Annotated in this window: 40 protein-coding genes; 20 read left to right on the top strand and 20 right to left on the bottom strand. The window is 54.0% G+C overall.

What is annotated here, in order from left to right; translation table 11 throughout:
* Positions 1-133: 133 nt before the first annotated feature.
* Together mobB and mobA are read right to left on the bottom strand one after the other, a co-directional pair.
* Entirely contained in the window at positions 134-637 is a 504-nt protein-coding gene (mobB, locus tag ACOTX3_RS22000) for a molybdopterin-guanine dinucleotide biosynthesis protein MobB (protein ID WP_127869265.1), read from the bottom strand.
* Positions 634-1,218, bottom strand: a complete 585-nt coding sequence (gene mobA / locus ACOTX3_RS21995) for a molybdenum cofactor guanylyltransferase MobA (RefSeq protein WP_058679013.1) — start codon at positions 1,216-1,218, stop codon at positions 634-636. The genes mobB and mobA overlap by 4 nt, the downstream gene beginning before the upstream one ends.
* A gap of 68 nt (positions 1,219-1,286) precedes the next feature.
* Here mobA and ACOTX3_RS21990 point away from each other — a divergent pair, with 68 nt between their 5' ends.
* The 3 genes from ACOTX3_RS21990 (at position 1,287) to dsbA (ending at position 3,269) form a co-directional block, all read left to right on the top strand.
* Positions 1,287-1,556, top strand: coding sequence for a YihD family protein (locus ACOTX3_RS21990; protein WP_013099387.1), 270 nt, complete (start codon positions 1,287-1,289; stop codon positions 1,554-1,556).
* 75 nt (positions 1,557-1,631) lie between these two features.
* Entirely contained in the window at positions 1,632-2,618 is a 987-nt protein-coding gene (locus ACOTX3_RS21985; protein WP_013099386.1) for a serine/threonine protein kinase, read from the top strand.
* A 27-nt stretch (positions 2,619-2,645) separates the two neighbouring features.
* Positions 2,646-3,269, top strand: coding sequence for a thiol:disulfide interchange protein DsbA (dsbA, locus tag ACOTX3_RS21980; protein ID WP_013099385.1), 624 nt, complete (start codon positions 2,646-2,648; stop codon positions 3,267-3,269).
* Positions 3,270-3,292: 23 nt separating this feature from the next.
* On the opposite strand, the gene ACOTX3_RS21975 is transcribed toward dsbA, so the two are convergent.
* A complete protein-coding gene (locus ACOTX3_RS21975) occupies positions 3,293-4,201 on the bottom strand; it encodes an acyltransferase (protein ID WP_013099384.1) in 909 nt (302 codons plus the stop codon).
* Between the two features lie 439 nt (positions 4,202-4,640).
* On the opposite strand from ACOTX3_RS21975, the gene polA reads away from it, so the two are divergent.
* On the top strand, positions 4,641-7,433 hold the full coding sequence (gene polA, locus ACOTX3_RS21970) for a DNA polymerase I (RefSeq protein WP_020686869.1): 2,793 nt from the start codon (positions 4,641-4,643) through the stop codon (positions 7,431-7,433).
* 312 nt (positions 7,434-7,745) lie between these two features.
* On the opposite strand, the gene yihA is transcribed toward polA, so the two are convergent.
* Complete coding sequence (yihA, locus tag ACOTX3_RS21965; protein WP_013099382.1) at positions 7,746-8,375, bottom strand: ribosome biogenesis GTP-binding protein YihA/YsxC; 630 nt, start codon at positions 8,373-8,375, stop codon at positions 7,746-7,748.
* A gap of 579 nt (positions 8,376-8,954) precedes the next feature.
* Between yihA and yihI the strand changes: the two genes are divergently transcribed.
* Together yihI and hemN are read left to right on the top strand one after the other, a co-directional pair.
* Complete coding sequence (yihI, locus tag ACOTX3_RS21960; protein WP_013099380.1) at positions 8,955-9,470, top strand: Der GTPase-activating protein YihI; 516 nt, start codon at positions 8,955-8,957, stop codon at positions 9,468-9,470.
* A gap of 188 nt (positions 9,471-9,658) precedes the next feature.
* Entirely contained in the window at positions 9,659-11,032 is a 1,374-nt protein-coding gene (hemN, locus tag ACOTX3_RS21955; RefSeq protein ID WP_013099379.1) for an oxygen-independent coproporphyrinogen III oxidase, read from the top strand.
* A 67-nt stretch (positions 11,033-11,099) separates the two neighbouring features.
* On the opposite strand, the gene ACOTX3_RS21950 is transcribed toward hemN, so the two are convergent.
* From ACOTX3_RS21950 to glnA, 4 genes are all read right to left on the bottom strand, one after another.
* Positions 11,100-11,210: a YshB family small membrane protein gene (locus tag ACOTX3_RS21950; RefSeq protein ID WP_032618432.1), complete on the bottom strand. Its 111-nt coding sequence runs from the start codon at positions 11,208-11,210 to the stop codon at positions 11,100-11,102.
* A 110-nt stretch (positions 11,211-11,320) separates the two neighbouring features.
* Positions 11,321-12,733 carry a nitrogen regulation protein NR(I) gene (gene glnG, locus ACOTX3_RS21945; RefSeq protein ID WP_013099377.1) on the bottom strand — a complete coding sequence of 471 codons (1,413 nt, stop codon included), beginning with the start codon at positions 12,731-12,733 and terminating at the stop codon, positions 11,321-11,323.
* A gap of 11 nt (positions 12,734-12,744) precedes the next feature.
* Positions 12,745-13,794: a nitrogen regulation protein NR(II) gene (gene glnL, locus ACOTX3_RS21940; RefSeq protein ID WP_008501857.1), complete on the bottom strand. Its 1,050-nt coding sequence runs from the start codon at positions 13,792-13,794 to the stop codon at positions 12,745-12,747.
* 185 nt (positions 13,795-13,979) lie between these two features.
* The gene (gene glnA / locus ACOTX3_RS21935; RefSeq protein WP_013099376.1) at positions 13,980-15,389 is read right to left on the bottom strand and encodes a glutamate--ammonia ligase; all 1,410 of its coding nucleotides are present in this window, start codon (positions 15,387-15,389) and stop codon (positions 13,980-13,982) included.
* 386 nt (positions 15,390-15,775) lie between these two features.
* Here glnA and typA point away from each other — a divergent pair, with 386 nt between their 5' ends.
* On the top strand, positions 15,776-17,599 hold the full coding sequence (gene typA, locus ACOTX3_RS21930; protein WP_013099375.1) for a ribosome-dependent GTPase TypA: 1,824 nt from the start codon (positions 15,776-15,778) through the stop codon (positions 17,597-17,599).
* Between the two features lie 80 nt (positions 17,600-17,679).
* On the opposite strand, the gene ompL is transcribed toward typA, so the two are convergent.
* The 7 genes from ompL to yihU all read right to left on the bottom strand — a co-directional run bounded on the left by ompL (position 17,680) and on the right by yihU (position 26,417).
* Positions 17,680-18,366 (bottom strand): porin OmpL, encoded by a 687-nt coding sequence (ompL, locus tag ACOTX3_RS21925; protein ID WP_013099374.1) that lies wholly within the window; start codon positions 18,364-18,366, stop codon positions 17,680-17,682.
* A gap of 74 nt (positions 18,367-18,440) precedes the next feature.
* Positions 18,441-19,865, bottom strand: coding sequence for an MFS transporter (locus ACOTX3_RS21920; protein WP_044159142.1), 1,425 nt, complete (start codon positions 19,863-19,865; stop codon positions 18,441-18,443).
* Positions 19,866-19,907: 42 nt separating this feature from the next.
* Entirely contained in the window at positions 19,908-21,290 is a 1,383-nt protein-coding gene (locus ACOTX3_RS21915) for an MFS transporter (protein ID WP_013099372.1), read from the bottom strand.
* A 45-nt stretch (positions 21,291-21,335) separates the two neighbouring features.
* A complete protein-coding gene (locus tag ACOTX3_RS21910) occupies positions 21,336-23,360 on the bottom strand; it encodes an alpha-glucosidase (RefSeq protein WP_058679012.1) in 2,025 nt (674 codons plus the stop codon).
* 17 nt (positions 23,361-23,377) lie between these two features.
* Entirely contained in the window at positions 23,378-24,619 is a 1,242-nt protein-coding gene (yihS, locus tag ACOTX3_RS21905; RefSeq protein WP_013099370.1) for a sulfoquinovose isomerase, read from the bottom strand.
* Between the two features lie 14 nt (positions 24,620-24,633).
* The gene (gene yihT, locus ACOTX3_RS21900; protein ID WP_044159140.1) at positions 24,634-25,509 is read right to left on the bottom strand and encodes a sulfofructosephosphate aldolase; all 876 of its coding nucleotides are present in this window, start codon (positions 25,507-25,509) and stop codon (positions 24,634-24,636) included.
* A gap of 17 nt (positions 25,510-25,526) precedes the next feature.
* Entirely contained in the window at positions 25,527-26,417 is an 891-nt protein-coding gene (yihU, locus tag ACOTX3_RS21895; protein ID WP_013099368.1) for a sulfolactaldehyde 3-reductase, read from the bottom strand.
* A gap of 155 nt (positions 26,418-26,572) precedes the next feature.
* On the opposite strand from yihU, the gene ACOTX3_RS21890 reads away from it, so the two are divergent.
* The 6 genes from ACOTX3_RS21890 (at position 26,573) to fabY (ending at position 31,318) form a co-directional block, all read left to right on the top strand.
* Complete coding sequence (locus tag ACOTX3_RS21890; protein ID WP_044159133.1) at positions 26,573-27,469, top strand: sugar kinase; 897 nt, start codon at positions 26,573-26,575, stop codon at positions 27,467-27,469.
* A 34-nt stretch (positions 27,470-27,503) separates the two neighbouring features.
* The gene (locus ACOTX3_RS21885; protein WP_013099366.1) at positions 27,504-28,304 is read left to right on the top strand and encodes a DeoR/GlpR family DNA-binding transcription regulator; all 801 of its coding nucleotides are present in this window, start codon (positions 27,504-27,506) and stop codon (positions 28,302-28,304) included.
* 119 nt (positions 28,305-28,423) lie between these two features.
* On the top strand, positions 28,424-29,023 hold the full coding sequence (gene yihX, locus ACOTX3_RS21880) for a glucose-1-phosphatase (RefSeq protein WP_013099365.1): 600 nt from the start codon (positions 28,424-28,426) through the stop codon (positions 29,021-29,023).
* The gene (locus ACOTX3_RS21875) at positions 29,017-29,898 is read left to right on the top strand and encodes a virulence factor BrkB family protein (RefSeq protein WP_013099364.1); all 882 of its coding nucleotides are present in this window, start codon (positions 29,017-29,019) and stop codon (positions 29,896-29,898) included. The genes yihX and ACOTX3_RS21875 overlap by 7 nt, the downstream gene beginning before the upstream one ends.
* Positions 29,895-30,332: a D-aminoacyl-tRNA deacylase gene (dtd, locus tag ACOTX3_RS21870; RefSeq protein ID WP_013099363.1), complete on the top strand. Its 438-nt coding sequence runs from the start codon at positions 29,895-29,897 to the stop codon at positions 30,330-30,332. The genes ACOTX3_RS21875 and dtd overlap by 4 nt, the downstream gene beginning before the upstream one ends.
* A gap of 44 nt (positions 30,333-30,376) precedes the next feature.
* Positions 30,377-31,318, top strand: a complete 942-nt coding sequence (gene fabY, locus ACOTX3_RS21865) for a fatty acid biosynthesis protein FabY (RefSeq protein WP_013099362.1) — start codon at positions 30,377-30,379, stop codon at positions 31,316-31,318.
* A 12-nt stretch (positions 31,319-31,330) separates the two neighbouring features.
* Here fabY and ACOTX3_RS21860 read toward each other — a convergent pair whose 3' ends face one another.
* Positions 31,331-32,248 carry an alpha/beta hydrolase gene (locus ACOTX3_RS21860; RefSeq protein WP_058679010.1) on the bottom strand — a complete coding sequence of 306 codons (918 nt, stop codon included), beginning with the start codon at positions 32,246-32,248 and terminating at the stop codon, positions 31,331-31,333.
* 229 nt (positions 32,249-32,477) lie between these two features.
* On the opposite strand from ACOTX3_RS21860, the gene ACOTX3_RS21855 reads away from it, so the two are divergent.
* Both ACOTX3_RS21855 and ACOTX3_RS21850 read left to right on the top strand, forming a co-directional pair.
* Positions 32,478-32,789, top strand: coding sequence for a hypothetical protein (locus ACOTX3_RS21855; protein WP_013099360.1), 312 nt, complete (start codon positions 32,478-32,480; stop codon positions 32,787-32,789).
* A complete protein-coding gene (locus tag ACOTX3_RS21850) occupies positions 32,790-33,080 on the top strand; it encodes a helix-turn-helix domain-containing protein (protein WP_013099359.1) in 291 nt (96 codons plus the stop codon).
* Positions 33,081-33,122: 42 nt separating this feature from the next.
* Here ACOTX3_RS21850 and fdhE read toward each other — a convergent pair whose 3' ends face one another.
* From fdhE to fdnG, 4 genes are read right to left on the bottom strand one after another with little or no spacing between them, the layout of a single operon-like run.
* Entirely contained in the window at positions 33,123-34,052 is a 930-nt protein-coding gene (gene fdhE, locus ACOTX3_RS21845) for a formate dehydrogenase accessory protein FdhE (RefSeq protein ID WP_029882351.1), read from the bottom strand.
* Positions 34,049-34,684 carry a formate dehydrogenase cytochrome b556 subunit gene (fdoI, locus tag ACOTX3_RS21840; RefSeq protein ID WP_013099357.1) on the bottom strand — a complete coding sequence of 212 codons (636 nt, stop codon included), beginning with the start codon at positions 34,682-34,684 and terminating at the stop codon, positions 34,049-34,051. Before fdoI ends, fdhE begins: the two co-directional genes overlap by 4 nt.
* Positions 34,681-35,583 carry a formate dehydrogenase subunit beta gene (fdxH, locus tag ACOTX3_RS21835; protein WP_014833793.1) on the bottom strand — a complete coding sequence of 301 codons (903 nt, stop codon included), beginning with the start codon at positions 35,581-35,583 and terminating at the stop codon, positions 34,681-34,683. The genes fdoI and fdxH overlap by 4 nt, the downstream gene beginning before the upstream one ends.
* Before the next feature lie 12 nt (positions 35,584-35,595).
* Positions 35,596-38,646: a formate dehydrogenase-N subunit alpha gene (fdnG, locus tag ACOTX3_RS21830; RefSeq protein WP_086527976.1), complete on the bottom strand. Its 3,051-nt coding sequence runs from the start codon at positions 38,644-38,646 to the stop codon at positions 35,596-35,598.
* Positions 38,647-39,029: 383 nt separating this feature from the next.
* Here fdnG and fdhD point away from each other — a divergent pair, with 383 nt between their 5' ends.
* The 5 genes from fdhD to ACOTX3_RS21805 all read left to right on the top strand — a co-directional run bounded on the left by fdhD (position 39,030) and on the right by ACOTX3_RS21805 (position 44,568).
* A complete protein-coding gene (gene fdhD, locus ACOTX3_RS21825) occupies positions 39,030-39,866 on the top strand; it encodes a formate dehydrogenase accessory sulfurtransferase FdhD (protein WP_045294655.1) in 837 nt (278 codons plus the stop codon).
* Positions 39,867-39,980: 114 nt separating this feature from the next.
* Entirely contained in the window at positions 39,981-40,193 is a 213-nt protein-coding gene (locus ACOTX3_RS21820) for a DUF1471 domain-containing protein (protein ID WP_013099352.1), read from the top strand.
* 405 nt (positions 40,194-40,598) lie between these two features.
* Complete coding sequence (locus ACOTX3_RS21815) at positions 40,599-41,297, top strand: DUF1120 domain-containing protein (protein WP_047351647.1); 699 nt, start codon at positions 40,599-40,601, stop codon at positions 41,295-41,297.
* Positions 41,298-41,371: 74 nt separating this feature from the next.
* Positions 41,372-42,055: a fimbria/pilus chaperone family protein gene (locus tag ACOTX3_RS21810; RefSeq protein WP_058651843.1), complete on the top strand. Its 684-nt coding sequence runs from the start codon at positions 41,372-41,374 to the stop codon at positions 42,053-42,055.
* A 20-nt stretch (positions 42,056-42,075) separates the two neighbouring features.
* A complete protein-coding gene (locus ACOTX3_RS21805) occupies positions 42,076-44,568 on the top strand; it encodes a fimbrial biogenesis outer membrane usher protein (RefSeq protein ID WP_250116819.1) in 2,493 nt (830 codons plus the stop codon).
* The last annotated feature ends 23 nt before the right edge of the window (positions 44,569-44,591 follow it).

Below are 44,591 nucleotides of genomic sequence, written 5' to 3'. Positions count from 1 at the left end.
AGCGCCGATGGTAGTGTGGGGTCTCCCCATGTGAGAGTAGGGAACTGCCAGGCATCAAATAAGAAGAACCCCGTACCGTAAGGTGCGGGGTTTTTTGCTTTTGTTTTTCTCCCTCTTCCTGCGGGAGAGGGCATCAGACCGCACACCACCCCACAATAAACTCAGCAATCCCATCCTCATCATTTAAATCCAGCACTGGAACCTCAACATCGAGAGCGACATCGCTGGCCACCGCAATGACATGCTCATCCAGCGTTAACTCGCTAACATCATGCCCGGCATCGCTTCTGAACAGCAGGATCTTTGCAACGGCCTCATGCTTAAATCCCTCAACCAGCACCAGATCAAGCGTGGAGTGATCCATCCGACTAACCAGATACGCGAGATCCAGCGGTGCTTCATCGGGCGTTTCCGTCATCAATGCCCACCGCTCACGACTTGCCACCATGGTTTGCGCGGCACCTGCCTTACGCAGTTCATAGCTGTCTTTACCCGGTTTATCGACGTCCATATTGTGGTGGGTATGCTTAATCAGCCCTGGGCGGATGCATCTGGCACAAAGTGCGGGTATCAGCTTTTTAAGCAGCGTCGTTTTCCCGGTACCACTCCAGGCGGCGATAGCTAAAACAGGCGTCATTTTTTCTCCTGCATGGTCTGTAAATCTTCCGTCGTATTCACGTTCACAAATGCAGACTTCCAGTCACTAAAATCAACGGAATGGCCGCCTGACTGACGCATAAACACCATGACTCTTCGCTCTCCCGCCGTTAGGTAATCCTGCAGCGCTGGAACTAATGATCTATGAATCAGCGTAATAGCAGGATGGTCACGCTCACCGTCATGCACCCAGACAACCGGTGCACCATCACGAAATTGCACGAGACGCTCGACAAGGCAGGAGGGAATAAATGGCGTATCACACGGGCAGAAAACAAACCACTCTGCCTCAGACTGCTGCATGACCGAGAGTATGCCGGCCAACGGTCCTGGGTAATCCCCAAGAGTATCCTGATAAACGGGGTATCCGCTGCGCTGATAAATATCGATATGGCGATTGGCACTGATGGCCATTGCCGCAACCTGATCTGCAAGCGTGTCAGCAACATGCTGCCAAAGTGGCTTACCGTTAAGATGCTGAAGCCCCTTATCTTTTCCCGCCATGCGCGTTGCCCTGCCACCCGCCAGAACCACTCCGATGATTTCCTGACCCGGATTCACGAATATCGCCTCTTTTATTGTGGGATTGACCCTGCTAACGTGTCACTCTAAATGAAAGGAGCACCACCATGAAATGTAAACGTCTGAATGAAGTCATTGAACTCCTCCAGCCAGCCTGGCAAAAAGAGCCAGAGCTGAATCTGATGCAATTTTTACAGAAACTGGCGAAAGAGTCAGGTTTTGAAGGTGAACTGACAGACCTTTCTGACGACATCCTGATCTATCACCTCAAAATGCGTGACTCTGCCAAAGATGCTGTTATTCCTGGTATTCAGAAAGATTATGAGGAAGATTTTAAAACCGCATTGCTGCGCGCCCGAGGCGTAATTAAAGAGTAAAAGCTTGTAAGCGGCGGCACCGAAATCGCCACAAGATGATATCCTGAATCATTCGTATAATTTCCGGATGATCGGATGAACGACCAGGCTTTTACTTTCCAGACATTACACCCGGATACCATTATGGATGCGCTGTTTGAGCAGGGTATTCGGGTGGATTCCGGGCTAACCCCGCTAAATAGCTACGAAAACCGCGTCTATCAATTCCAGGACGAGGATCGTCAGCGCTTCGTTGTTAAGTTCTATCGCCCCAAGCGCTGGTCCGCTGAACAAATTCAGGAAGAGCATCAGTTTGCTCACGATTTACTGAATGATGAAGTTCCTGTTGCCGCACCGATAAAATTCAATAACCAAACGCTCCTTACGCACGAAGGGTTCTATTACGCCGTATTTCCCAGTCTGGGTGGCCGCCAGTTTGAAGCGGATAATATCGACCAAATGGAGTGGGTCGCCCGCTATCTGGGGCGCATCCACCAGACGGGACGCAAAACGTCGTTTATTGCCCGCCCGACTATCGGAATTCAGGAATACCTTATTGAACCCCGCCAGGTCTTCGAAACCTCAGCGTTTATTCCCTCTGCGTTAAAGGACGCGTTTCTCAGCGCGACGGATAAACTTATTGGGGCGGTAAAAGCCTGCTGGCGCGATGATATTTCTGTCCTGCGTTTGCATGGTGATTGTCATGCCGGGAATATTCTCTGGCGCGATGGCCCTCTGTTTGTTGACCTCGATGATGCGAGGATGGGGCCTGCAGTGCAGGATTTGTGGATGTTGCTCAACGGCGACAAAGCCGAGCAACGTATGCAGCTTGAAACGATTATTGAAGCCTATGAAGAGTTTAGCCCTTTTAATTCAGACGAAATTGCCCTGATAGAACCTTTACGTGCGATGCGTTTTGTTTATTATCTCGCATGGTTAATCAGGCGTTGGGATGATCCCGCATTTCCTCGTAATTTCCCGTGGCTTACCGGAGAGGATTACTGGCGCAACCAGATATCCACATTTACTGAGCAGGTTAAGGTTCTTCAGGAACCCCCACTGCAACTAACGCCGATGTATTAATTGGACACACCCAGGAGAGAGTTAATCATGAAAAAAATTTGGCTGGCGCTGGCAGGTATGATTCTGGCATTTAGCGCTTCTGCTGCACAGTTTACCGACGGCAAACAGTACATCACGCTGGACAAGCCCGTCGCTGGCGAGCCACAGGTTCTCGAGTTCTTCTCGTTCTATTGCCCACACTGCTATGAGTTTGAGCAGGTGCTGCATGTTGCTGACAACGTGAAGAAAAAGCTGCCGGAAGGCACCAAAATGACCAAATACCACGTTGAGTTCCTGGGCCCATTGGGTAAAGACCTGACTCAGGCGTGGGCGGTTGCGATTGCGCTGGGTGTGGAAGATAAGATCACCTCCCCTATGTTTGAAGCGGTGCAGAAAACCCAGACCGTCCAGACCGCAGCAGATATTCGTAAAGTGTTCGTTGACGCAGGCGTGAAAGGTGAAGACTACGACGCCGCATGGAACAGCTTTGTCGTGAAATCGCTGGTTGCTCAACAGGAAAAAGCCGCAGCCGATCTGCAGCTCCAGGGCGTTCCGGCGATGTATGTTAACGGCAAATATCAGCTGAACATGCAGGGCATGGACACCAGCAGCATGGATATCTTCGTACAGCAGTACGCAGACACCGTGAAATACCTGGTCGAGAAGAAGTAAACCCAATGATATAAAAACGCCGGTCAATGACCGGCGTTTTTGTTTGAAGCTTTGATGTTCTCTATCTGCTCATCTTTCTCTTTCCAGAGCGTATTAAGCCAAAGCTGGAAACGACGTTTGAAGTTCTTATCGTTAACGTAATCCCCATGCAGTTCGGTATCAATTGGCACCAGATCGACACGAACCACAATACGCGTCAGCTTGCCGCTGAGCATATCGAAGAAAGGCGTCTTATCGTTTTCCGGATAGCAGAGCGTCACGTTCAGTAATTTATCGAACTGTGCCCCCAGCACGTTAAGCGCCATGGCAATACCCGCCGCCTTGGGGGGCAGCAGGTTCTGATAAGGGGAGCGAGTCTGAAGACGCTTCTCTTCTGTAAACCGCGAGCCTTCGACAAAATTCACAATCGTTGTCGGATGTGCGCGAAACTTCTCGCAGGAACGACGCGTCGTTTCCACATCCTTACCACGCCGCTCCGGGTGGCGAATCAAATAGCTGCGCGAATAGCGTTTCATAAACGGCATATCCAGCGCCCAGCAGGCCAGGCCGATAAACGGTACCCAGGCCAGCTGTTGCTTCAGGAAGTATTTGTTCATCGGGATATGCTTACGGAACAGCACACATAACACCACGATGTCGGCCCAGCTGTGATGATTACAGATCAGCAGATACCAGTTCTTTTTGTTGAGTCTTTCCAGGCCCTCAACGTCCCACTTCAGGTGAGGATTCAGGCGCAGCAGGATGGCCAACCCTTCGCACCAGCAGTACATCATGAAATTACAAAACGCCGACACGGCTCGCCAAACCGTAGGCAAAGGTAACAGCAGTTTAATTATCCCGGCGATGATGATCGGTACAGAACAGGCGATCGTTACCAGAATAGTTAAAATGATGCTTAACAGTAATGTTATTGCAGCGAGCAATCTCGACATGATGAGCTTTTTCAAATGGTTAGCTGTAAGTTAGCGACCGACTATCCGGTGCAGGGCGCTGATTTTATCAGAAATCAGACAAAATAATGGGGCTTTCATACGGAGAGTTGACAGACAGTATCTCGCTGCAGAAGATTTCACTACTATTACGCAGCAAACCGGGCATATATCCACATATGCTATATTCTCATTAGCTAGCAATATAAATCACTGTCCGTATATAACTAATTGATAAATAGATTATAATTATGTGTCTTTACGCTTTTTTTGCCTTTGTTAGTCATATGAAGTGAAAGTATTCACAAACTTATCCACAGTTTAAATTTTGCGAGCGATCCTCACGATCGTAAAATCTTTTCCTGTATCAGGCGCTAATAACTGATGTTTTCATCCTTCTGTGGCATCCTTTAGTCATAAATTGATTAAAGGCACGGACATTATGGTTCAGATCCCAGAAAACCCTCTTATTCTCGTCGACGGCTCTTCTTACCTGTATCGGGCGTATCATGCGTTTCCTCCTCTGACCAATAGCGCAGGGGAACCTACCGGCGCGATGTACGGTGTACTTAACATGCTGCGTAGCCTGATCCTTCAGTATCAGCCAACCCACGCGGCAGTCGTTTTTGATGCGAAAGGCAAAACTTTCCGCGACGAGTTATTTGAGCATTACAAATCTCACCGTCCGCCAATGCCTGACGATCTGCGTGCGCAGATTGAGCCGCTGCACGCGATGGTGAAAGCGATGGGGCTGCCACTGCTGGCGGTTTCTGGTGTTGAAGCGGATGACGTCATTGGCACCCTGGCGCGTGAAGCCGAAAAAATGGGCCGTCCGGTTCTCATCAGTACTGGTGATAAAGATATGGCGCAGCTGGTGACGCCAGGGATCACCCTGATTAACACCATGACCAACACCATCCTCGGCCCTGAAGAGGTGGTCGCAAAATATGGCGTGCCGCCAGAGTTGATTATCGATTTCCTCGCGTTGATGGGCGACTCATCGGATAACATCCCAGGCGTGCCAGGCGTTGGCGAAAAAACGGCACAGGCACTCCTTCAGGGACTGGGCGGGCTGGATACGCTGTATGCAGAGTCTGACAAAATCGCCGGGCTCTCCTTCCGTGGCGCAAAAACCATGGCCGGGAAGCTGGAAGAGAATAAAGAGGTGGCTTATCTCTCCTATAAGCTGGCGACGATTAAAACCGATGTTGAGCTGGAACTGGGATGTGAGCAGCTTGAGGTACAACAACCATCTGCGGATGACCTGCTGAGCCTGTTTAAGAAATACGAATTTAAGCGCTGGACCACCGACGTGGAAGCCGGTAAATGGCTGCAGGCAAAAGGCGCCAAACCGGCTGCGAAGCCAAAAGAGACGATTGTCATTGATGCCGACGATCAGGCTGAAGAAGAAGCCGCAGCGCTCTCTTTTGAGCACTACGAAACCATTCTTGAAGAGTCACAGCTGGTTGCCTGGATCGAGAAACTGAAAAAAGCACCGGTGTTTGCATTCGACACGGAAACCGACAGTCTGGATAACATTACCGCCAATATGGTGGGCCTGTCCTTTGCGACAGAGCCGGGTATCGCTGCCTATGTTCCTGTCGCGCACGATTACCTGGACGCACCGGAGCAACTCTCTCGCGAACGCGTGCTGGAACTGCTGAAGCCGATTCTGGAAGACGACAACGCGTTGAAGGTGGGGCAAAACCTCAAATACGACCGCGGTATTCTGCAAAACTACGGTATTGAGCTGCGCGGTATCGCGTTTGATACCATGCTGGAATCCTACATTCTGGACAGCGTAGCAGGCCGTCATGATATGGACTCCCTGTCTGACCGCTGGTTGAAGCACAAAACCATCACGTTTGAAGAGATTGCCGGTAAGGGCAAAAATCAGCTCACCTTTAACCAGATTGCGCTGGAAGAGGCGGGACGCTATGCGGCAGAAGATGCCGACGTCACGCTGCAGCTGCACCTGAAGATGTGGCCAAAACTGCAGAAGCACGAAGGGCCGCTGAATGTGTTTCAGAACATTGAGATGCCGCTGGTACCTGTTCTTTCACGCATCGAGCGCAACGGCGTAAAAATCGATCCGACGGTACTGCATAACCACTCGGGCGAACTCGCCCAGCGTCTGACCGAACTGGAGCAAAAGGCGCACGAGCTTGCCGGTGAGCCGTTTAACCTCTCATCGCCAAAACAGCTGCAAACCATTCTGTTTGAAAAGCAGGGGATCAAACCGCTGAAGAAAACCCCTGGCGGTGCACCGTCCACCTCTGAAGAGGTGCTGGAGGAGCTGGCGCTGGATTATCCGCTGCCAAAAGTCATTCTGGAGTACCGTGGTCTGGCAAAGCTGAAATCGACTTACACCGATAAGCTGCCGCTGATGATCAACCCGAAAACGGGTCGTGTGCATACTTCATACCATCAGGCTGTGGCGGCCACCGGACGTCTCTCCTCGACCGATCCAAACCTGCAGAACATTCCGGTACGAAATGAAGAAGGGCGCCGCATTCGTCAGGCGTTTATTGCACCTGATGACTATCTGATTGTTTCTGCTGACTACTCGCAAATCGAGCTGCGCATTATGGCGCACCTCTCGCGTGATAAGGGCCTGTTGACGGCCTTTGCCGAAGGGAAGGACATTCACCGGGCAACCGCTGCGGAAGTCTTTGGTCTGCCGCTGGACAGCGTGACAAACGAGCAACGCCGCAGCGCGAAAGCAATCAACTTCGGCCTGATTTACGGCATGAGCGCCTTCGGTCTTTCACGCCAGCTTAATATTCCGCGTAAAGAGTCGCAGAAGTATATGGATCTCTACTTCGAGCGATATCCGGGCGTACTGGAATATATGGAACGCACCCGCGCGCAGGCGAAGGAAAAAGGCTACGTTGAAACCCTGGACGGTCGTCGTCTCTACTTACCCGACATTAAATCCAGCAACGCGGCGCGGCGCGCCGGGGCAGAACGTGCTGCAATCAACGCCCCGATGCAGGGAACCGCAGCTGACATCATCAAGCGCGCGATGATCGCCGTGGATGCCTGGCTGGAAAAAGAGAAACCGCGCGTGAAAATGATCATGCAGGTACACGATGAACTGGTGTTCGAAGTGCACAAAGACGATCTCGATAGCGTGTCGAAGACAATCCACGAACTGATGGAAAACAGCATGAAACTCGATGTGCCGTTGCTGGTGGAAGTGGGAAGTGGTGAAAACTGGGATCAGGCTCACTAATGGTTCGGCGAATAACGCGCTTTTTATGTAAGTTAGCAACATAACGAGGTGCGTTTTGTGACGATCATTAGAATTCCCTATGTAAAGAATGAAAAAAAACTACAAAAAGTGCTTTTTCTGCAGCAAAAAAAGGGGTAGAGTTAGCGGCGTAGGGTACAGAGGTAAGATGTTCTATCTTTCAGACCTTTTACTTCACGTAATCGGATTTGGCTGAATATTTTAGCCGCCCCAGTCAGTAATGACTGGGGCGTTTTTTATTGCGGCAAAGGAAATTTCGGACAAAAAAAAGCGCGGCCATGGCCGCGCCCGGTATTACCCTTCTTCCGCTTCTGTTGCGGGCTCCAGCTCGCTGAACCAGCTGTCGAGCTTCTGACGCAGCTTATCCACACCCTGCTTTTTCAGCGAGGAGAACGCCTCAACCTGCACATCTCCGTTGAATGCCAGTACCGCTTCACGAACCATATTCACCTGCGCTTTACGCGCGCCGCTCGCCAGCTTATCCGCTTTTGTCAGCAGCACCAGAACGGCAATATCGCTTGCCACAGCCCAGTCGATCATCTGCTGATCAAGGTCTTTCAGCGGGTGGCGAATATCCATCAGCACCACCAGGCCTTTCAGGCACATGCGCTTTTCCAGGTATTCACCCAGCGCGCGCTGCCACTTGATCTTCATCTCTTCCGGTACCTGCGCGTAACCGTACCCCGGTAAATCGACCAGGCGTTTGCCTTCGGCCACTTCAAACAGGTTAATCAGCTGGGTACGGCCAGGTGTTTTTGAGGTACGCGCCAGGTTCTTCTGATTGGTCAGCGTATTCAGTGCGCTGGATTTCCCCGCATTCGAGCGGCCAGCAAAGGCCACTTCGATGCCGGTATCAGAGGGCAGGTGGCGAATATCGGGCGCACTGGTGACAAAATGCGTCTGTTGGTAGTTCCAAGTAGTCACGTGGTCGTCTCCAAAAATCGTAATCTGCGGGGGATTATACCTGAATGCAGGCAAAAGGCTTTTTTGATTGCACCTGGTCTGTAGGCTTAAGCCCTGGCCGATGTGAGACATCGGCTATAGATGTTATGAGAAATTTCAGAGAAATCGCAGGTGTAAAAAAATACAAACTGTTTTAAATCATAAGATTAATATTGAGTGATTATCTGAAAATCCGTTTTTGTACCCTTTCGTTGCTTGTTAGTTTAAATGAACAAGGTAAAGTGTGCGTCAAGGCGGGGATGCCAACAGGATAATGACTTAGGGATAAGGGTCAGGAGCGCCAGGAGGCGAAGACGCAGGATTGTCAGGATGACCAGCGCCTGGAGGCGTTTTAACAGGAAAAGGAACCGTATCACGGACGGTATCAGCCAACGGATAAACAGGGTTTGTTGTAGGCAAACACGGAATGTCTGACCCGTTAAGGGTTATGAGTCAGGAAAAAAGGCGACAGATTGCTCTGTCGCCTTTTTTCTTTGCTTGCTTTCTGCTAGATTTCGCCGCAATTCTATACTGAAGAAAACGACTTAAAGATAAAACATCATGAAAAAACCGACCTCCGCAGCGGGCGCGAAACGCCCTGCCAAAGCACGCCGCAAAACGCGCGAAGAACTGAACCAGGAAGCGCGCGATCGCAAACGCGAAAAAAAACATCGCGGTCATGCTGCGGGTAGCCGTGCAAACGGTGGCGGTGCATCTGGCGCTTCTGCTAAAAATAAGCCGCAGAAAGATCCACGTATCGGCAGTAAAACTCCCATTCCACTGGGCGTGACAGACACCCCGGTCACTAAGCAGCACAAACCAAAGAGCGAGAAACCTATGCTTTCACCGCAGGCTGAGCTGGATTTGCTGGAGAACGATGAGCGCCTGGACGCGCTGCTGGAACGTCTTGAAGAGGGTGAAACCCTGACCGCTGAAGAGCAGTCCTGGGTGGATGCCAAACTGGATCGCATCGACGAACTGATGCAGAAGCTGGGCCTGTCATACGACGATGACGAAGATGAAGAAGAAGACGAAAAGCAGGAAGATATGATGCGTCTTCTGAAGGGTGGAAACTAACATTTGCACCCGGCAGGAACGATAGTCCTGCTTATAACCCTTCCGGTTATATGTTATCTGGTGTGGTTATTCGTTAAACTACGGCGGTTGTCGCGGCGACAGAAGTGGCTGCGCACCCGAATGATGGTCCGCAATGGGGCCAGAACGGGCCGCCGTATACGAACGCGACACCAACGGAAGGAGTGAGCATGTCTGTACCATCTATCGACTGGGATTTGGCCCTGATCCAGAAATATAACTATTCCGGGCCGCGTTACACCTCATACCCCACCGCGCTGGAGTTCTCCGATGCCTTCGGTGAGGGTGATTTTCAGCAGGCCGTCGCGCGCTATCCAGAACGCCCGCTGTCGCTCTACGTCCATATTCCGTTCTGCCATAAGCTCTGCTATTTCTGCGGCTGCAATAAAATTGTCACCCGTCAGCAGCATAAAGCCGATCAGTATCTGGATGCGCTGGAGCAGGAAATTTTGCATCGCGCGCCGTTGTTTACTGGCCGTCATGTCAGCCAGCTTCACTGGGGCGGCGGTACGCCAACCTATCTGAATAAAGCGCAGATCAGCCGTTTGATGGCGCTTCTTCGCAGCAATTTCCATTTTAATGACGACGCCGAAATCTCGATCGAGGTCGATCCGCGTGAAATTGAGCTGGATGTGCTGGATCATTTACGTGCCGAAGGCTTCAATCGCCTGAGTATGGGCGTTCAGGACTTCAATAAAGAGGTCCAGCGTCTGGTGAACCGCGAGCAGGACGAAGAATTTATCTTTGCCTTACTCAACCATGCGCGTGAAATTGGTTTCACCTCAACCAATATCGATCTGATTTACGGCCTGCCAAAGCAGACGCCGGAGAGCTTTGCTTTTACGCTGAAACGCGTGGCTGAACTTAACCCGGACCGCCTGAGCGTGTTTAACTATGCGCATCTGCCGACGCTCTTTGCCGCGCAGCGCAAAATCAAAGATGCCGATCTGCCTTCTGCTCAACAGAAACTGGATATTCTCCAGGAAACCATTACCTCGCTGACCGAGACCGGATATCAGTTTATCGGTATGGATCACTTTGCCCGTCCGGATGACGAGCTGGCTGTTGCTCAGCGCGAAGGGGTACTGCACCGTAATTTCCAGGGCTATACCACCCAGGGCGATACCGATTTGCTGGGGATGGGCGTTTCCGCCATCAGCATGATTGGCGATTGCTACGCGCAAAACCAGAAAGAGTTGAAGCTCTACTATCAGCAGGTGGATGAAAAGGGCAACGCGCTGTGGCGCGGCATCGCGTTAACACGTGACGACTGCATTCGTCGTGATGTGATTAAGGCGCTTATCTGCAACTTCCGTCTCGATTTCAGCGACGTTGAGTCGCAGTGGGATCTGCACTTTAGCGATTATTTTGCAGAAGACCTGAAGCTGCTGGCACCGCTTGCGAAGGACGGGCTGGTGGATGTGTCGGAGAATGCGATTGAGGTCACGCCGAAAGGACGTTTATTGATTCGTAATATCTGCATGTGCTTTGACGCTTACCTTCGGCAGAAAGCGCGTATGCAGCAGTTCTCGCGGGTGATTTAAGCCGCAAAAGCATGAAACGTAGGCCGGGTAAGGCGAAGCCGCCACCCGGCTTTTACATTTTTACCCGCTAGCTAAACAGACCAACCAGCGCCGCACACAACACTGCAGCAACTGCGGTTTGCGGCGTGTGGCTTTCTGCGGCTCCGCTAGAGAGCATATGTACTAATGTTTCCAGCATGATGTTCACCCCCAATTTCCGGGCACGATCATACAAAACTCATCGACACAGTAAAGCGCAAAATAACGGCAATTTGCGCTCAATTAGTAATCTTTACACAGCGGTGAAGATTACTCCATTCCAAGCTCTTTAAGCTTACGCGTCAGGGTATTACGTCCCCATCCCAGCAGGCGGGCTGCTTCCTGTTTATGGCCCTGCGTATGACGAAGCGCGGTGGTTAACAGCGTGCGTTCCATCTCCGGCTGCGCCTCAGAGAGCAAATTTTGATGACCGGAACGCAGCGCGCGATCGGCCCACTGCGCCAGCAGCGTCGCCCAGCTGTCCGGCAGCGCATGGCCCGTACTGCTTTCAGGGGCAGTTGCTTCAAACAGCTCGGCCGGCAGATCCTGAATCAAGACCTCCTGTCCGGCGGCCATGACGGTGAGCCAGCGACAGGTATTTTCCAGTTGACGCACGTTACCCGGCCAGGCCAGGCGGGTGAGGGCGGCATCGGTTTCCGGGTGAAGCTGTTTGGCTTCGACACCCAGTTCACGCGCGGCGACCTGCAGGAAGTGACGCGCCAGGCGAGGGATATCTTCGCGACGTTCACGTAGCGGCGGCAGATGGACGCGGATGACGTTCAGGCGATGGAATAAATCCTCACGGAATTTTCCCTCCTGCACGCGTTGCTCCAGGTTCTGGTGTGTCGCGGCAATAATGCGTACATCCACTTTCACCGGCGCATACCCGCCCACGCGATAAAACTGTCCGTCGGCCAGCACGCGCAGAAGACGGGTCTGAACATCCAGCGGCATATCGCCAATTTCATCCAGGAATAATGTCCCCCCGTCAGCCTGTTCGAAGCGGCCCTGACGAATGGTATTTGCCCCGGTAAAGGCGCCTTTTTCATGGCCGAACAGTTCGGATTCAATCAAATCTTTCGGGATAGCCGCCATATTCAGGGCGATAAACGGCGCTTTTGCCCGCGGGCTATGGCGATGTAAGGCGTGCGCGACCAGCTCTTTACCGGTGCCCGATTCGCCATTAATCAATACGCTGATGGACGAACGCGACAGACGGCCAATAATGCGAAACACATCCTGCATCGCCGGTGCTTCGCCAATGATGTCCGTGGTAGGGCCGAAATCGGGCGCATTACGGGGCTGTTGCTGCTCCTGGTAATGGCTAATGGCGCGCTCAACCAGCGCGACCGCTTCGTCGATATCAAATGGCTTGGGCAGGTAGTCGAATGCCCCTTGCTGATAGGCGCTAACGGCGGCATCCAGATCGGAGTGTGCCGTCATTATGATGACCGGAAGCATAGGGTGGCGTTGTTTGATCTGCTTTAAAAGCGCCAGCCCGTCCATACCCGGCATACGAATATCCGACAGCAGAACATCCGGCGTTTTGGTGGTGAGTGCGTCGAGCACTTCGCTGCCGCTCTCAAACGTCGTGCAGCTTAATCCCGCCCCTGTGAGCGCGCGTTCAAGCACCCAACGGATGGAGCTATCGTCATCGACTACCCAGACTATCCCTCGTTGCATAAACGTCACCTTTATTTTTTAATCGGCAGGAAAACCGAAAACTCGGTATGTCCCGGCCAACTGGTAAATTCAATTTTTCCAGAGTGTTGATCGATCAAACTGCGGGCAATGGATAATCCCAGCCCGGTACCGCCTTCGCGACCGCTGACCATCGGGTAGAACAGGGTGTCCTGCAGATGAGATGGGATCCCCGGCCCGTTGTCCTCAACGTCGATGCGTGCCGCCAGCCGATAGCGCACGCCATGCAAGGTGAGCTGGAATGCGGTTCGGGTACGCAAAATGATTTCGCCGCCTTCCGGTCCCAGAGCCTGCAGCGCATTACGCACAATATTCAGCAGGACCTGCTCAATTTGGTCCGGATCGTGCGCCAGTTCCGGCAGGCTGGGGTCATAATCACGCACCAGCGTAACGTTCTCCGGCAGCTCCATTGAGACGAGCTTCACCACCCGTTCAGCCACTTTATGAATGCTTTCGGTGACGTGCATACCCGGCTGTTGCGGCCCGAGCAGGCGGTCAACCAGGTTACGCAGACGGTCGGCCTGCTCAATGATGACGTTGGTATACTCCGCCAGCGCAGGGTCCGGCAGCGCTTTGGTTAACAGCTGCGCCGCCCCGCGTAATCCGCCCAATGGGTTTTTGATTTCATGCGCCAGGCCCCGCACCAGATCGCGGGCAGCAATTTGCTGCGCATGCTGAAGTTGCTCCTGGCTCAGTCGGCGCTGATTGTCCATCGGTGCCATTTCGAGCAGGATCAGCCCTTCAGGAAGACGTTGCGCGGTAAGCGACAAAATATGCGAGCGCCCGTCGATCACCAGCGTCACTTCGTTATCGGTGAACCCCTGACCGGCCTGCAGACTTTCCTGCATCAGGCCAATGTTCAGCGAAAAATAGCTCAATAATTCTGGCAGCGGAGTGCCAAACAGTTTGCGTGCGCTTTGGGCGAGCAGTTGCTGCGCCGCCGGGTTGGCGTAATGAACAGCCAGCTCGTCGTCGACCAGCAAAATGCTGTTAATTAACGAATTGAGGATCTGCCCAGCATCGGGCAGCGTGCCAGTTGCCATTCAGCAGTCTCCTGGAGTTGGTTGCACTAATTTAGTGCAGTATAGCTTTTTCGTCGTAAAAAGCGCGTGAGATCAGGTTGTTGGTGGAGAAAAAAGCCCATCCGGAGATGGGCTGAAAGTTTCCACGGCAACAAAAAAAAGCTTTCGGGGCCGCGCCTGAAGGGTGGCGCGAAACCCGTTGTAACTTAAACGCTGTAGTACAGTTCGAATTCAACCGGATGCGGAGTCATGCGCACGCGGTCGTTCTCTTCAGTACGCAGGGCGATGTAGGCATCGATAGCGTCGTCAGTGAACACGCCACCCGCAGTCAGGAACTCGCGGTCAGCGTCCAGTGCCTGCAGGGCTTCTTCCAGAGAGCCTGCAACCTGTGGGATCTCTTTCGCTTCTTCTGGCGGCAGGTCATACAGGTTTTTGTCCATCGCTTCGCCTGGGTGGATCTTGTTCTTGATACCGTCCAGACCGGCCATCAGCAGTGCTGCGAAGCACAGGTATGGGTTAGCTGCTGGATCCGGGAAGCGCACTTCGATACGACGCGCTTTAGGAGAAGCCACCACCGGGATACGGATAGAAGCAGAACGGTTACGCGCTGAGTAAGCCAGCATAACAGGTGCTTCGTAGCCTGGGACCAGACGCTTGTAAGAGTTGGTGGTTGGGTTCGCCAGGGCGTTGATCGCTTTAGCGTGTTTGATTACGCCGCCAATGTAGTACAGCGCCTGCTCAGACAGACCTGCATATTTGTCACCAGAGAACAGGTTGGTACCGTTCTTGGACAGGGACATGTGGCAGTGCATACCGGAACCGTTGTCGCCAAACATTGGTTTTGGCATGAAGGTCGCGGTTTTACCGAAACGGTGTGCAACGTTGTGCACAACGTATTTGTAGATCTGAATTTCGTCCGCTTTTTTGGTCATGGTGTTGAAGCGGGTTGCCACTTCGTTCTGACCAGCAGTCGCCACTTCGTGGTGGTGAGCTTCAACTACCAGGCCCATCTCTTCCATCACCAGACACATGGTGGAACGGATGTCCTGTGAAGAATCGACCGGAGGAACCGGGAAGTAACCGCCTTTCACGCCAGGACGGTGACCTTTGTTACCACCTTCGTATTTGGTGGAGGAGTTCCATGCACCTTCGATGTCGTCGATAGCCACGTGGGAGCCAGAGATAGAGGCACCGAAACGAATGTCATCGAACAGGAAGAATTCTGGCTCTGGCCCGAACAGAACGGTGTCTGCGATGCCGGTAGAACGCAGGTACTCTTCTGCACGTTTAGCGATGGAGCGTGGGTCACGGTCGTAGCCCTGCAGCGTGCCTGGCTCGAGGATATCGCAACGGATGATCAGGGTTGGCTCTTCGAAGAACGGATCAATGACCGCCGTGGTCGCGTCTGGCATCAGAACCATGTCAGATTCGTTAATGCCTTTCCAGCCACCAATGGAGGAGCCGTCAAACATTTTGCCTTCTTCAAAGAATTCGGCGTTTACCTGATGAGCAGGAATAGTGACGTGCTGTTCTTTACCTTTAGTATCGGTGAAGCGCAGATCAACAAACTTCACTTCATGTTCGTTCAGCATCGTCAAAACGTGTTCAGCGGACATACTTAACTCTCCAGATTGGTCATTGTCGTCGTGGTAACGAGGTCTTCAACTTCTATCAAGGTGGCTATGAGGCCATCTTTTTGCCGTATTTTTATAAAGCGAAATCTGTGCCAACTTTTAAAACACCCCAAAAAGGCGTTATCATGCGCACCATAGTGCAAAAGTGCTGCACCACAATGGTTATGTTGCACCAGTATAGTGCTTCAGTGTGAACACTGAGCACCATATTGGTGCAATTTTCGTTAAAGTGCCCTTTTTACGCTCCGTGAAAGCGATCACAAAGCATCTCTGCAATACTTGTTTGCGGGGGATGTTTGTGATCCTGTTTTGTAGTGCGATTAATCCGTGTACAATAACGCGCTATTTCTAATGCCTGAGGCAAAGTTGTGATCGAAAATTTGCGTAACATCGCCATCATCGCGCACGTTGACCATGGTAAAACTACCCTGGTTGATAAGCTGCTGCAGCAATCCGGTACGTTTGATGCACGTGCCGAAACTCAAGAGCGTGTGATGGACTCCAACGATTTGGAGAAAGAGCGTGGGATTACCATCCTCGCGAAAAACACCGCTATCAAATGGAATGACTACCGTATCAACATCGTTGATACCCCAGGGCACGCCGACTTCGGTGGTGAAGTTGAGCGCGTGATGTCCATGGTGGATTCCGTGCTGCTGGTGGTTGACGCCTTTGACGGCCCAATGCCGCAAACGCGTTTCGTGACCAAAAAAGCATTTGCCCATGGCCTGAAGCCTATTGTTGTTATCAACAAGGTTGACCGTCCTGGCGCACGTCCTGACTGGGTTGTTGATCAGGTGTTTGACCTGTTCGTGAACCTTGACGCGACCGACGAGCAGCTGGACTTCCCTATCATCTACGCTTCGGCGTTGAATGGTATTGCGGGTCTGGATCACGAAGATATGGCGGCAGACATGACCCCGCTGTATCAGGCGATTGTCGATCACGTACCGGCTCCGGATGTTGATCTTGATGGTCCTCTGCAGATGCAGATCTCCCAGCTGGACTACAACAACTACGTTGGCGTTATCGGTATCGGCCGCATCAAACGCGGTAAAGTGAAGCCGAACCAGCAGGTTACTATCATCGATAGCGAAGGCAAAACCCGTAACGGTAAAGTGGGCAAAGTGCTGACTCACCTGGGTCTGGAGCGTATCGACAGCGATCTGGCTGAAGCGGGTGATATCATCGCGATCACCGGTCTGGGCGAGCTGAACATCTCTGACACCATCTGCGACCCGCAGAACGTGGAAGCGCTGCCAGCCCTGTCTGTTGATGAACCAACGGTAACCATGTTCTTCAACGTCAACACCTCTCCGTTCTGTGGTAAAGAAGGTAAATTCGTTACCTCTCGTCAGATCCTTGACCGCCTGAACAAAGAGCTGGTGCACAACGTTGCGCTGCGCGTTGAAGAAACGGAAGACGCTGATGCCTTCCGCGTATCCGGTCGTGGTGAACTGCACCTGTCTGTTCTGATCGAAAACATGCGTCGTGAAGGTTTCGAGATGGCGGTTTCCCGTCCGAAAGTTATCTTCCGCGAAATCGACGGCCGTAAACAAGAGCCGTTCGAAAACGTAACGCTGGACGTTGAAGAGCAGCACCAGGGTTCTGTGATGCAGGCTCTGGGTGAGCGTAAAGGCGACCTGAAAAACATGAATCCAGATGGCAAAGGCCGCGTACGTCTCGACTACGTGATCCCAAGCCGTGGCCTGATCGGCTTCCGTTCTGAGTTCATGACCATGACTTCCGGTACCGGTCTGCTGTACTCCACCTTCAGCCACTACGACGACGTACGTCCGGGTGAAGTGGGCCAGCGTAACAACGGCGTGCTGATCTCTAACGGTCAGGGTAAAGCGGTTGCGTTTGCGCTGTTCGGTCTGCAGGATCGCGGTAAGCTGTTCCTGGGTCACGGTGCTGAAGTGTATGAAGGCCAGATCATTGGTATTCACAGTCGTTCTAACGACCTGACGGTAAACTGCCTGACCGGTAAGAAACTGACCAACATGCGTGCGTCCGGTACTGACGAAGCAACGGTTCTGGTTCCACCGATCAAGATGACGCTGGAGCAGGCTCTGGAATTCATCGATGACGACGAACTGGTAGAAGTGACTCCACTGTCTATCCGTATCCGTAAACGTCACCTGACCGAGAACGATCGTAAACGTGCAATGCGCGGTGCGAAAGAAGAGTAATACGGTCAATCCGTTAGCCGGGTAAGCGCATGCGCCGCCCGGCAGTAAAAAGCCGCTGATTGCTCAGCGGCTTTTTTTTATTAGAACGAATACCGCAATCCCAGGCGAATCCGGTACTGCTCCCGGTTGTAATCATTCCATCTGTCCAGCCACTGCAGTTCAAGATATGGCAGCCAGTTTTTGTCGATCTTGTAGCTGAATTTATTGGTAATTTCCCAGTGATGATCTTTGCCATTTTTGCTGTGGTAATCATTCACCCGCTGGAAAAAGTGCGGTTCAAAGGTATAAAAAAACGCATCCGTCACTTTGAAATTCCAGTAGTTAGCAAACTCATGCGTATCGTTCTTATCCATCTGCCCGTTATAGTCCGGCGTATCGTAATTGTTATGGTTATAGCGATAGCGGAACGTCAGGTTGAACCCGTCCGTAAATTTATAATTGGTATCTAAATAGACCGCACCACCCGATCCTGCGCTGCTGTCGTTAATCAATCCGCCGGGCTGGAAGGTGAGCTTGTCGGTGGGTTTAAAGAGCGGATACCACCCCTCTATTTCGTTATAGCTGTGCTTAAGCTCATCCCATTTCCCCACGTTATAGGCATTGGTGAACATCAGCCCCGCGCCCATATCGAAGTTATAGCCTGCACGCAGGATCACCTCGTGTAGCTCAGAGGCCGTATTATATGCTTCGCGGGTTTCGACATAAGCCCCGGCAAATACCGGGCAGGACACAGACGACACGATCAGTACAGTAATGATTCTTTTCATAATTTGTCCATGTATCAGGTACAGAAAGGCCTCCCTCCTGATGAACAGGAAGGACATAGTGGCCGGTTTTATTGTTATAAAGTGACTGCTGACGCTTTATTGTTGGTGGTTATCTCAGGGGTATTCGCGGTTTGTTTTTTCCGTTTTCCAATCTCCTCGATAATAAAGGCGAAGCGCGCTTCGTTGAGTTTATAAAACAGCCCCATGGTCACGGCGGCAACGACGGCCAGGCCGCACGGCCAGAGGAAAATAAGCTGACGCAGACCAAGTAGCGTACCTGCGCTCTGCACCGCATGGGGAACGTAGCCAATCTGGGTCAGCATGATGCCAGGCAGAAAACCGGCGAGGGCGGCAGAGATTTTGCGCGAGAAGGTATAGCCGGTATAAACCGACCCTTCAGCACGAATGCCCGTTTTCCACTCGCCGTAATCAACGGTATCCGGTACCAGCGCCCAGTTCAGGCTGTTCACAAACGCCGTGCCGAAAAAGGCCATGCAGGAAAACAGCACGAACAGCAGGGAACTGGTCCCCCAGAAGAAGTTCAGCACGTCGCCCACCGCCCACAGCGCCAGCCCACCCAGATAAACCGGTTTTTTGCCAAAGCGCTTCACCGCACCGGGCACCAGAAACACGCCAATCAGAATGCATCCCATGCTGAAAAAGCCCATCCACGACAGCAAATGCAGATCGTTTAGCACGTACTGGGTGTAATAGACCTGAATCGCCAGCTTGATGTTAAACGCGGCAAGGGTACACAGGTTGGCGATACACAGCACCAGCAGCGGCGGATTGCGGAAAATCGCGCAGAATGATTTCAGAATGCCGGGCTTATGGTGATCGGGCGTAAGCTCCACGTAGCGCTCTTTCACGCCGCTGTAGCACCACCACATGCAGAACAGGCCGCCGGTGACGAACACCAGCGCCGCCACCAGATAGCCGAGGGAGGGCTGGCTGACGAACAGCGCCTGAATGGGCATAAAGCCGACGGTGCAGAGCAACAGCCCCACGGTTGCGCCGCCCTGACGCCACGCCGCAAGCTGTGCGCGCTCGTTCGGGTTTTTGGTAATGGCCGGGACCATCGCACCGTAGGCGCAGTTCATCAGGCTATAGCAGAGGCCAAACATCATGAAGAGCACGGTGGCGAGCGCCGTTTTCACCGTCAGGCTAAAGTCGTTGGCCATAAACTGCGCCGTCGCGACCAGCGCCACCGGGACGGAGGCATAAAGAATGAATGGCCGGAATTTTCCCTTCGCGCCGATGTTACGCCGGGAGTCCAGCAGCACGCCGGTCAGCATGTCGGTGAACGCGGTAAAAAACTTCGCTACCAGGAAAATAATGCCGCCATAGAAGGCGGGCATGCCCAGTTCGTCGGTGTAAAACTTCAGCAGATACAGCGTGCCAATACACAGCATCAGATTCGAGCCAAAATCGCCCATCCCGTAGGCGCACTTCTCTCGCAGGCTCAATTTCAGGGTTAACGGATCAGTGTTATGTGTCATGGTCGATCCTCAGAGCGCCCGCAGGGCGCTCTATCTCGTCATTTATGCCGTACGTTTACGCAGTTCGATCTCTTCCACGATGCGCACATACATCTTCTCGTTGAGATTGTAGAAACAGCCCATCGCCACAATGGTGATGACCGCCAGCAGGCTCGGATAGATAAAAATCAGCTGCCGCAGTCCTTCAACCGTTCCGGCGGATTGCACCACGTTGGGCACATAGCCAATTTGCGTGAGCATGATCCCCGGGAAGAAGCCCGCCAGTGCCTGAGATACCTTTCTGAAGAAGGTAAAGCCGGTGTAAACCGTTCCTTCAGATCGCACGCCGGTGCGCCACTCGCCGTATTCCACGGTATCGGATACCAACGCCCAGTTCAGGCTGTTCACGAACGCGGAGCCGAAGAAGGCCAGGCAGGAGAACGCCACAAAGCTCACCGAGCCGCCGCCGAAGAAGTAGTTGAGCAGATCGCCCGCCACCCAAACCATCAGCCCGCCGATATAGACTTTTTTCTTGCCGAAGCGCCGCACCGCGCCGGGCATCATAAAGACGCCGATAAAAATACAGCCCATGCTGAAGAAACCCATGTAAGACAGCAGGATCGGGTCGTTCAGCACGTACTGCGTGTAGTAAACCTGGATGGCGAGTTTGACGTTAAAGGCACCCAGCGTGCAGAGGTTGGCGATGCACAGGATAAACAGCGGACGGTTTCCGGCAATGGCGCGAAACGACTGCAACAGCCCCGGTTTTTGCGCCGGATGAGCAGGCTGCGTCTCGACGTAACGCTCGGTCACGCCTTTGTAGCACCACCACATAAAGAACAGCCCGAACAGCGAGAAAAGCGTGGCGGCAAAGATATAGCCAAGCTGATCGTTGCCCTCAATCAGGTTCATTACCGGGACAAAACCGACGGTACAGAGCAGCAGGCCAAGCGTGGCGCCGCCCTGACGCCAGGCGGCCAGCGAGGCGCGCTCGTCCGGGTTTTTGGTGATGGCGGGCACCATCGCGCCGTAAGAGCAGTTCATCATGCTGAAGAACAGGCCGTACAGCATGAACAGCACCGTTGCCATCACCGTTTTACCGGTGATTTCAAACGGCGTGCCGACGAAGTTGGCAATCGCCAGCAAGGTCACCGGGAAGGCGGCATACAGCACGAACGGGCGGAATTTCCCTTTCGGGCCGATGTTGCGCCGGGAGTCGAGCATGATCCCGGTGCCCATATCGGTGAAGGCGGTAAAGAATTTGGCAATCAGGAAGATGATCCCGCCGTAGGTACCCGGCAGGCCCAGCACGTCGGTATAAAACTTCAGCAGATACAGCGTGCCGATATCCAGCAGGATGTTAGAGCCGAGATCGCCCATCCCGTAGGCGAGTTTTTCTTTAAACGGCAGGCGTAGGGTTGCCGGATCAGAAGTATGTTGACTCATTATTGTTCTCCGTCTGCCCGCAGGTTTCCCCGCGGGCGAGCCTTATCAGATATAACGTAAGGTATTAAACAGATCTGCCCATTCGCTTTGCTGGCGATAGAAGACCGGCGGTTTGCCGAGCGGGGCAGCAACGGTCACCTCACCGCCCTGGCAGGTTTCACCCGTCCACACATTCACCCAGTTGTCCTGCGGCAGATAGAGCGTCCAGTCGTGGCGGCCCTCTTCATGAACCGGTGCCACCAGCAGATCGCGGCCAAACAGGTACTGGTATTTCAGCGTGTAGGCGCGCGCGTCGTCTTCATAATGCAGGAACAACGGGCGCATCACCGGCAGGCCACTTTTCGCGTTCTGCGCAACCGCAGCTTTGATGTACGGCTTCAGGGTGGTGAACACGGTGGTCATACGTGCAAAGTGCGCGATGGTTTCGGCGTCGCCGTCGAACTGCCAGTTGTCACCTGGGCGGTTACCTTCGTGGGTACGCATCATCGGCGTAAAGGCGCTGAAGTCGCACCAGCGCAGCAACAGCTCTTTGGTGCGTTTCATCTCGAACAGGGTGGTATAGCCGCCGATGTCGCTGTGGTGCAGCCCGTGACCGGTCATCGCCAGAGACAGCGCAGCAGGTACGACGGACGCCAGACCGTCGTCCAGGCTCCAGTCGACGTTCTGATCTCCCGCCCACATCATTACCGAGTGCTTCTGGCTGCCGGTATAACCTGCGCGCATGAAGAACAGGATCTCGCCGAGCTTGCCGGTCTCTTCCAGCGCCTCGTAGTTACATTTGGCCCACAGGGCAGGCCAGGCGTTATGCATGATCTCCGCGCTGACGCCGTTGTGCAGGAAGGTATCGGTTGGCAGATATTCGCCAAAATCGGCCATCCAGCCGCCGCAGCCCAGTTCGATCAGGTTCTTTTTGATCACCTCTTTGTACCAGCCGTAGGCTTTCGGGTTGGTCAGGTCGATAACGCCCGCGTAGAACTCGCCAAACTCGACGTGGTAGTCCTTGCCGTCGGCATTTTTGGTCAGATAGCCGCGTTTTGCCGCCTCTTCACAGAGATCTTTGTCGCTGGCGACGTACGGGTTGATATAGGAGAGGAACTGCACGCCTTCCTGTTTCCACTGTGCAATACGCTCATTAAGCTGCGGATACAGCTCGCTGTTCCACTTCCAGTTCCACATCACGCGTTTGCCAAAGGAGGTCATGCGGATGCCGGACCAGTCCTGCGCCCAGATGCCGTTCACCTTCACCCCGCCCTGACGCATGACGTCGAGCTTGTGCTGACACACCCCGGTGCCGCCCTGAATGCCCAGCGTCACGCCGTCGTAAACCCAGTCCGGCAGCTCCGGCTGACGCCCCAGCAGGCTGGTGAGTTTTTCCAGCAGATCGACGTAGGTTTCTGCACATTCGAAGCGCAGCGTGGCGTTATCTTCCCAGAACGCCAGTTCGTGGAAATCCGGCGCGCTGAAGTCGAAGTTCATGTAGCAGCTGTTATCCACGTGACAGTAGTACTTTTGGGTGCTCACGAAGGTAGGCTGGGGGAAGAAGGTCCAGTAATAATCGCCGCCCGCGTTCTCTTTGCAGTCGGCCTGCCAGGTCACGTAGGTCTGCTTATTGCGGCCCACCCCCTGTTCGCTGGTCCACAGCGGGAACGGCTTGCCGCGCAGATCAAAGTACGAGAACTGTTCGCCGCAGCCGTAGATATGATCTTCAGGCTGGGCCGCCAGCCGCAGCCAGATGCGGTTGTGACAGGTGGCATCATTTTTCAGCTTCAGTTCCAGACGGCCTTCCGCATCCACACCCACCAGCAGCGTCGCGCTCACCGCATCGCCACGGGTAAAGCGGATCGCCCAGCCTGCGCTTTGCTGTGTAACGGTCGCGTCCGTCAGGGCGATTTTTTCGTTGAGCTTGTCTTTGATGCTGAAGTTGCCGCGAAACATTTCGATATCAGCAACGCCCGCGCCGATCCACAGGCAAGGTTCATCGGTGGAGTGGGATAAAATCAGACGGTCCTGCCAGCGCAGGGTGAAGCCATGTTCGTTATTTTTCAGATCAATATTGTGTAGGGTACGCATAGAAAACTCCGTCTTTATTATTTGGCCTGGCTATCCAGTAATCCGGCGGCTACGGCAGGGGCTAAGCCCGGGGCCAGCGGCAGGCGGGGGATCACCAGGCAGTGCAGCAGGTGGTAAATATCCTGCTTGCCGTCCCAGACTTTGGTGGTCACTTCGTTGTTGGTGTCCAGCTCCTGCCACCAGGATCCGTTCTCGTAATCCATCAGGTATTTGATGCAGTAATCCCACCATTTCTGATACCAGGCTTCGTACTGCGCCTCGCCGGTTACGGTGTAGAGCGCATACGCAGTGCCCATCGCCTCGACGATCGGCCAGCGCACGCGTTCGCGCACGATAGGCTTGCCGTCCCAGCCAACGGAGTAGACGAACCCATCGGCTCCGTCTGGCGCCCAGGCATCGCGGATGGTGGCGTGGAACAGTCCTTTTGCGTCTTCCAGCAGCCACGCCGGTGGGGTTTCGAAGCGGGCTTCCAGCGCGGCACGCAGGTGCAGCATCAGGCGGCCCCACTCAATCCAGTGCCCTGGTGTGCCGCCGTAGGCGCGAAAACGGTGGGCGGGATTATCGATGTTGTAGTCGCGGATCGGGTTCCAGTTGGTATCGAAATGCTCGTTAACGCGATACTCACCTTTGCGCGCCACGTCGTGAATAATCACTGAGGCGATGCGCAGCGCGCGGTCGAGCCATTTACGATCGTGGGTTACGTCATACACGATGAGGAAGGCTTCCACGGCGTGCATGTTGGCGTTACCACCGCGGTAATCTTCCGTTTTGCTGAACGCTTCATCCCAGGACTCCAGGCACATCTGCTCCTGTTCGCTCCAGAAGTAGCGCTCAATCACCTCAATGGCGTCGTCCAGCAGCCTGCGCGCCTGCGGGTGTCCGGTGGTGACGGCGCTCGCCGCGCCCAGCAGCACGAAGAAGTGCTGATAACCCTGCTTGGAGGCATCCACCACGCCTTCATCGTTAACACAGGCGTACCAGCCGCCGTACTGTTTGTCGCGCAGCGGGCCGTTCAGGGCATTAATGCCGTGCTCAACCAGGGCATACGCACCGGGACGACCCATGTTCGCCGCCACCGCGTAAACGTGCAGCATACGGGCGGTGATCCACAGATGCGTGCCCATATCGCTGCGAACCTGCCCGTTATTGCCCAGCCAGCCGAAGCCGGTCGGTACGGCTGCGTTTTTACCGAAATCAAGAATGCGGTCGGTCTCTTGTTCGAGCCAGCGGTTATGGCTCAGGGTGTTAAACCATTTCATGTTCGGGTCCTTTCTTAACGGCGAGCCATCATTTCGTCGACGATCTCACCCAGGCGCTGCAGTTTAGGTACGGAAATATCGCGAAGCATCAGCCCGGTGTCCGGCAGGCCAATCACCGATGACCAGACGGCGCGACCGGCTAAAAAGCCTGATGCCCCCGCCTGCATGGCAACGCTCACGGCGCGCGGGAATAATTTTTCGTCCACGCCGGAGGAGAGGATCACCCACGGCATGGCGATGTGCTCGTTCAGCTTCTGCGAGGCCGCCAGCAGTTGCTGCTGAGTGCCTTTACCCAACAGCGGCATCTCCACTTTGTAGAGGTCCGCACCGCTGTCACCCAGCTCTTTGGCCGCATCGATAATCGCCTGTTCGCGGTTAAACCCGGCGCCGCGACGCGGTGGACGCACCACCGGCTCGATAATGCTCAGCAGGCCGTTGTCGTGGCACAGGGAGTTAAATGCTTTCACCATCTCAAGACGCTGCTGCGCGTCTTCATCGCTACGCCACAGCACCAGTAATTTCAGCGCCTTGCCGCCATCGCGTTTGACCGCCTGCGCGTCGACGTTCTTGTCGATCGTCACGCTGTCGACGGGAATACCGTTCCCTGGAATAAACTCGTCGGCCGCCACAATCAGCGCGCAGCTTTTAGCTATGGCCTGCTGCTCCACAATCTGGCGATAGCAGAACTGCTGGTCGACGAGAATGGCAGAGGCGTACGGCGACAGAATTTTCGCCGCACTGACCTTAAAATCCGTCAGATGCTGGTCAGTGACCGGCACCGGCGCACCTGCTGCGGCAAACATCAGGCGCATCGCTTCGCGCTGATCGACGGCCAGCATCGCAAAACCGCCGGAAGGTCGGGTGATATCTTTCAGGGTGTACATCGTCATTCCTCAGTCCTTTCGTATCAGTGTGATTTTTTCAGCCCGGCAGATGCGCGAACCTGTTCAAGAATGGCTGTCCAGTCTTCGCGCCCGCGCCCGGCGGCGCGTGCCTGGTTGTAAACTTCGCGGGAAGCCGCGCCCAGCGGCATCGGAACGTGGAGCTGGTTGGCCACGTCCAAGGCGATCCCCAGATCTTTATGTGCAAGGTCGATCATGAAGGCGGGTGAAAGATCACCTTTCAGCACCTTGTTCGGCCAGGAGGTGGTGAAATGGCCTTTACCTGCAGGCGTGCCGCTCATGACCTTGAGCGCCACCTCAAAGGAGAGGCCGAGCGCTTCACACAGCACGGCCGCCTCGGCGGACAAGGCGTTTAGCGCAATGCTCATGTAGTTATTGATAAGCTTCACGCGGATGCCCATGCCCGGCCCGCCGGCGTTAATCAGCTCATTGCCCATCGCCATTAAGACGGGGGTGGCGCGCTCAACCTGCTCGGCCGTGCCGCCAGCCAGCAGGAGCAGCGTGCCGGCGATGGCATGGTCTGAGGTGCGCCCGACAGGTACGTCCATCAGGCTGAAGCCACGCCCGGCCATGTCGCGGATCAACGCGTCGGTTTGCAGGGGATGAATGGTCGACATATCGATCACCAGCGCGTCGCGAGATAAGCCTTCGCAAACGCCATGTTCGCCAAACAACACGCTGCGCACCAGGTCGCCGTTGGGCAGCATGGTAATGACGAACTCGGCATCCGTTGCGGCCTGCGCGGGCGTTGCCGCCGCCTTCGCGCCGCTCTCCACCAGGATCTGAACCGCCTGCGGGTTCACATCAAAGACCTGAAGCTGGTGACCTTGCTTCAACAGATTCTTCGCCATTGGCGCGCCCATCTGCCCTAAACCGATAAATGCGATTGCTGACATGCCTCTCTCCTGTCATATCGTGTCAATTTTTGCGCGTTTATGTTGTCTGTTTTTGATCGTATTTGTAATTTATAGTCAAAAAATTGACAGGGGTCACTTTTTAAACATTTGATGAAATTAAAATGAAGGCATCAGAAATTGCAGAAGGAAGCACCATGACTCGCATCGTTTGTGTCGGCATAACCGTGCTGGATCGCATCTGGTATCTCGATGATTTACCAAAAGAAGGTGGGAAATATGTCGCAAAAGACTATACGGAAGTGGGCGGCGGCCCGGCGGCAACTGCGGCGGTGGCGGCGGCAAAACTGGGGGCATCCGTGGATTTTATTGGCCGGGTGGGTGACGACGATACCGGCAGAAGGCTGCTTGCGGAGCTGGAATCCCTGGGGGTGAACACCCGCTACACGCGCATAGTGAAAGATGCCCGCTCGTCACAATCGGCGGTGCTGGTGGACGGCAACGGGGAACGCATCATCGCGAACTATCCCAGCCCCGATCTTCCCGCTGCGGCAGACTGGCTGCAGGGCATCGACTTCTCGCAATGGGACATTGTTTTAGCCGATGTGCGCTGGCATGAAGGGGCGAAGCAGGCGTTTACCCTTGCCCGCCAGCAAGGCGTCCCCACGTTGCTCGATGCGGACACAACCCCTCAGGACATCGCGGAACTTATCGCCCTCAGCGATCATGCTGCCTTTTCCGCGCCGGGGCTGCGTCGGGTAAGCCATCTTGAGGAAACGGAAGGTGCGCTTAAAAAAGCACAAACGCTCACAAATGGACATGTCTATGTCACGCAGGGCCGGGACGGCTGCTTTTGGCTGGAGAACGGTGTCCAGTGCCATCAGCCGGGTTTTGAGGTCGAGGTGGTTGATACCACCGGGGCGGGGGATGTTTTCCACGGTGCCCTGGCGGTCAGCCTGGCGCAACGGTTATCTCCAGCGCAAGCCGTGCGTTTCGCCAGCGCCGTCGCCGCGCTGAAATGTACTCAGCCCGGCGGTCGCGCAGGTATACCCGACTGTGATCAAACCCGCTCTTTTTTGTCACTTTTTGTATAAAATGCGGGGCGTGATGGTTTTCAGAGGACAGCCCATGAGCCTTACCGAACTGACCGGCAACCCGCGTCACGATCAGCTGCTGACGCTGATAGCCGATCGCGGATATATGAACATTGATGAACTGGCGCAGCTGCTGGACGTCTCGACGCAAACCGTGCGCCGGGATATCCGCAAGTTGAGCGAACAGGGACTGATTACGCGACATCATGGCGGTGCGGGCAGGGCATCCAGCGTGGTGAACACGGCCTTTGAGCAGCGCGAAGTGTCGCTGACTGAAGAGAAGCGGGCGATTGCCGAAGCGATTGCAGACTATATTCCTGATGGTTCGACTATTTTCATCACCATTGGCACGACCGTGGAGCACGTGGCCCGTGCACTGCTCAACCATAACCATCTGCGTATCATCACTAACAGTCTGCGGGTGGCACACATCCTTTATAAAAATCCGCGTTTTGAGGTGATGGTGCCCGGCGGTACGCTGCGTCCACATAACGGCGGCATTATCGGTCCGGCGGCGACGGCGTTCGTGTCTGGCTTTCGGGCGGATTATCTGGTGACCAGCGTGGGGGCGATTGAACACGACGGCGCGATGATGGAGTTTGACGTTAATGAAGCCAGCGTGGTGAAAACGATGATGGCTCACGCCAGACATATTTTACTGGCGGCCGATCATACGAAATACACCGCCTCTGCCGCCGTGGAAATTGGCAACGTGGCGCAGGCAACGGCGCTCTTTACCGATGAACTGCCCGGCTCTGCGCTACATAATCATCTCAAATTCAGCAAGGTAGAAGTTGTCGAAGTCAGCACAGGCGAAGAGCAGCAGGCTGGATAACCTTTCTGACGGCCCGAAAATCCCTTCGGGCCGTTCCTTTCTTTAAGCTGAATCTGGCGCATAGCCAAACCTTATCTTTCCCGCTACAGTTACTTTTCCACGGCGAGCAGGAGATAAACATGCTTTATATCTTTGACTTAGGAAATGTAATCGTCGATATCGATTTCAATCGGGTGCTGGGCGCATGGAGCGATTTTAGCCGTGTCCCGCTGGCGACGTTAAAACAGAGTTTCGCCATGGGCGAGACATTCCATCAGCATGAACGGGGTGAGATCAGCGACGAAGTGTTTGCTGAACGTCTGTGCCATGAAATGGATCTGCCGTTAAGCTACGAACAGTTCTCCCACGGCTGGCAGGCTGTATTTGTCGCTATCCGCCCTGAGGTTATCGACATCATGCATAAACTTCGCGAGCAGGGTCACCGGGTCGTCGTGCTGTCGAACACCAACCGCCTGCACACCACGTTCTGGCCTGAGGAATATCCAGAAGTTAAGGCTGCAGCAGATAAAATCTACCTCTCGCAGGAGATGGGGATGCGTAAACCCGAAGCGCGAATTTATCAGGCGGTACTGCAAGCGGAAGGATTCTCCGCGTCGGATGCGGTCTTTTTCGATGACAATGCCGATAATATAGAGGGAGCTAACCAGTTGGGTATTACGTCAATTTTGGTGACCGGAAAAGAGACGATACCGAACTACTTTGCGAAGCAGTTATGCTAAAAACCGTTCATCAAAAAGCCACGCACCATACTCGCCCGCTCAGGGCCTGGCTAAAACTCCTCTGGCACCGTATTGATGAGGACAACATGACCACGCTGGCGGGTAACCTCGCCTACGTGTCGTTGCTTTCCCTGGTACCGCTGGTGGCGGTTATTTTTGCCCTTTTTTCCGCTTTTCCCATGTTTGCAGAGGTCAGCCTGCAGCTGCGCCACTTCGTCTTTGCGAATTTTATTCCTGCCACTGGCGATGTGATCCAGAACTACATTGAACAGTTTGTCGCAAACTCCAGCAAGATGACGGCAGTGGGGGCGTGCGGGCTTATCGTCACCGCGCTGCTGCTGATGTACTCCATCGACAGTGCGCTTAATACGATCTGGCGGAGTAAAAAAGTCCGTCCGAAGGTCTACTCCTTTGCTGTTTACTGGATGATTTTAACTCTCGGCCCGCTGCTGGCGGGGGCGAGCCTGGCGATTAGCTCCTATCTGCTCTCCCTGCGCTGGGCCAGCGATCTCAACGGTGCCATTGATAACGTGTTGCGTATCTTCCCGCTGATTTTATCGTGGCTCTCTTTCTGGCTGCTCTACAGTGTGGTGCCGACCACGCGCGTGCCGAACCGTGATGCGGTTGTTGGCGCACTGGTGGCAGCGGTACTCTTCGAACTGGGCAAAAAGGGGTTTGCCCTTTACATCACCATGTTCCCCTCCTATCAGCTCATTTACGGCGTACTGGCGGTGATCCCCATTTTGTTTGTCTGGGTTTACTGGACCTGGTGTATCGTCTTGCTTGGTGCGGAAATAACTGTCACTCTCGGCGTATACCGCGAACTTAAAAAAGCAGCAGAAGCTGAAAAACAACAAGAAGCAGACCAACCATGATTGCATTGATACAGCGCGTAACCCGTGCCAGCGTCACCGTGGAGGGAGAGGTGACGGGTGAAATTGGCCCAGGACTTTTAGTGTTGTTAGGTGTCGAAAAGGATGACGACGAACAAAAAGCCAACCGCTTATGTGAACGCGTGCTGGGCTACCGTATCTTTAGTGATGCGGAAGGCAAGATGAACCTTAACGTCCAGCAATCGGGCGGAAGCGTGCTGGTGGTTTCACAGTTTACGCTGGCCGCCGATACCGAACGCGGCATGCGCCCGAGTTTCTCAAAAGGTGCGGCCCCGGATCGGGCAGAAGCGCTTTACGAATACTTTGTTGAGCGTTGTCGCCAACAGGAAATGAATACGCAAACCGGACGATTTGCTGCAGATATGCAGGTATCGCTGGTGAACGATGGCCCCGTCACATTCTGGCTCCAGGTATGAGCCAACTGGCGGCGTGGCCGCGGGTAACAAGAGAGAGTACAGCTATGTATCACCTTCGAGTACCGCAAACGGAAGAAGAGTTAGAAGCCTATTACCAGTTCCGCTGGGAAATGCTGCGCAAGCCATTACATCAGCCTAAAGGGTCTGAACGCGACGCCTGGGACGCCATGGCACATCATCAGATGGTGATGGACGAAGAGGGTAACCTCGTTGCCGTCGGGCGTCTGTATATTAATGCCGATAACGAAGCCTCTATTCGTTTTATGGCGGTTCATCCCTCCGTGCAGGACAAAGGGTTAGGTACGCTGATGGCCATGACCCTGGAGTCAGTGGCCCGTCAGGAAGGCGTTAAACGCGTGACCTGTAGCGCCCGCGAAGATGCCGTTGAGTTCTTCGCCAAACTCGGTTTTGTTAATCAGGGGGAAATTACGACCCCGCAAACCACGCCGATTCGCCACTTTTTGATGATTAAACCCATCGCCACGCTGGATGATATTCTCCACCGCGCGGACTGGTGCGGACAGCTTCAGCAGGCCTGGTATCAGCACATCCCTCTGAGTGAAAAGATGGGGGTGCGTATTCAGCAGTACACCGGGCAAAAATTCATTACCACCATGCCGGAAACCGGCAACCAGAACCCGCACCACACGCTATTTGCCGGCAGCCTGTTTTCGCTCGCCACGCTCACCGGCTGGGGGCTTATCTGGCTGATGCTGCGTGAACGCCACCTTGGCGGCACGATCATTCTGGCTGATGCCCATATTCGCTACAGCGCCCCCATAAGCGGTAAACCGAGCGCCGTGGCCGATCTCGGCTCTTTGGGGGGCGATCTCGACCGCCTGGCGCGCGGCCGCAAAGCCCGTGTACAGATGCAGGTTGAACTCTTTGGCGATGAAACCCCAGGCGCGGTGTTTGAAGGCACCTATATCGTTCTGCCTGCGAAGCCGTTTGGCGCGTATGAAGAGGGAGGGAACGAGGAGGAATAAGGTTCCCCGATGTTATCGCCGGGCGGAGTTGATCCGCCAGGCGATGTCCCGAAGAACATCTCGCGCTGATGGACTGACGCCGCCAAGCTGGAAGAAGCCGTGGATGACACCCAGCCAATGCTGCGCTGTGCAAATAACCCCTTGTTCTGTCATATGTTGATAAAGCGCTTGACCCTCGTCGCATAGCGGATCGTACTCGGCGGTAATAATGTGTACCGGCGGCAGGCCGTTGAAATCATCCCGCCAGAGTGGGCTGGCTTCAGGGTCCCGGCGGTCTGTCTCTGCCAGGTACATGTCATAACCACTCAGCAGCGTATCGCGCGTGATAACGTAGTCCTGCCCATTATGGGTGTAGCTTGCAAAGCTGGCTGTGGCGTCGAGCATAGGGTAGATAAGGATAAGCTGGGCCGGATTCCACTGTGTTTTAGCCTTGAGCCGCAGCGCGGTGACCAGCGCCAGATGGCCGCCTGCACTGTCACCACAAAGCGTAATCCGGTTTTTATCCACACCGACTTTTTCTGCATGTTGCCAGACAAGCTCCGCCGCTCTCTCTGCATCATCATGCGCAGCGGGGAAGGTATGCTCCGGTGCCAGCCTGTACTGAACCGCAACCACCCGACACTGACCGTAATACGCCAGCTGGCGGAGCTGATTGTCATGGGTTGCAAACCCACCGCTGACAAAACAACCGCCATGGTAGTAGAGGGCACAGGGTAACGTTTCAGAGACATTGAGAGGCGAGAATACCCGAAAGGTAAGGCCATCAATGACAAGTGTTTCAACCTGCACGCGGGTTTCGGCCTCGCCAGCAAGTACAGTGCTGGCTACATATCCGGCTCTCCGGTCATCAATACTCTGCTTACGCGCGCCAGGTCGGCCTGCAGCGATAAAATCCTGCACAAGCTTATCAATACCCTTTTCCAGTGCCATGGTGATGTCCTTTTGCTGTATGTATGCACAGTCTTATAACCTGTATGAAGGCAGATGAAAACAATCAAATTAAGTAGAACCAGAGATTTGGAAAAAGGCTCGCAGAAACCAACTTCACTCAATGAAATAAATGGATATGTTACTGAAAACTCAATAACGTACCTCACATAGGGGTACGTCATTGACGTACATTGGAGATGTGTTACTCTAAGCCAATGGCGTATAATTTATGCTATTCATTGAAACGGATATCTTCACAGAAGACGTCAAAACGTTACTGGATGACGACGAATACCATAAGCTCCAGGTGTTCCTGGCAACACAACCTGATTATGGCGATCTGATCCAGAATACCGGGGGGCTGCGAAAGATTCGTTGGCTTTCAGGAGGCAGGGGAAAGCGCGGTGGAGTAAGGGTTATTTATTTTCATCGTACCCACGAGTTTGAAATCAGATTGCTGCTCATCTATCGCAAAGGGATCAAAGATGACCTGTCCGCGAGAGAAAAAGCCATTCTGAAAAAGATGATTGAGAGGTGGTAAATGGATAAGGCACTGTTTGAGCGATTAACACAAAGCATAGCTCAGATGGATGACATTGTCGGGGGGAAACGCGAGCCGTCGCGCACCTTTCAAATCGATGCGATGAAAATCAAAGAAATTCGTCAGGCGTCTGGGTTGTCCCAAAGTAAATTCGCGAACTTAATCTCAGTCAGCGTTGATACGTTGCGTAACTGGGAACAAGGACGGCGTTCGCCTACCGGTCCCGCAAAGGCATTGTTGCGTGCAATTGCGAATGATCCACAGCACGTTATTTCGGCTTTATCAGATTAATTAGCCCGACAGCAAAGTAGCTTGCCGGGCTAATGAGGGAGATTACTCCCCTTCACCCGGGAACAGGAACGGGTTGATAGAGCTACGGGCAAAGCCCTCCTGCTCCATTTTGGCGTCCAGAATCAGCGAGGCGAGATCGTCGGCCACCGCTTCAACTTTCGGGTCTTTTTCCTGATACAGAATCTTCAGATACGTACCGCAATCGCCGCAACTTTCGGCTTTTACCGCCGCGTCTTCATTTTCCAGCGACCAGTAGTTCAGATCGCGGGTCTGCTCGCAGTTGCTGCACTTCACGCGCACCACATGCCACTCGGTTTCACACAGGTTGCAATGCAGGTAGCGCAGCCCCTGGGTGGTGCCGATTTGCACCATGCTGGAGACTGGCATTGAGCCACACACCGGACAGAACTGGCGCGCTTCGCCGTATTCGGCGCGCGCTTTACCGGGGATCAGACTGGCCATTTGCGCCCAGTAGAGCGACAGCGCAGCCCAGATAAACGGCGCTTTATCGCTGCTGACCAGCGAGAAGTCAGAGGCAAACAGCGCGCTCGCCATCTCTTCCAGCTCCTGATCGGAGGCTTTTTCCAGGTTCTCAATGACCGCCAGCGCGGTGCCGCTCATCTCGGGCTTCAGCTCGGCAATCAGAGAATGCAGCAGCTTATGCCAGTGCTTGTCACGCGGCAGGACGTGAATATCCAGCGGCGGCTTGCCCTGCTCACTGGCTTCTTTGATGCGCGCAGTCAGATCCATTTGCAGCGGGTGGTCGTACAGCACCACTTCCTGCGCATGGGCAACCAGCGCGGCAAAACGCAGAAAATCGCCCAGCGGGTTGTTCTCTGCCAGCTCGCGCAGGCGCTCTGCACGGCGGTTGTAGAGGTTCTTGAGTCTGGGGAATAACAACGGCGGAATATATTCCGCCGTGCGTTTCTCGCTCGACCCCAGCTCATCTTGCGGGATTATGCGAATACTCATTCAGATGACTTTTCCTGTTTCTGGCGGACTTCACGGTACCAACGCGGGTGATGTTTCTTCGCCCACGTTTTGGTTACCCATCCTTCCACCATCGCGGTAATGGTGCCTTTCACCCAGAGGGCGGCGTAAATATGCACCATGATAACCACAATTAACGCCACTGCGGCAAATGAATGCAGCATCAGCGCGAATCGGATCACCGGGATTGAGAAAGCAGGCGCAAAGTACGGACGCCAGATGATCACGCCGCTCACCAGCAACAGGACCAGGAAGATAATCGCCGCCCAGAATACGCACTTCTGGCCGAAGTTATAACGCCCGGTGTCACCCACTTCCTCGTTGACGACGATCTTACGAATATTCTTCGCCCAAAAGATATCATCCCGATTGATTAGGTTATGGTGCCAGTAACGGAAAAACATGATGATAAACGAGGCAAACATCACCACACCCACGAACGGGTGAAGGATGCGCGCCAGCTGTGGCGTACCCAGTATCTGCATCAGCCAGTTGAAGGACGGGAAGAAGAACCCCAGCCCGCTTATCGCCGCCAGCATAAAGCAGAAGGCGGTGACCCAGTGGTTGATGCGTTCCGGCGCGGTGTAGCGCACGATGGTGTCACGTTTTTTCATTTGCGCACCTCGTCTTTCTCTTCATGCAGGTTGTCGTCTTCCTCTTCCGCGCGGTTCGGACCGACGCCGACGTAGTGGAAGATGCTCGCTGCGAAGGTGGCAGCAAAGCCTACCGCTGCCAGCGGTTTCCAGATGCCTTTCCAGAACTTCACGGTGGCGCTGATTTCCGGGTTCTCCGGCAGGCCGTGATACAGATTCGGCTTGTCGGCATGGTGCAACACGTACATGACGTGCGTACCGCCCACACCGGCCGGATCGTACAGGCCAGCGTTATCGTAACCACGGGTTTTCAGTTCACCTACTCGTTCGGCCGCCAGCGTTTTCATATCCTCTTTGGAGCCAAAGTGGATGGCGCCGGTTGGACAGGTTTTCACGCAGGCTGGCTCCTGGCCAACGTTCACGCGGTCAACGCACAGCGTACATTTGTAGACGCGGTTGTCTTCCGGGTTCAGTCGCGGCACGTCAAACGGGCAGCCCGCGATGCAGTAGCCGCAGCCGATGCACTGCTCGGACTGGAAGTCGACAATGCCGTTGGCATACTGAATGATAGCCCCTTCTGACGGACACGCCTTCAGGCAGCCCGGATCCGCACAGTGCATACAGCCGTCTTTGCGGATAAGCCATTCCAGTTTGTCGTTCTGCTCCACTTCAGAGAAACGCATTACCGTCCAGGACTTGGCGGTCAGGTCGGCCGGGTTGTCGTACACCCCGACGTTGTGACCCACTTCGTCACGGAGGTCGTTCCACTCTGAACAGGCCACCTGACAAGCTTTACAGCCGATACAGGTGGTAACGTCGATAAGCTTCGCCACTTCCTGCTGGTGGTCCCGCGCCTGAGGCGCGGGCGTGAAACCGTTAGTCGCGGAACGACGAATAATGTCCTGAGATTGATAAGCCATAAGTCGTCTCCGTTACACCTTTTCCACGTTCACGAGGAAGGCCTTAAACTCCGGCGTCTGCGTGTTCGCATCACCGACGAATGGCGTCAGGGTGTTCGCAATGAACCCTTTCTTCGCCACGCCCTCATAACCCCAGTGAATCGGAATACCGATGGTATCCACCTGCTGACCGTGTACGTTCAGCGTGCGAATACGCTTGGTCACTACCGCCTTGGCCTTGATATAGCCACGGTTGGAGGAGACCTTCACGGTATCGCCATGGGCAATGCCGAGCTTGTTCGCCAGCTTCTCGCCGATCTCCACAAACTGTTCCGGCTGCGCGATGGCGTTAAGCAGCGCGTGCTTGGTCCAGTAGTGGAAGTGCTCGGTCAGACGGTAAGTGGTGCCCACATACGGGAACTTGTCTTTTTTACCCAGCGCTTCAAAGTCGCCCTTAAAGATACGGGCAGCCGGGTTAGAGACCACGTTCGGGTGCAGCGGGTTAGTACCCAGCGGCGTTTCAAACGGCTCGTAGTGTTCCGGGAACGGCCCTTCCGCCATTTTATCGATGGCAAACAGGCGTCCCATGCCTTCAGGCTGCATGATAAACGGCCCGACATCGCTGCCTGGTGCGGCAGTGCTGTAGTCCGGAATATCCACGCCGCCCCATTTCGCGCCGTCCCATTTCAGAAGCTGACGCTTCGGATCCCACGGGTTACCCTGCGGGTCAGCGGAGGCACGGTTATAGAGGATGCGGCGGTTCAGCGGCCATGCCCAAGCCCAGCCCAGCGTATTGCCAAGGCCCGATGGGTCAGCGTTATCGCGGTTGGCCATCTGGTTGCCTTTCGGCGTCCAGCTACCGGTAAAGATCCAGCAACCGCTTGAGGTGGTGCCGTCATCACGCAGGTGCGCGAAGGTGCTGAGCTGATCGCCTTTCTTCGCCAGCACGGTACCGGTGGCCGGGTCGATAACGTCCGCCAGCGCCTTACCGTTGCTCTCCATCGCCACTTCTTCCGGGGATGGATTCTCCGGCGTCGAGTAGTTCCAGGTCATGTTCAGAACCGGTTCCGGGTTCGCGCCGCCTTCTGCCGCGTACATCTTACGCAGGCGTAAGAAGATACCGGCCAGGATCTCGCCGTCGTTCATGGCGATGCCCGGGGCGTCCGCACCTTTCCAGTGCCATTGCAACCAGCGGCCAGAGTTGACGATAGAACCGTTCTCTTCCGCGAAGCAGGTTGATGGCAGACGGAATACTTCGGTCTGAATTTTTGACGGATCGACGTCGTTCGATTCACCGTGGTTCTGCCAGAAGGTCGAGGTCTCGGTGTTGAGCGGGTCGATGGTAATCAGGAACTTCAGTTTCGACAGCGACTCGACAACCTTGTTCTTGTTCGGGAACGAGGCGACCGGGTTAAAGCCCTGGCAAATGTAGCCGTTGACCTGACCCTGGTGCATCATCTCGAAGTACTGCAGCACGTCGTAACCTTTGTCCCACTTCGGCAGCCAGTCAAAGCCCCAGCTATTTTCCGCCGTCGCTTTGTCGCCGTAGAAGGCTTTCATCAGCGAGACGAAGAACTTCGGATAGTTGCCCCAGTAGTTCACCTGGCCTTCAAGCAGCGGTTTTGGCGTGCTGGCTGTCAGGTAGGTTTGCAGGTCCGGTTGTTTCTCGCTTGGCAGGTTCATATAACCCGTCAGGCTTTGTGACAGCAGGCCGAGGTCGGTCAGACCCTGAATGTTGGAGTGACCGCGCAGGGCGTTCACGCCGCCGCCTGCCATCCCCATGTTGCCGAGCAGCAGCTGAACCATCGCCATGGTACGGATGTTCTGCGCACCAATGGAGTGTTGCGTCCAGCCGAGGGCATACAGGAACGACGCGGTTTTGTCTTTCGCGCTGGTTTCGGCGATAAGCTCGCAGACCTTCAGGAAGTCAGCCTTTGGCGTACCACAGATGTTCTCAACAACATCCGGCGTATAGCGGGAAACGTGCTCTTTCAGCAGGTTCCACACGCAGCGCGGGTGTTGCAGGGTGGTGTCGCGCTTCGCAAAGCCGTTCTCGTCCAGCTCGTAGTTCCAGCTGGTTTTGTCGTACTTGCGTTTTTCGGCGTCGTAACCGCTGAACAGGCCATCTTCGAAGTGGTAATCCTCACGCACGATCAGGCTGGCGTTGGTATAGGCTTCGGTGTATTCGCGGTTGTATTTTTCGTTAGTCATCAGGTACAGCAATACGCCTGACAGGAAAGTGATGTCAGTACCTGAACGAATAGGGGTGTAGAAATCCGCCACTGACGCTGTACGCGTAAAGCGGGGATCGATCACAATCAGTTTCGCACCGTTGTGGATTTTGGCTTCCATCGCCCAGCGGAACCCGACAGGGTGCGCTTCAGCGGCGTTACCGCCCATCACCACAATGAGGTTGGCGTTCTTGATGTCGACCCAGTGGTTGGTCATCGCACCGCGACCAAATGTTGGAGCAAGACTTGCTACCGTTGGTCCGTGTCAGACACGCGCCTGGTTGTCGACCGCGAGCATACCGAGTGCGCGCGTGAATTTCTGGGTTAAATAGCCGGTTTCGTTACTGGAAGCCGATGCACAGAGCATCCCGGTAGAGAGCCAGCGGTTGACCGTCACGCCGTCGGCGTTCTTCGCAATAAAGTTGGCATCGCGGTCTTCTTTAATCAGTTTAGCGATGCGGTCAAATGCTTCTTCCCAGCTGATTTGCTGCCATTTATCAGAGCCAGGCGCGCGATATTCCGGGAATTTCAGACGGCTTTCGGAGTGGATAAAGTCCACCAGACCGGCCCCTTTCGGGCACAGCGCGCCGCGGTTGACCGGGTGGTCCGGGTCGCCTTCGATGTGGAAGATAGACGCTTTGGCGTTTTTAGCACCGTCGCCGAGGCTATACATTAACAGCCCGCAACCGACAGAGCAGTACGTACAGGTATTACGGGTTTCACGGGTGCGCAGCAGTTTATACTGCCGCGTTTCCGCCAGCGCTACGCCAGGCGCAAAGCCCAGTGCCGCTGCCGTGGTGCCTGCCATACCGCCAGCGCAGATCTTAAAGAACTGCCTTCTGCTGACCTGCATGGGTCACTCCTTGTTTCGACATTGCTTACATATGTAGTTTTGACTTCGCGGTTGAATAATGACCGCAAAGGAGAAAAATTTGCGTTAATCCCTCATTTCTCCGGGGGATATCACCAGAATACCACAATGTCGGTACGCCTGTTCCAATGGCGTTAATACAAAGTGAACGTATTATCACCGTGTTGATTATAAAGTGTGATATCAATCACATTATTAACCCCGCATGTTACAGGGGTGTAGCATGGCGCCGGTTGCACCTCTCCAGAATGAGTAGGTAAACTTGAGGCGGTTGGGTGCTGAAAAGTTGATCCATACTATGCGTAAGGCCTGCGGTTTATGCTGCAATAGCAGGCTCACCTCCGTGGTTGTTCAGGAAAACCGTTGTGTCTAAACAAAACCGTGCTACCCACTCGTCACCGCTGCCAGCAGGCATTGTGGAGCTGTCGGTACATCGACCCCCTCACATTACCCACGCCACGCCCGATTTTCTGGCGGAAGAAGTCCCCGTCGCCCTGGTGTACAACGGCATCTCGCACGTTGTGATGATGGCGTCGCCAAAAGATCTTGAACTGTTCGCCATCGGGTTTTCGCTCTCGGAAGGCATCATTGCGCATCCACAGGACATTTACGGCATGGATGTGGTTCAGGCCTGCAACGGTCTGGAAGTGCAGATCGAACTCTCCAGTCGTCGCTTTATGGGGCTGAAGGAGCGTCGTCGCGCGTTGGCCGGGCGAACAGGGTGCGGCGTCTGTGGCGTTGAGCAACTGAACGATATCGGCAAACCTGTCGCGCCGCTGCCCTTTACGCAGACCTTCAATCTGGCCAACCTCGACCACGCGCTTGCCCACCTCAACGACGTGCAGCCCATCGGCCAGTTGAGCGGCTGTACGCATGCGGCGGCATGGGTTCTGCCATCAGGCGAGATCGCCGGTGGGCATGAAGACGTGGGACGTCACGTGGCACTGGATAAACTGATGGGGCGTCGGGCGCGGGAGAGCGATCTCTGGCAGCAGGGCGCAGCGCTGGTTTCCAGCCGCGCCAGCTACGAGATGGTGCAAAAATCTGCAATGTGCGGTGTCGAAATCCTGTTTGCGGTCTCGGCGGCGACGACGCTGGCGGTAGAGGTGGCAGAGCGTTGTAACCTGACGCTGGTCGGGTTCTGCAAGCCGGGAAGGGCGACAATTTATACCCATCCGCAGCGATTAATTGTTGATCAGTAATTTTGAATGATAATAGCAAATCCTTCCGCTTTTCGTTGTCGGCTATGAGGTCTAGTATTTATCTCATCAAGGCACGGTGCCTTACCTAAACAACTTAACGAAAGGGTTTATATCATGAAAAGCATCAAAACTTTTGTCGCTGTAATCGCTCTGGCTGCTTCATTCGGTTCTTTCGCTGCACAAACTGTTACCGCCTCTGCCTCCACGCTGGATGGCGCAGAAGCGAAAATCGCTGCTCAGGCTCAGGAAGCGGGCGCGTCCTCTTACAAAATTACTCAGGCATTCTCTGGTAACCGCGTACATATGACCGCGGAACTGAACAAATAAGTTGTGTTGCCACTGTCCCTTGCTCTTCGGAGCGGGGACAGGTGTAAACATAAAGCCATCCTGCCTCTTGCTTGCAAAGGCGATATCTCCTCTCCCTTCTCAATTGTTATTCCTGTTTAGCGCTCATCGTTAAATAACTCTCTTAAATAATTCATCAGATAAGATTGTCGTTAACATAATTCTCTTCAATGCTTTTAAGCCACTGGTGTTATTTATATTCATGCGTCAAATCATTGATCTTAATAGTTAAGGAATTCCTCAGGTCTAAATCCTAAAGATGGGTCAGACAATTGATAGCGGTTATTGATGCTGGTATTTTCCGGCAATTAATATTGCTTATCGATACCCTCGGCCAAATGTTGGCATTTGGCTTTCTTTTGTATTTCACCTTAATAAGGAAATTGAATGAACGCATTGATCAAAAAAGGAATGCTGGTTACAGCGTTAGCCATGTCGGTTAATACAGCTATGGCTGCACAAAGCATTGATATTAAAGTAACAGGTAAAATCCTTCCATCCTCATGCACTCCAGCCTTCCCAAGCGGTGGCGGTGTGGCTGACTTTGGTACCATGAAGGTTGCCTCACTCAACTCAACCAGCATGACCCCGCTGACGGAAATGAAAGAAATTCCTGTTGCCATTACCTGTGAAGAAGCCACGCGTGTTGCTGTGAAGTTTACCGATTCGCGTGATGACTCTTCACCCACTGAAAACGTCGTAATGGGTAATGGCTTTACCGGTTCGCCATCTACTGTGTTTGGTCTGGGAATGTATAACGATAAAAAAATTGGTGCCTATGCATTAGCGTTATTCCGTACTCAAGGTGCAAACACTAACAGTAATGGGGACCCGCTTTATCCATTGGCGAGTATAGATGGTGGAAAAGGCTGGGTTGTTAGAGGCGCCGACTATATGCAAATTTACAGTGACAATTCTGAAATTTATGCCTTTGCTTCAGATAAAACGAGTGGCGCGCCTTCTGCAGAAAGCAAGATCAACTTTAAGGTTGCTGTGAGCGCCACAATCAACCCAACCAACGATTTAAACGTCACGGATGAAGTGACGCTGGACGGTTTAACCAACGTTGAGCTGGTTTACCTCTGATTATCACAGTGCTGATAATTCACTGCTCCTCTGATTAGGGGAGCAGTTTCCATCAATATTAACGGACTAATATTATGATTCTCTCTAAAAAAACGTTGCTCTGCGTTTGCCTGCTTTCGTCGTTGCAGACATTTGCCGCCGGTATGGTGCCAGATACTTCCCTGCTGTTGATTAACGAAGACGAGCGGGGAGCGAGCATGGATGTGAAAAATAGCGACGATACCGCCCAGCTTCTTTATACCCGTGTTGTCGATTTACCGGACGATCCCACACCTGGTGTTATTGTCACTCAACCGGTGGTACGTGTAAATGCCGGTAAAACGCAGCGTGTCCGCTTTGTCTTAAAAGACAGCGCGGAAAAATTAAAAACAGAACACTTAAAGCGCGTCATTTTTTCCACTATTCCGCAACGAGAGCAGAATAAAGTGAAAATGGTGTTCAGCCAGAATCTCCCGGTCATTATTCACCCGGCGGGTCTCGACGTGAATATGGAACCGTGGAAAGATCTGCGCTGGCAGATTAAAAACGGCAACCTGACGGTGGTAAACGATACACCTTATGTGGTGCGTATGGAGCAAAACGCCACGTTATTACCGTCACGAGTTAAGGTCAAATTCGATAAAAGCTATATTCTTCCCGGCCAGACGATGATAGCGACGTCAGAAAACAAAATATCCGGGCAGAATAACAAAGTAGAAATGTACCCTGCTACCCGCTTTGGCTATAAAGCCAGTTCTTACGTTGCTGAATTAAAATAATAATACCCGACGGAGTGGCCATGAAAATTTCCCCCTGTAAAACAGGCGTGCTGGCATTTTGCCTGAGCGCGGTGGCATTCGGAATTCGTGCAGAAATTCTGCCAACGGCAGCGCCCAGTATGGAGCTGGCAAGAGCGTTTTTCGATACCCAGGCGTTAAAAGAGAATGGCCTCGATCCGGCTATTGCTGACTATTATGCCGTCGCCCCGCGATTTATGCCGGGTTACCATAATGTCACCGTGCTTATTAACGGCAAAAAGCGCGGCATTATGCCCGTGAAATTTAATGATGAAGGTCTTCCGTGTATTGATGGGGAATATCTGAACGCCGCCGGGTTATATAAAAAGCTCAAGCGTGAAACGTGCCCTTCAATTCACCAGTACTGGAAAAACGCAACGGTCGTCACTTCTCCAGACGTAGACGAAATTTCACTGGTTGTTCCGCCGGAGGCCATTAACCCGGAAAGTGGCCGCCAGGTGGCTGACGTGCGTGGCGGACGCGCGGCTATGCTGAACTACTCCATGTTTGGCACCCATTACGACTTTGATGATGATAAGTCCGATCGCTTTCAGGCTTCGTTTGAATTTGGCTTTAACGCAGGCGACTGGATTGTGCGCAGTTCGCAGTTTATCAGCGACGGCAGCGGCATGTCGTTCGAGAGCGACTCGCTCTACACCTATGCACAGCGCACCTTTACCGACTACGGCGTGATGGTGCAGGGGGGGCAAATTAACATCGCCAACAGCCGCTTCAGTATCCCCGGCATCTATGGCGTACAGATGATGCCGGATAACGCTCTCCTGCCGGGCTACAGCAGCGGTATTGAGGTGAGTGGTATTGCCCGCAACGCCCAGGCGCGCGTGGACATTCGCCAGGGTGGACAGCTGATCTTCTCCACGCTGGTACCTGCCGGGCCGTTCACCTTAAGCGATGTGCCGGTTGCCAACCTGAACACGGATTTAAAGGTCACGGTGACGGAAACCGACGGCAGCGAAAGCCATTTTACGGTTTCCGCCAGCACCTTCCGTAGCAACCACGTGGGCCGCGCGCCGGGGTTTTCACTGGCCGTCGGGCGTGCAGAGGACATGGAGACAAACTTTACGCAGCCGTGGATTGTCGCCGCATCAAACGGCTGGTCCATTAACAACCGGATGAACTTTCTCGCCGGCATGGTGATGGCAGATAACCACTATTACGGTTTCTCCGCCAACATTGACACCGTGCCGATGCAGCATATGTATGCCTCGCTGGGTTTTCTCGGCTCCATTGATAACCTCTCGCAAACCGACGGTAACAAAACCACGCTGGATCTCGGCTACGCCTTACCGTGGGGGCTCGGCCTGTCCCTTGGCGGGAGCTACGGTACGCCGAAGTATCGTGAAATGCAGGAGTTATACAGCGATGACGATGACTACTCGACCACAAAATACGACACCAACGTTGGCGTGAGCTGGTCGAACCCGACGCTGGGCCGTTTCTCTCTGAGCTATTACAACAACCAGACATGGAACAGCGAATACGACAGCCGCCGCATCATTTCGTCATGGTCGCGGTCGTTCCGCTATTTTAACGTCAGCGTAAACTGGGAATCAGACATCAGCCACGGTGATAAGTACACCAGCGACAGCGATATGTTTTATGTGAACGTCTCTGTGCCGCTGGGCCGCACCGGCGTGTCCACCAACAGCTGGTACCGTGAAAACGAGGGCAAAGCCTCTTACGGGACCCGCGCCATGGGGTCATTTAACGATGAAAACACCTACACGGTGGGCGTCTCTCAGGATCACGATGACAGCGTAACCAACTGGGATGGTTCGCTGAACAGTAACCTGCACTACACCACGCTCGCGTTGGGGATTGGCGGTGACAATGAAAGTAACCGTAACTCCTCGATCGCACTGAGCGGCGGCATTGTCGCGCACGGTGATGGCGTTACCTTCTCACCTTATCCGGTAACAGATACCTATGCGGTAGTGGCGCTGGACAAGCCCGTTGCCGGGGTGGCGATAGGTACCCCGCGCGGTAACGTCTGGACGGACAAATGGGGCAGAGCGGTTGTGCCCGCCCTGACACCGTTCAGCGAAAGTACGGTTGAAATAGATACCCAAAGCCTGCCGGGCAATGTTGACGTCAGCAACGGTCATGCGTCGCTGAAGGCCTCCCACGGAGCATTTGCTCACTGGAAGTTCACCACGCTGAGCCAGCGCCGCGTGCTGCTGAACATTACGCGCGCGGACGGCACGCCGTTACCGAAAGGCGTTTCTGTCGTGAACGGGAAAGGGGAGTACATCACCTCTGCACCGGAAGACGGCATCATTTTCCTGAATGATATTTCCGCCAGCCAGACGCTGTATGCGAAGCAGGATGCTGGCCGTTGCACGCTGAGTTTCACTTTGCCGGAAGCGGACCCCACTCAATTCTACGAGGAGATAAACGGAATCTATGGTCACTCCCGTTTTTGCAACACCGATTTTGACGACAAGTTGGCTTGCTTGAATCTATCCGGCGTCTGAATGGGATTTTATTCCCGCGCCTT

Source organism: Enterobacter cloacae complex sp. IR5384, from assembly GCF_049237265.1.
GTDB lineage: Bacteria > Pseudomonadota > Gammaproteobacteria > Enterobacterales > Enterobacteriaceae > Enterobacter > Enterobacter cloacae.
The sequence above is the reverse complement of the archived record's forward strand: the minus strand, read 5'-3'. Positions and strand labels throughout refer to the sequence as shown.

Coding starts and splice junctions, on each gene's coding strand:
- mobB (WP_127869265.1), bottom strand. CDS start 637: ATGACGCCTGTTTTAGCTATCGCCGCCTGGAGTGGTACCGGGAAAACG.
- ACOTX3_RS21990 (WP_013099387.1), top strand. CDS start 1,287: ATGAAATGTAAACGTCTGAATGAAGTCATTGAACTCCTCCAGCCAGCC.
- ACOTX3_RS21985 (WP_013099386.1), top strand. CDS start 1,632: ATGAACGACCAGGCTTTTACTTTCCAGACATTACACCCGGATACCATT.
- dsbA (WP_013099385.1), top strand. CDS start 2,646: ATGAAAAAAATTTGGCTGGCGCTGGCAGGTATGATTCTGGCATTTAGC.
- ACOTX3_RS21975 (WP_013099384.1), bottom strand. CDS start 4,201: ATGTCGAGATTGCTCGCTGCAATAACATTACTGTTAAGCATCATTTTA.
- polA (WP_020686869.1), top strand. CDS start 4,641: ATGGTTCAGATCCCAGAAAACCCTCTTATTCTCGTCGACGGCTCTTCT.
- yihI (WP_013099380.1), top strand. CDS start 8,955: ATGAAAAAACCGACCTCCGCAGCGGGCGCGAAACGCCCTGCCAAAGCA.
- hemN (WP_013099379.1), top strand. CDS start 9,659: ATGTCTGTACCATCTATCGACTGGGATTTGGCCCTGATCCAGAAATAT.
- ACOTX3_RS21950 (WP_032618432.1), bottom strand. CDS start 11,210: ATGCTGGAAACATTAGTACATATGCTCTCTAGCGGAGCCGCAGAAAGC.
- glnG (WP_013099377.1), bottom strand. CDS start 12,733: ATGCAACGAGGGATAGTCTGGGTAGTCGATGACGATAGCTCCATCCGT.
- glnL (WP_008501857.1), bottom strand. CDS start 13,794: ATGGCAACTGGCACGCTGCCCGATGCTGGGCAGATCCTCAATTCGTTA.
- glnA (WP_013099376.1), bottom strand. CDS start 15,389: ATGTCCGCTGAACACGTTTTGACGATGCTGAACGAACATGAAGTGAAG.
- ompL (WP_013099374.1), bottom strand. CDS start 18,366: ATGAAAAGAATCATTACTGTACTGATCGTGTCGTCTGTGTCCTGCCCG.
- ACOTX3_RS21920 (WP_044159142.1), bottom strand. CDS start 19,865: ATGACACATAACACTGATCCGTTAACCCTGAAATTGAGCCTGCGAGAG.
- ACOTX3_RS21915 (WP_013099372.1), bottom strand. CDS start 21,290: ATGAGTCAACATACTTCTGATCCGGCAACCCTACGCCTGCCGTTTAAA.
- ACOTX3_RS21910 (WP_058679012.1), bottom strand. CDS start 23,360: ATGCGTACCCTACACAATATTGATCTGAAAAATAACGAACATGGCTTC.
- yihS (WP_013099370.1), bottom strand. CDS start 24,619: ATGAAATGGTTTAACACCCTGAGCCATAACCGCTGGCTCGAACAAGAG.
- yihT (WP_044159140.1), bottom strand. CDS start 25,509: ATGACGATGTACACCCTGAAAGATATCACCCGACCTTCCGGCGGTTTT.
- yihU (WP_013099368.1), bottom strand. CDS start 26,417: ATGTCAGCAATCGCATTTATCGGTTTAGGGCAGATGGGCGCGCCAATG.
- ACOTX3_RS21890 (WP_044159133.1), top strand. CDS start 26,573: ATGACTCGCATCGTTTGTGTCGGCATAACCGTGCTGGATCGCATCTGG.
- ACOTX3_RS21885 (WP_013099366.1), top strand. CDS start 27,504: ATGAGCCTTACCGAACTGACCGGCAACCCGCGTCACGATCAGCTGCTG.
- yihX (WP_013099365.1), top strand. CDS start 28,424: ATGCTTTATATCTTTGACTTAGGAAATGTAATCGTCGATATCGATTTC.
- ACOTX3_RS21875 (WP_013099364.1), top strand. CDS start 29,017: ATGCTAAAAACCGTTCATCAAAAAGCCACGCACCATACTCGCCCGCTC.
- dtd (WP_013099363.1), top strand. CDS start 29,895: ATGATTGCATTGATACAGCGCGTAACCCGTGCCAGCGTCACCGTGGAG.
- fabY (WP_013099362.1), top strand. CDS start 30,377: ATGTATCACCTTCGAGTACCGCAAACGGAAGAAGAGTTAGAAGCCTAT.
- ACOTX3_RS21860 (WP_058679010.1), bottom strand. CDS start 32,248: ATGGCACTGGAAAAGGGTATTGATAAGCTTGTGCAGGATTTTATCGCT.
- ACOTX3_RS21855 (WP_013099360.1), top strand. CDS start 32,478: ATGCTATTCATTGAAACGGATATCTTCACAGAAGACGTCAAAACGTTA.
- ACOTX3_RS21850 (WP_013099359.1), top strand. CDS start 32,790: ATGGATAAGGCACTGTTTGAGCGATTAACACAAAGCATAGCTCAGATG.
- fdhE (WP_029882351.1), bottom strand. CDS start 34,052: ATGAGTATTCGCATAATCCCGCAAGATGAGCTGGGGTCGAGCGAGAAA.
- fdoI (WP_013099357.1), bottom strand. CDS start 34,684: ATGAAAAAACGTGACACCATCGTGCGCTACACCGCGCCGGAACGCATC.
- fdxH (WP_014833793.1), bottom strand. CDS start 35,583: ATGGCTTATCAATCTCAGGACATTATTCGTCGTTCCGCGACTAACGGT.
- ACOTX3_RS21820 (WP_013099352.1), top strand. CDS start 39,981: ATGAAAAGCATCAAAACTTTTGTCGCTGTAATCGCTCTGGCTGCTTCA.
- ACOTX3_RS21815 (WP_047351647.1), top strand. CDS start 40,599: ATGAACGCATTGATCAAAAAAGGAATGCTGGTTACAGCGTTAGCCATG.
- ACOTX3_RS21810 (WP_058651843.1), top strand. CDS start 41,372: ATGATTCTCTCTAAAAAAACGTTGCTCTGCGTTTGCCTGCTTTCGTCG.
- ACOTX3_RS21805 (WP_250116819.1), top strand. CDS start 42,076: ATGAAAATTTCCCCCTGTAAAACAGGCGTGCTGGCATTTTGCCTGAGC.